Annotated in this window: 49 protein-coding genes, 4 pseudogenes and 1 other annotated feature; of the genes and pseudogenes, 16 read left to right on the plus strand and 37 right to left on the minus strand. The window is 36.1% G+C overall.

The features are described 5' to 3' along the window. Positions 1-37: 37 nt before the first annotated feature. From rpoC to LZ578_RS00760, 26 genes and pseudogenes are all read right to left on the minus strand, one after another. Entirely contained in the window at positions 38-3,685 is a 3,648-nt protein-coding gene (rpoC, locus tag LZ578_RS00635; protein ID WP_235145484.1) for a DNA-directed RNA polymerase subunit beta', read from the minus strand. A 127-nt stretch (positions 3,686-3,812) separates the two neighbouring features. Beyond that, on the minus strand, positions 3,813-7,343 hold the full coding sequence (gene rpoB, locus LZ578_RS00640) for a DNA-directed RNA polymerase subunit beta (RefSeq protein WP_235145485.1): 3,531 nt from the start codon (positions 7,341-7,343) through the stop codon (positions 3,813-3,815). Positions 7,344-7,617: 274 nt separating this feature from the next. Further along, a pseudogene (locus LZ578_RS00645) lies at positions 7,618-8,225 on the minus strand (class I SAM-dependent methyltransferase). A 95-nt stretch (positions 8,226-8,320) separates the two neighbouring features. Further along, positions 8,321-8,689 (minus strand): 50S ribosomal protein L7/L12, encoded by a 369-nt coding sequence (gene rplL, locus LZ578_RS00650; RefSeq protein ID WP_235145486.1) that lies wholly within the window; start codon positions 8,687-8,689, stop codon positions 8,321-8,323. 85 nt (positions 8,690-8,774) lie between these two features. Next, the gene (rplJ, locus tag LZ578_RS00655) at positions 8,775-9,275 is read right to left on the minus strand and encodes a 50S ribosomal protein L10 (RefSeq protein ID WP_235145487.1); all 501 of its coding nucleotides are present in this window, start codon (positions 9,273-9,275) and stop codon (positions 8,775-8,777) included. A gap of 41 nt (positions 9,276-9,316) precedes the next feature. Continuing rightward, positions 9,317-9,443, minus strand: a sequence feature (ribosomal protein L10 leader region). A 42-nt stretch (positions 9,444-9,485) separates the two neighbouring features. Next, positions 9,486-10,175: a 50S ribosomal protein L1 gene (gene rplA / locus LZ578_RS00660; RefSeq protein ID WP_235145488.1), complete on the minus strand. Its 690-nt coding sequence runs from the start codon at positions 10,173-10,175 to the stop codon at positions 9,486-9,488. Positions 10,176-10,301: 126 nt separating this feature from the next. Then, the gene (gene rplK, locus LZ578_RS00665) at positions 10,302-10,727 is read right to left on the minus strand and encodes a 50S ribosomal protein L11 (RefSeq protein WP_235145489.1); all 426 of its coding nucleotides are present in this window, start codon (positions 10,725-10,727) and stop codon (positions 10,302-10,304) included. Positions 10,728-10,918: 191 nt separating this feature from the next. Next, positions 10,919-11,467, minus strand: coding sequence for a transcription termination/antitermination protein NusG (gene nusG, locus LZ578_RS00670; RefSeq protein WP_235146368.1), 549 nt, complete (start codon positions 11,465-11,467; stop codon positions 10,919-10,921). Between the two features lie 150 nt (positions 11,468-11,617). After that, entirely contained in the window at positions 11,618-11,788 is a 171-nt protein-coding gene (secE, locus tag LZ578_RS00675) for a preprotein translocase subunit SecE (RefSeq protein WP_235145490.1), read from the minus strand. A 31-nt stretch (positions 11,789-11,819) separates the two neighbouring features. Continuing rightward, positions 11,820-11,972 (minus strand): 50S ribosomal protein L33, encoded by a 153-nt coding sequence (gene rpmG / locus LZ578_RS00680; RefSeq protein ID WP_235145491.1) that lies wholly within the window; start codon positions 11,970-11,972, stop codon positions 11,820-11,822. Between the two features lie 90 nt (positions 11,973-12,062). After that, positions 12,063-13,001 carry a 1,4-dihydroxy-2-naphthoate polyprenyltransferase gene (gene menA, locus LZ578_RS00685; protein WP_235145492.1) on the minus strand — a complete coding sequence of 313 codons (939 nt, stop codon included), beginning with the start codon at positions 12,999-13,001 and terminating at the stop codon, positions 12,063-12,065. A gap of 11 nt (positions 13,002-13,012) precedes the next feature. After that, positions 13,013-14,077 (minus strand): FAD:protein FMN transferase, encoded by a 1,065-nt coding sequence (locus tag LZ578_RS00690; protein ID WP_235145493.1) that lies wholly within the window; start codon positions 14,075-14,077, stop codon positions 13,013-13,015. A 93-nt stretch (positions 14,078-14,170) separates the two neighbouring features. Next, positions 14,171-14,686, minus strand: coding sequence for an FMN-binding protein (locus tag LZ578_RS00695; RefSeq protein ID WP_235146369.1), 516 nt, complete (start codon positions 14,684-14,686; stop codon positions 14,171-14,173). A gap of 196 nt (positions 14,687-14,882) precedes the next feature. Further along, positions 14,883-15,863, minus strand: a complete 981-nt coding sequence (locus LZ578_RS00700; protein ID WP_235145494.1) for a polyprenyl synthetase family protein — start codon at positions 15,861-15,863, stop codon at positions 14,883-14,885. A 32-nt stretch (positions 15,864-15,895) separates the two neighbouring features. Then, on the minus strand, positions 15,896-16,315 hold the full coding sequence (locus tag LZ578_RS00705) for a NusG domain II-containing protein (protein ID WP_235145495.1): 420 nt from the start codon (positions 16,313-16,315) through the stop codon (positions 15,896-15,898). 170 nt (positions 16,316-16,485) lie between these two features. Beyond that, positions 16,486-18,350: pseudogene (locus tag LZ578_RS00710) on the minus strand (FAD-dependent oxidoreductase). A 251-nt stretch (positions 18,351-18,601) separates the two neighbouring features. After that, on the minus strand, positions 18,602-19,183 hold the full coding sequence (locus LZ578_RS00715) for a Gx transporter family protein (protein WP_235146370.1): 582 nt from the start codon (positions 19,181-19,183) through the stop codon (positions 18,602-18,604). Positions 19,184-19,400: 217 nt separating this feature from the next. Next, positions 19,401-20,003, minus strand: coding sequence for a sigma-70 family RNA polymerase sigma factor (locus LZ578_RS00720; RefSeq protein ID WP_235145496.1), 603 nt, complete (start codon positions 20,001-20,003; stop codon positions 19,401-19,403). A 28-nt stretch (positions 20,004-20,031) separates the two neighbouring features. Further along, entirely contained in the window at positions 20,032-20,562 is a 531-nt protein-coding gene (locus tag LZ578_RS00725; protein WP_235145497.1) for an NYN domain-containing protein, read from the minus strand. Between the two features lie 22 nt (positions 20,563-20,584). Then, positions 20,585-21,430 (minus strand): 23S rRNA (guanosine(2251)-2'-O)-methyltransferase RlmB, encoded by an 846-nt coding sequence (gene rlmB, locus LZ578_RS00730; protein WP_235145498.1) that lies wholly within the window; start codon positions 21,428-21,430, stop codon positions 20,585-20,587. Continuing rightward, entirely contained in the window at positions 21,427-21,834 is a 408-nt protein-coding gene (locus LZ578_RS00735; protein WP_235145499.1) for a Mini-ribonuclease 3, read from the minus strand. Before LZ578_RS00735 ends, rlmB begins: the two co-directional genes overlap by 4 nt. Beyond that, positions 21,831-23,246 carry a cysteine--tRNA ligase gene (gene cysS / locus LZ578_RS00740; RefSeq protein WP_235145500.1) on the minus strand — a complete coding sequence of 472 codons (1,416 nt, stop codon included), beginning with the start codon at positions 23,244-23,246 and terminating at the stop codon, positions 21,831-21,833. The genes LZ578_RS00735 and cysS overlap by 4 nt, the downstream gene beginning before the upstream one ends. 130 nt (positions 23,247-23,376) lie before the next feature. Then, positions 23,377-24,885, minus strand: a complete 1,509-nt coding sequence (gene gltX / locus LZ578_RS00745) for a glutamate--tRNA ligase (protein WP_235145501.1) — start codon at positions 24,883-24,885, stop codon at positions 23,377-23,379. 5 nt (positions 24,886-24,890) lie between these two features. Further along, positions 24,891-25,996 (minus strand): annotated as a pseudogene (locus LZ578_RS00750) (PIN/TRAM domain-containing protein). Positions 25,997-26,022: 26 nt separating this feature from the next. Beyond that, positions 26,023-27,405: a DNA repair protein RadA gene (radA, locus tag LZ578_RS00755; protein WP_235145502.1), complete on the minus strand. Its 1,383-nt coding sequence runs from the start codon at positions 27,403-27,405 to the stop codon at positions 26,023-26,025. A gap of 129 nt (positions 27,406-27,534) precedes the next feature. Then, a complete protein-coding gene (locus LZ578_RS00760) occupies positions 27,535-28,047 on the minus strand; it encodes a dUTP diphosphatase (RefSeq protein WP_235145503.1) in 513 nt (170 codons plus the stop codon). Between the two features lie 248 nt (positions 28,048-28,295). Here LZ578_RS00760 and LZ578_RS00765 point away from each other — a divergent pair, with 248 nt between their 5' ends. Continuing rightward, on the plus strand, positions 28,296-29,405 hold the full coding sequence (locus LZ578_RS00765; protein ID WP_235145504.1) for an ABC transporter ATP-binding protein: 1,110 nt from the start codon (positions 28,296-28,298) through the stop codon (positions 29,403-29,405). Between the two features lie 77 nt (positions 29,406-29,482). On the opposite strand, the gene LZ578_RS00770 is transcribed toward LZ578_RS00765, so the two are convergent. Continuing rightward, positions 29,483-30,973: an alpha-amylase gene (locus tag LZ578_RS00770; RefSeq protein ID WP_235145505.1), complete on the minus strand. Its 1,491-nt coding sequence runs from the start codon at positions 30,971-30,973 to the stop codon at positions 29,483-29,485. Between the two features lie 264 nt (positions 30,974-31,237). Here LZ578_RS00770 and LZ578_RS00775 point away from each other — a divergent pair, with 264 nt between their 5' ends. After that, entirely contained in the window at positions 31,238-31,975 is a 738-nt protein-coding gene (locus LZ578_RS00775; RefSeq protein WP_235145506.1) for a hypothetical protein, read from the plus strand. A 68-nt stretch (positions 31,976-32,043) separates the two neighbouring features. Here LZ578_RS00775 and LZ578_RS00780 read toward each other — a convergent pair whose 3' ends face one another. The 3 genes from LZ578_RS00780 to LZ578_RS00790 all read right to left on the minus strand — a co-directional run bounded on the left by LZ578_RS00780 (position 32,044) and on the right by LZ578_RS00790 (position 34,249). Then, entirely contained in the window at positions 32,044-33,387 is a 1,344-nt protein-coding gene (locus LZ578_RS00780; protein WP_235145507.1) for a M20 family metallopeptidase, read from the minus strand. Positions 33,388-33,520: 133 nt separating this feature from the next. Then, positions 33,521-34,003: a hypothetical protein gene (locus LZ578_RS00785; RefSeq protein ID WP_235145508.1), complete on the minus strand. Its 483-nt coding sequence runs from the start codon at positions 34,001-34,003 to the stop codon at positions 33,521-33,523. A gap of 102 nt (positions 34,004-34,105) precedes the next feature. Then, the gene (locus LZ578_RS00790) at positions 34,106-34,249 is read right to left on the minus strand and encodes a hypothetical protein (protein ID WP_235145509.1); all 144 of its coding nucleotides are present in this window, start codon (positions 34,247-34,249) and stop codon (positions 34,106-34,108) included. 113 nt (positions 34,250-34,362) lie between these two features. Here LZ578_RS00790 and LZ578_RS00795 point away from each other — a divergent pair, with 113 nt between their 5' ends. Both LZ578_RS00795 and LZ578_RS00800 read left to right on the plus strand, forming a co-directional pair. Continuing rightward, the gene (locus tag LZ578_RS00795) at positions 34,363-35,241 is read left to right on the plus strand and encodes a helix-turn-helix domain-containing protein (protein WP_235145510.1); all 879 of its coding nucleotides are present in this window, start codon (positions 34,363-34,365) and stop codon (positions 35,239-35,241) included. A 2-nt stretch (positions 35,242-35,243) separates the two neighbouring features. Then, positions 35,244-36,572, plus strand: a complete 1,329-nt coding sequence (locus LZ578_RS00800; RefSeq protein ID WP_235145511.1) for a hypothetical protein — start codon at positions 35,244-35,246, stop codon at positions 36,570-36,572. 80 nt (positions 36,573-36,652) lie between these two features. On the opposite strand, the gene LZ578_RS00805 is transcribed toward LZ578_RS00800, so the two are convergent. Then, the gene (locus tag LZ578_RS00805; RefSeq protein ID WP_235145512.1) at positions 36,653-37,768 is read right to left on the minus strand and encodes a hypothetical protein; all 1,116 of its coding nucleotides are present in this window, start codon (positions 37,766-37,768) and stop codon (positions 36,653-36,655) included. Between the two features lie 454 nt (positions 37,769-38,222). On the opposite strand from LZ578_RS00805, the gene LZ578_RS00810 reads away from it, so the two are divergent. The 6 genes from LZ578_RS00810 (at position 38,223) to LZ578_RS00835 (ending at position 45,712) form a co-directional block, all read left to right on the plus strand. Next, a complete protein-coding gene (locus LZ578_RS00810) occupies positions 38,223-39,302 on the plus strand; it encodes an IS30 family transposase (RefSeq protein WP_235145513.1) in 1,080 nt (359 codons plus the stop codon). Between the two features lie 256 nt (positions 39,303-39,558). After that, a complete protein-coding gene (gene nagB / locus LZ578_RS00815) occupies positions 39,559-40,272 on the plus strand; it encodes a glucosamine-6-phosphate deaminase (RefSeq protein WP_235145514.1) in 714 nt (237 codons plus the stop codon). 218 nt (positions 40,273-40,490) lie between these two features. Further along, the gene (locus LZ578_RS00820; protein WP_311198583.1) at positions 40,491-41,930 is read left to right on the plus strand and encodes a PTS mannitol transporter subunit IICB; all 1,440 of its coding nucleotides are present in this window, start codon (positions 40,491-40,493) and stop codon (positions 41,928-41,930) included. A 100-nt stretch (positions 41,931-42,030) separates the two neighbouring features. Further along, a complete protein-coding gene (locus LZ578_RS00825; RefSeq protein ID WP_235145515.1) occupies positions 42,031-44,109 on the plus strand; it encodes a BglG family transcription antiterminator in 2,079 nt (692 codons plus the stop codon). A gap of 14 nt (positions 44,110-44,123) precedes the next feature. After that, positions 44,124-44,564 carry a PTS sugar transporter subunit IIA gene (locus LZ578_RS00830; RefSeq protein ID WP_235145516.1) on the plus strand — a complete coding sequence of 147 codons (441 nt, stop codon included), beginning with the start codon at positions 44,124-44,126 and terminating at the stop codon, positions 44,562-44,564. Then, positions 44,564-45,712 carry a mannitol-1-phosphate 5-dehydrogenase gene (locus LZ578_RS00835; RefSeq protein WP_235145517.1) on the plus strand — a complete coding sequence of 383 codons (1,149 nt, stop codon included), beginning with the start codon at positions 44,564-44,566 and terminating at the stop codon, positions 45,710-45,712. Before LZ578_RS00830 ends, LZ578_RS00835 begins: the two co-directional genes overlap by 1 nt. A 59-nt stretch (positions 45,713-45,771) precedes the next feature. Here the strand turns inward: LZ578_RS00835 and LZ578_RS00840 are convergent, their stop codons facing one another. Then, positions 45,772-48,843 (minus strand): glycoside hydrolase family 2 TIM barrel-domain containing protein, encoded by a 3,072-nt coding sequence (locus tag LZ578_RS00840; RefSeq protein WP_235145518.1) that lies wholly within the window; start codon positions 48,841-48,843, stop codon positions 45,772-45,774. Between the two features lie 230 nt (positions 48,844-49,073). On the opposite strand from LZ578_RS00840, the gene LZ578_RS00845 reads away from it, so the two are divergent. From LZ578_RS00845 to LZ578_RS00860, 4 genes and pseudogenes are all read left to right on the plus strand, one after another. Then, a complete protein-coding gene (locus LZ578_RS00845) occupies positions 49,074-49,277 on the plus strand; it encodes a YwbE family protein (protein WP_235145519.1) in 204 nt (67 codons plus the stop codon). 290 nt (positions 49,278-49,567) lie between these two features. After that, the gene (locus LZ578_RS00850) at positions 49,568-49,930 is read left to right on the plus strand and encodes a hypothetical protein (RefSeq protein WP_235145520.1); all 363 of its coding nucleotides are present in this window, start codon (positions 49,568-49,570) and stop codon (positions 49,928-49,930) included. A gap of 131 nt (positions 49,931-50,061) precedes the next feature. Beyond that, positions 50,062-50,507: pseudogene (locus tag LZ578_RS00855) on the plus strand (GNAT family N-acetyltransferase). Then, on the plus strand, positions 50,500-50,673 hold the full coding sequence (locus LZ578_RS00860; RefSeq protein ID WP_235145521.1) for a hypothetical protein: 174 nt from the start codon (positions 50,500-50,502) through the stop codon (positions 50,671-50,673). The pseudogene LZ578_RS00855 and the gene LZ578_RS00860 overlap by 8 nt, the downstream one beginning before the upstream one ends. A 39-nt stretch (positions 50,674-50,712) precedes the next feature. Here LZ578_RS00860 and glnA read toward each other — a convergent pair whose 3' ends face one another. The 3 genes from glnA to LZ578_RS00875 form a co-directional block, all read right to left on the minus strand. Then, positions 50,713-52,047, minus strand: a complete 1,335-nt coding sequence (gene glnA, locus LZ578_RS00865; protein ID WP_235145522.1) for a type I glutamate--ammonia ligase — start codon at positions 52,045-52,047, stop codon at positions 50,713-50,715. An 84-nt stretch (positions 52,048-52,131) separates the two neighbouring features. After that, positions 52,132-52,509 carry a MerR family transcriptional regulator gene (locus tag LZ578_RS00870; RefSeq protein WP_235145523.1) on the minus strand — a complete coding sequence of 126 codons (378 nt, stop codon included), beginning with the start codon at positions 52,507-52,509 and terminating at the stop codon, positions 52,132-52,134. 267 nt (positions 52,510-52,776) lie between these two features. After that, entirely contained in the window at positions 52,777-53,379 is a 603-nt protein-coding gene (locus LZ578_RS00875) for a nitroreductase family protein (protein WP_235145524.1), read from the minus strand. A gap of 174 nt (positions 53,380-53,553) precedes the next feature. Here LZ578_RS00875 and LZ578_RS00880 point away from each other — a divergent pair, with 174 nt between their 5' ends. Both LZ578_RS00880 and LZ578_RS00885 read left to right on the plus strand, forming a co-directional pair. After that, the gene (locus tag LZ578_RS00880) at positions 53,554-54,885 is read left to right on the plus strand and encodes an APC family permease (RefSeq protein ID WP_235145525.1); all 1,332 of its coding nucleotides are present in this window, start codon (positions 53,554-53,556) and stop codon (positions 54,883-54,885) included. 65 nt (positions 54,886-54,950) lie between these two features. Then, on the plus strand, positions 54,951-55,727 hold the full coding sequence (locus tag LZ578_RS00885; protein WP_235145526.1) for an NRDE family protein: 777 nt from the start codon (positions 54,951-54,953) through the stop codon (positions 55,725-55,727). 87 nt (positions 55,728-55,814) lie between these two features. Here the strand turns inward: LZ578_RS00885 and LZ578_RS00890 are convergent, their stop codons facing one another. After that, a complete protein-coding gene (locus LZ578_RS00890) occupies positions 55,815-57,173 on the minus strand; it encodes a PFL family protein (RefSeq protein ID WP_235145527.1) in 1,359 nt (452 codons plus the stop codon). Between the two features lie 14 nt (positions 57,174-57,187). Then, entirely contained in the window at positions 57,188-57,457 is a 270-nt protein-coding gene (locus LZ578_RS00895) for an ACT domain-containing protein (RefSeq protein WP_235145528.1), read from the minus strand. Positions 57,458-57,671 lie beyond the last annotated feature (214 nt).

Genomic DNA, 57,671 nt, shown 5'->3' on the forward strand with positions numbered 1-57,671 from the left:
ATCAAAAAAGAAAATTCATCCATTTTTATTCGTATTTTTATTCTTTTACTGTCAGATGTTCATCTGTTGTAGCACTACCGGTTTCTCCAATGCTATATGCACTTTCTGTACCGGTATGTACTGCTTTAGGTTCCATTTTGCGATAACGAGCCATACCCGTACCTGCTGGAATCGTCTTCCCGATGATAACATTCTCTTTCAGACCTAATAGAGAATCCTTCTTACCACGAAGAGCAGCATCTGTTAGTACACGAGTGGTTTCCTGGAACGAAGCAGCAGACAAGAAGCTATTCGTTTCCAAGGAAGCTTTTGTAATACCTAACAGTACAGGACGTGCCGTTGCAGGAACTTCACCAGCTTTAATACTGGAAGCATTCTGGTTAGTAAAGTCAGCAATATCCAATAAAGTACCTGGAAGGATTTCTGTAGAGCCTGGGTCCATAATACGCACTTTACGAAGCATTTGGCGAACCATTACTTCAATATGCTTGTCTCCAATTTCTACCCCTTGCATACGGTATACTTTTTGTACTTCACGTAATAAGTAGGTTTCAACCGACAACACATCGCGAACACGTAACAGTTCTTTTGGATTGATAGATCCTTCTGTTAGTGGATCTCCACGATGTACAAAGTCACCTTCTTCAACTTTCATACGACCCGTATACGGTACATTATAAGTACGTGTATCTGTTACCCCTTTAACGGTAACTTCTTTGGAACGCTCTGCTGCATTTTCATCAATCGAAATTACTTCACCAGTAACTTCGGTAATGATTGCTTGTCCTTTCGGATTACGAGCTTCAAATATTTCTTGAATACGAGGAAGTCCTTGTGTAATATCATCACCAGCAACTCCACCAGTATGGAAGGTACGCATCGTCAACTGAGTTCCGGGTTCACCGATGGATTGGGCAGCAATTGTTCCTACTGCTTCTCCAACTTCTACTTCGTTTCCAGTTGCCAAGTTCATACCATAACAATGCTTACATACGCCATGTTTGGTGTTACAAGTAAAGACAGAACGAATGGTAAGTTCTTCAATTCCAGCGTCAATAATTCTCTTCGAAATATCTTCTGTAATTAAATCATTAAATTCTGCAATCAGTTCACCAGTTTCTGGATGAACGATTGTTTTCTGTACGTAACGTCCAAGTAGACGCTCTTCTAACGTTTCAATTACTTCGTTTCCTTCACGAATCGAACTAATAATCAAACCACGATCTGATCCACAATCATCCTCACGAACAATTACGTCTTGAGCTACGTCAACTAAACGGCGAGTCAAGTAACCAGAGTCAGCTGTTTTCAGAGCAGTATCGGTCATTCCTTTACGAGCTCCGTGAGTGGAGGAGAACATTTCTAAGACAGTTAATCCTTCACGGAAATTCGAAATAACTGGAAGTTCCATGATTTTCCCACTTGGAGAAGCCATCAAACCACGCATACCTGCTAACTGAGTAAAGTTAGAGATATTACCACGAGCTCCGGAATCACTCATCATATAAATTGGGTTTTCTTGGTCCAATGTAAGCATCAATTCTTTTTGAATTTCATCTTTCGCTTGGTTCCAAGTATTGATTACACTGTTATAACGCTCATCATCTGAAATTAAACCACGACGGAACTGTTTTGTAATTCCTTCGACTTGTGTATGAGCTTTATCAATAATAACCTCTTTAGATTGTAATACCAAAATATCTGCAATCCCTACTGTAATACCTGAACGAGTTGAGATATGGTAACCCAAATCTTTCATAAGGTCCAACATTCTAGAAGTTTCTGTAACATGGAACTTCTTGAACACAGCAGCAATGATGTTACCTAGATTTTTCTTCTTAAATGGTCCTACAATTTCTTGGTTTTCGATAAATGCTCTCACATCTGTTCCTGGCTCCACAAAGAAGCGATCAGGAGTAGCTTCGTCCAAGTTTTCTTGTGTTGGTTCATTCAAGTATGGGAATTCATCCGGCATAATTTCATTAAAGAGAACTTTCCCTACTGTTGTAACTAACAAGGAATTTTTTTGGTTTTCTTTCCAAGGTTTCTTAGGTAATGAGCTTGTATTTAGTGCAATACGAGTGTGTAAGTGTACATAGCCATTTTGATAAGCCATTTCCACTTCCTCAGGCGTAGAGAAACTCATACCTTCTCCCATTTTTCCTTTTTCTTCCATGGTTAAGTAATAGTTACCCAAGACCATATCTTGAGATGGTGTTACAACTGGTTTACCATCTTTCGGATTCAAAATGTTTTGTGCAGCCAACATCAATAAGCGAGCTTCTGCTTGCGCTTCTTCACTTAAAGGAACATGGACAGCCATTTGGTCTCCATCAAAGTCGGCATTATAAGCTTCACATACCAATGGATGTAATCTGATTGCTTTTCCTTCTACTAATACGGGTTCAAAGGCTTGGATACCCAATCTATGAAGCGTAGGTGCTCGGTTTAGCAAAACAGGGTGTTCACGAATGACATCTTCAAGTACATCCCAAACATCTTCATCCATTCGATCAATTTTACGTTTCGCATTTTTGATATTTCCAGCTAAATCACGTTGAACTAATTCCTTCATCAAAAATGGTTTAAATAGTTCTAATGCCATTTCTTTAGGAAGTCCACATTGGTACATCTTCAAGGAAGGTCCTACTACGATAACGGAACGACCGGAATAGTCAACCCGTTTACCCAGTAAGTTCTGACGGAAACGTCCTTGTTTTCCTTTCAGCATATGGGATAAAGATTTCAACGGACGATTACCAGGTCCGGTAACAGGGCGTCCACGACGACCGTTATCAATTAGAGCATCCACTGCTTCTTGCAGCATCCGCTTTTCATTTTGAACAATGATATTCGGTGCATTTAAATCTAATAAACGTTTCAAACGATTATTACGGTTAATAACACGACGATAAAGATCATTCAAATCACTTGTTGCAAAACGTCCACCCTCTAATTGAACCATTGGACGTAAATCTGGTGGGATAATTGGAACAACGTCCATAACCATCCACTCTGGTTTGTTTCCTGAAGTACGGAATGCATCCAAGATATCTAAACGACGGATTGCACGTGTACGTTTTTGTCCGGTTGCAGTTTTCAAAGCTTCTTTTAATTCAGCACATTCTTCTTCTAGCTCCACACGGTTAAGCAACTGTCTGACAGCGTCTGCTCCCATTGCTGCATGGAAACTTTTTCCGTATTGTGCACGTTTTTCACGGTATTCATTTTCTGTCAGTAATTGTTTTGATTCCAGAGTAGTGTCTCCTGGTTCAATCACAACATAGCTAGCAAAATAAATGACTTCTTCCAATGCACGTGGACTCATATCTAATACAAGACCCATACGACTTGGAATCCCTTTGAAATACCACACGTGAGTAACAGGTGCAGCTAATTCAATGTGTCCCATACGTTCACGACGAACTTTAGAACGGGTAACTTCTACACCACAACGATCACAAACAATTCCTTTGTAGCGAATACCATTGTATTTTCCACAAGAACATTTCCAATCTTTTTGAGGTCCAAAAATTCGTTCACAGAATAAACCTTCTTTTTCTGGTTTCAATGTCCGATAGTTAATGGTTTCTGGTTTTTTTACTTCTCCATAGGACCAGCTACGGATTTTATCAGATGAAGCCAGAGAAATTTGCATTTGATCAAAATTATTTACATCTATCAAGGGGCTTACCTCCCTTTTATTGTCGAGCTGCCCAATATGCTCTTCAACTTTTCATCTTCATCACAAAGCGAATGTAGGAGAAGGATTAAGGGTTGCCCACTCATCCTTCTTCTATACCCACAAATTACTATTCTTTATTTTTCATCGATTCGGTTTGTTTATTCAAGCGTTCGAAGTTTACTACCTCATCTTCTTCATCCATATCTCGCAATTCGATCTCTTGATCTTGTGCATCGAGAACCTTCATATCTAGACCCAAAGCTTGCAGCTCTTTCACTAATACACGGAAAGATTCTGGCACACCTGGACGAGGAATTGGTTCACCCTTCACAATTGCTTCGTATGTTTTCACACGACCGACTACATCATCGGATTTGTATGTCAAGATTTCTTGTAATGTATAGGCAGCTCCATAAGCTTCTAGAGCCCACACTTCCATTTCCCCGAAACGTTGTCCACCGAATTGTGCTTTTCCTCCAAGTGGTTGTTGGGTAACAAGAGAGTACGGTCCAGTAGAACGAGCATGCAGCTTGTCATCTACCATGTGGGAGAGTTTCAAGTAATACATAATTCCTACTGAAATACGATTGTCGAAAGGTTCACCAGAACGTCCATCATAAAGGACTGTCTTAGCGTCTTTCGCCATTCCAGCTTCTGCAACCGTTCCCCATACGTCTTCTTCATTCGCTCCATCAAATACTGGTGTTGCGATATAAATTCCGAGTTCACGAGCAGCCATACCTAGATGTAATTCTAGTACTTGTCCAATATTCATACGGGATGGAACCCCTAAAGGATTCAACATGATATCAATTGGAGTACCATCTGGCAGATAAGGCATATCCTCTTCCGGCATAATACGGGATACTACCCCTTTATTTCCGTGACGACCAGCCATCTTATCGCCTTCGTTAATTTTACGTTTTTGAACAATATACACTCGTACTAATAAATTCACTCCTGGAGAAAGTTCATCTCCTGCTTCACGAGTAAACATTTTCACATCATGAACAATTCCTCCGCCACCGTGTGGTACACGTAAGGAAGTATCACGAACTTCACGAGCTTTTTCTCCGAAAATAGCATGTAAGAGACGTTCTTCTGCGGAAAGTTCTGTCACACCTTTAGGAGTAACTTTACCAACCAAAATATCTCCATCTTTTACTTCAGCACCCACACGGATGATTCCTCTGTCATCTAGATCTTTCAAAGCATCTTCTCCGACGTTTGGAATTTCACGAGTAATTTCTTCAGGTCCTAATTTAGTATCACGAGCTTCTGATTCATATTCTTCAATATGAATCGACGTATAAACATCATCTTTTACAAGACGTTCGTTCATAATAACCGCATCTTCATAGTTGTACCCTTCCCAAGTCATAAAGGCAACCAGGATATTTTGACCTAAAGCCAATTCTCCTTTTTCCATAGATGGGCCATCTGCTAGAGTATCTCCTACTTCAGCATGGTCACCAACATTAACGATTGGACGTTGGTTGTAACAAGTACCTGAGTTTGATCGTTGGAATTTAGTAAGAGCATATTTATCTAATGTGCCATCTTCTTGACGAATGCGGATTTGATCAGCATCCACATACTCTACTATACCTTCGTTTGCGCATAGAAGTGCTGCTCCTGAGTCATGAGCGGCTTTGTATTCCATACCTGTACCGATTAGTGGAGCTTGTGGATTAATCAATGGAACGGCTTGACGCTGCATGTTTGCACCCATCAAAGCACGGTTGGAGTCATCATTTTCTAAGAAAGGAATACATGCTGTCGCTACAGCAACTACTTGCTTAGGTGATACATCCATATAATCCACACGATTAATAGAAACTTCTAGGTTGTCATGTATGTAACGAGCCATTACAATATCGTTCGCAAAGCTTCCATCTTCATTTAGAACGGAGTTTGCTTGAGCAACCACAAAATTATCTTCTTCATCAGCAGTCAAGTAATCAATTTTATCGGTTACTTTATGTGTGTTCCAGTCTACGCGTCTATAAGGAGTTTCAATGAAACCATACTCATTTATTTTCGCATAACTAGATAAACTGTTAATTAGACCAATGTTAGGTCCTTCAGGTGTCTCAATTGGACACATTCGGCCATAGTGAGAGTAGTGAACGTCACGAACTTCATATCCGGCACGATCACGAGTTAAACCACCAGGTCCTAATGCAGATAGACGACGTTTATGAGTTAACTCACCCAATGGGTTTGTTTGGTCCATAAACTGTGATAACTGAGAACTACCAAAGAATTCTTTAATAGAAGCGACAACCGGGCGAATGTTAATCAATTGTTGTGGTGTAATTGTAGAAACATCTTGAATAGACATTCTTTCACGTACAACACGTTCCATACGGGATAAACCAATACGGAATTGATTTTGCAATAATTCACCAACAGAGCGGATTCGACGATTTCCTAAATGGTCGATATCATCGGTGTTGCCTAGTCCTTCATATAGATTCAAGAAGTAATTGATTGCTGAAAAGACGTCAGCAGTCGTTAAGTGTTTAATTTCAGAATCTACATTTGAATTCCCAATAATATTAACTTCTTTTTCAGGATTAACTTTAGAATATACTTTAACAACTTGAACATGAACCGGATCAGCTACTACACCGTCTTCAGATGGCTCTAAAATAACTTCGTTCAAACCATTATCTAAGTATGGTGCTAATTTATCCATCACATTGCGGTCCAACTCTGTTCCTTTTTCAGCAAGTACTTCACCCGTTTCAGGATCAACAAGTGTTTCTGCTAAAATTTGATTATAAAGACGGACTTTCATATTCAATTTCTTATTTAATTTGTAACGACCTACTGGTGCTAAGTCATATCTTCTTGGATCGAAGAAACGAGCATATAGTAGGTTACGAGAACTTTCAGCTGTTTTCGGCTCACCTGGACGCAGTCTTTCATAAACATCTTTCAATGCTTCTTCTGCTCTAGAATCGGATGAATTTTTATGTACATCTTTTTCCATTGTCAATTTCAAGCTATCGTTATCACCAAAAATCTCTAAGATTTGATCGTCTGAACCAAAGCCCAATGCACGAATCAAAACAGTCAAAGGAATTTTTCTTGTGCGGTCAATTCTCACATAAGAGATATCTTTCGCATCTGTTTCATACTCCATCCATGCTCCTCGGTTCGGAATCATGGTATTACCAAAACTTTCTTTTCCGTTTTTATCTACCTTATTGTGGTAGTAAACACCTGGAGAACGTACGAGTTGAGATACGATCACTCGTTCTGCTCCGTTGATAATGAAAGTTCCCATATCCGTCATCAAAGGGAAATCCCCAAAGAATACTTCTTGGTCTTTAATCTCGCCGGTTTCTTTATTAAAAAGACGCAGTTTTACATAAATAGGTGCGGAGTAGTTAGCATCGTGCTGACGTGCTTCAGCAACTGTGTATTTGGCCTCTTGCAATTCGTAATCTAAAAATTCTAGTGCCAAGTTTCCTGTGTGATCTTCAATTGGAGAAAGATCCGCAAGCATTTCCTTTAGTCCTGTTTCCAAGAACCATTTATAGGAATCGATTTGAAGCTCGATCAGGTTAGGAAGTTCCAAAACTTCACTGATACGTGAATAGCTTCTGCGGGTCCGTTGTTTCCCATATTTTACATTGTGTCCTAACAACTTCTTCACCCCTCATAATTGTTATACAATAGACATTTCTAAATATTACATTCATGTTACAATTGTTAAGAAAAGGTAACAAATCGTTTTTTTACCTGTTTTTTGGCAAAAAAAAACCAAAAGATCTCTGTAATTTCTTGAAAAATCACTCTGTCTTTTGTATTTGTCTAGGAATATTGATTGGACAATATTTCAATCACATTCCTTATCTATCTATTGTATCTACAGTACTATATATATTACATCTTTAAATTCGATAAGTCAATAGAAATCATCATTCTTTTATGCTTCGGATAATCCAATACCCTTTATCTTTTATAACTACTTCTACATTGCCAAATATTTCTTCCATTTTTTCTCAGCACTTGGAGCGCCTTGCTTCTTCTGGATCACAGTTGTAAGTGTTCCATTTTCACCAAGATGATCATAAGCTTCACTAAGAATTTGATGAACCGTCTGTTTCCCAGCACGGATTGGCGGATTCGTTACAATTGCTGCATAACGTTTTTCCTTGGCTATATTCTCATATATAGAGGAAAGAAATATTCTAACATTTGAAATACGATTAGCTTTTGCATTTCGTTTAGCTAAGTCTAGTGCACGTTGATTCACATCCACCATTTCAACCGTTTGTTCTGGAAAAGCCGCTGCAAGCGAAATTCCGATTGGGCCATACCCACATCCCATATCTAATATATCACCAGTAATTCCTTTAGGCATTTCAAAGGTTTCAATCAAAAGACGCGAGCCAAAGTCCACTGTGTTTTTTGAAAAGACACCTGAATCAGCAGTAAAGCGAAACTCTTTATCACGGAGATGAAAATCCCACGTTTGCTCATCACTTTTTGTAGAGGGTTTTCCTGTAAAATAATGTTCGGTCATCCTACTCTCTTCCCTTCTTCACATTTTAATAAAATGAATAGGAAAGGCTGGAACAAATGTCCCAGCCTTTCCTATTCATTATTTTAAATGTAGAATTATTTCAATTCTACAGATGCGCCTACTTCTTCCAATTTCTCTTTCAAAGCGTCTGCATCTTCTTTAGATAGATCTTCTTTAACTGCTGCAGGTGCACTGTCAACTAATGCTTTAGCTTCTTTCAAGCCAAGACCAGTTGCTTCACGTACTGCTTTGATAACTTTAATCTTAGAATCTCCAGCTGCTACCAATTGAACAGTAAACTCTGTCTGTTCTTCTTCTGCTGCTACTCCAGCTCCGCCAGCTGCTGCTACAGGTGCAGCTGCAGTTACGCCAAATTCTTCTTCGATAGCTTTTACAAGGTCGTTCAATTCTAGTACTGATGCTTCTTTAACGTCAGCGATAATTTGTTCAATATTCAATGCCATTATATGTTCCTCCGTTTTTATATGTTTTTTTGTGGGAGTTCATGCCGCAAAGCAGACCCCCGTCAACTTGTTAGACAAATTGAAATTATGCAGCTTCACCTTTTTGTTCGGATACAGCTTTAATAGCCAACGCAACGTTGCGCACTGGTGCTTGCAATACTGAAAGCAACATAGATAGTAATCCATCTCGGTTTGGTAGAGTTGCAAGTGCTTCAACTTCTTCTTTTGAAGCAACTTTCCCTTCAATTACGCCGCCTTTGATTTCTAGCTTGCTAGCAGTTTTTGCAAATTCAGCAATAATTTTTGCTGGAGCAACCACTTCCTCTGTACTAAATGCTACAGCGGTAGGTCCTTTGAACATATCGTCCATTCCTTCAAGACCTGCAGCAACAGCAGCACGAGAAATTACAGAGTTTTTCAACACTTTAATTTCTATACCAGCATCACGCAATTGTTTTCTTAATTCTGTAACTTCTAAAACAGTAAGTCCTAGATAGTCTACAACGACAACAGCAGCAGATTCTTGCAATTTTGCAGTGGCAATTTCTACTAATTCTTGTTTCTTAGCAATAGCAGCTTCGCTCATCTTATCTTTCACCTCCAAAAATTTTGAATAGAATTTTCTGTTTTAAAAAACAAAAAACTCTATGTCACCTAGACATAGAGGATCCGTTCGTTCATCAACTGGATTCTTCCTCGGCAGGTTATTAAGACTTGCGTCCCCTGCTGTCTTCGGTAAGACATATATTAACCTAGATGATTATAACAGTACTAATCATCTAGGTCAACTTTATTTTTATATTGTACTTGGGTCTACTTTAACACCAGGACCAAATGTAGTTGTTACACTTAGGTTTTTGATGTATTGGCCTTTAGAAGTTGCTGGTTTCACACGCATAATCGTTTCTTGAATTGTGCGGAAATTTTCCATCAACTTTTCATTTTCAAAAGATACTTTTCCGATTGGAACATGAATGTTTCCAGCTTTATCAGCACGGTAGGTAACTTTACCTGCTTTAATTTCTTCAACCGCTTTTGTTACATCCATAGTAACGGTTCCGGTTTTAGGGTTAGGCATCAAGCCTTTAGGTCCTAGAACACGTCCCAAACGTCCTACTTCTCCCATCATATCAGGGGTAGCAACAACAACGTCAAAATCAAACCAGCCGCCTTGGATTTTTTGAGCTAATTCTGCATCGCCCACATAGTCTGCACCTGCAGCCTCTGCTTCTTTAGCTTTTTCGCCTTTAGCAAATACCAAAACAGTTTGTGTTTTACCAGTACCGTTCGGCAGTACAACTGCTCCGCGGATTTGTTGATCATTTTTACGAGTGTCGATTCCTAAACGGTAAGCAACTTCAATAGTTGCATCAAATTTAGCATAATCAATTTCTTTTACCAACGCTACAGCTTCTTCAGCAGTGTATGCTTTAAGAGCTTCTACTTTTTCTACCGCAGCTAGGTATTGTTTAGTTTTTTTAGCCATAATTTTTCCTCCTTGATTGTGGTTTTAACGGATTTACCTCCCACTTGCAGCCCTTCTCTTTTACAAGAGTAATTGATTTCAAATCCCTTTAAAATCATTGTGCTGTGTGAGAAGCTGCCAACTTCATTAGTCTTTAACGGTGATACCCATTGAGCGGGCAGTACCTTCGACCATACGCATAGCAGCTTCTACGTCTGCTGCATTCAAGTCTTGCATTTTTGTTTCAGCAATTTCTTTTACTTGTTCACTAGTTACTGAACCTACAGTTTTTTTGTTAGGTTCTCCGGATGCTTTATCCAAACCAGCAGCTTTTTTCAATAAAACTGGCGCTGGAGGAGTTTTAGTAATGAATGTGAAAGAACGATCTTCATATACACTGATTACTACTGGAATAATCATACCATTTTGGTCTTGTGTACGAGCATTGAATTCTTTACAGAATCCCATGATGTTAACTTGTGCTTGACCTAAAGCTGGACCTACTGGCGGCGCAGGAGATGCTTTACCTGCAGGAATTTGCAATTTTACAACTTTTACAACTTTTTTAGCCACGAGACATACCTCCTTGATTGTTCGTGATGTGGTTTAATGGGGTTAAGATTTCCCCTCCCACTCCCTTACGTGCGTTCAAACGCACTGATATATTCTATCAGACTTCTTTAGATAACGCAAGAATATATTATTTTTTATTTTTCATAAAAATAAGGAACTCCTTATGGAGGCTAGTTTATTTTTAAATTTTATTAGGCTTTATCTACTTGTTCATATTCTAATTCAGCTACTGTTTCGCGTCCAAACATTTCGATTAACACTTTCAACTTGCCTTTTTCACTATCGACTTCCTCTACTACACCAGACAAGCCATCAAAAGCTCCTTCTGTAATCGTAACTGGTTCGCCCTTTTCAAATTCGATTTCACGGACTTTCGTGCTCATTCCCATCCGTTTCAAAATCACATCTATTTCTTCTTGCATCAACGGAGCAGGCTTGCTTCCAGCACCATGCGAACCAACGAATCCTGTAACTCCTGGTGTATTTCGTACAATATACCAAGCTTCATCGGACATATTCATTTCAACTAAGACATATCCTGGAAAAGTTTTTTGTATTTTTACTTTTTCTTTTCCATCTTTCATTTCTACTTCTTCCTCTTCGGGAACAACTACACGAAAAATATGGTCTCCCATGTTCATGCTTTGTGCACGGGACTCGATATTCATTCTTACTTTATTTTCATATCCAGAATATGTGTGCAAAACGTACCACTGTTTTTCAAATTCTACTGTTTCCATTTTTTCACTTCTCTCTTTTTCTTCTATTTCTTTCATTTCTTAATTCTTCATTTTTCAGTATATAAAAAAACCTTTCGATGAGGAAAGGTTTTTCTTTGCGTGTTTATTATACCAAAACAGATGACATTTTACCATATCCCCCGTTACTTATCAGAGAATAAACAGATTTAATAATTCGCTAACACCAAAGTCCACTACTGCAAAAAATACGGAGAATAAAAAGACCGTCACAACTACTGTACTAATGTATTTCGTCAATTCCTTACCAGTAGGCCAGGTAACTTGTTTCATTTCATCGACTACACTTTTCAAAAACTTCATAAAGCACCTCTTTCTTGCTTTCTTTGTCTCATCATTTCGTTTCTTTGTGTAAAGTATGTTTTCCGCAATATTTACAGAATTTTTTTACTTCTAAACGTGTCGTGCGACCTTTTTCACTAGGTGTAATGGTGTAGTTTCTTGATCCACATATTGTGCATGCTAGTGCAGCTCTTTTTTGTACCATTGTCGCTCACCTCTCTCTTTAATTTAAAAATATATACCCCTTTAATAGTAGATGGTCCTGCCTTTGTTGTCAATATAACTTTTACAATCCTTAAAAAATAATTCCTAAAATTAAAAGAATGATCTGTAAGGAGTGGATGATTACTAAGTTTTTGATTGCCAAACTAAACGTAGTTGCTTTCTCTTGTACTGCTGAAAAACGTTTAATATTTCTTTGTACAATTGGGAAAGTAAGCCAAACCGCAATCATCCAAATCGGTGATACTCGCAAAAGAACTGCTAAGGTTATGGAAAAGTAAGCTACATAATAAAGAATCGCATACAACTTTATGGCAGCTGTTTTCCCAATATAATAAGTCAACGTATAGCGATGATTGCTTATATCCGTCTCTAAGTCACATAAATTATTCGAAAGCATAATATTAGCAATCGTACAGACGATCGGTATGGATTGTAAAAAAACAATTAATACCGTTTGGATATTACCCGTCAATGTAAACATCGGCCAAGATAATTGAAAACCGGCTAATTGACCAACAGGAACATTTACAAATACAGCTATAAAGAAAATACCAAATCCCATTGTTAAACCAGAAAGAACTTCTCCTAGGGGCATGCGTGAAATAGGAAAAGGACCAAACGTATAAAAAATACCTATCAAGAAACAAATAATCCCCATTACTAAGAGCAATAAATTGGTTCGATACGTTAACAGAAGACCTAATAAGCTCGCAGTTCCTATCATTGCGATAATTAATAGGGTAACTTTCTTTACAGATAAGTTTGCTTTCCCTAATATGTTTTCTTGTTGCTGATAGGTTATATTTTTAGCCTTTACGTAATCCATTGTATTATTAATTGCTGTTGTTGCCATATCAAATATAATCATAGCTAAGAAAAATAAAACGGTGTTTATTAATTGGAACGATTGGAAATAATAACCTGCATACAAAACCCCTAATATAAAAGGAAAAAAACTGGCTACTTTCGTTCTTATTTCAACCAACTCTAAAAAGACAGCTGTACTCATACACTCCTCCTCTATTCTTCTATCAATGTATATTTTTTACTCGTTAATTCAAAATTATCTTTCAATCCATCTGAAAGGTAGATATCTTTGTCTTTCGAAATGAAAACAGCTTCCACACCATCGCGCTGATTTACATATTCTAATCCAGCTTCTAATCCTAATCCAAAAACAAGTGTGGATAGAGCATCTCCATCGACAGATTTTTCGGAAATAATAGAGATTCCTGCTATTTCATTTTCAAAAGGATACCCCACATCAGGATCCATTAAGTGATGATATAGTTTTCCGTCGACCTCTAAATAGCGTTCATAAATCCCCGAAGTAACAATGGATTGATTCGTTTGTTTCGTGGAACCAATACTTTCTCCTCTATTCCCTAGTGGGTCTTGAACGCCTACATTCCAGAATTCTCCATCCCGACTAGGAGATCCTCCCATTACGAATACATTTCCACCTAAGTCGATAATGGCAGTTGTTACTCCTTCTTCTTCAAAAAGCTCGTGTATTTCATCTGCCATATAGCCTTTTGCAATCGCTCCTAGATCTAACATCATTCCTTCTTTTTTTAGAAAGACACTGTGCTCTTTATCATTCAATTCTACACTTTTGTAATCAACCAATTTAAGTGCTTCATCAATTTCTACTTGTTCTGGTTTTCTAGCATCATCGAAACCAATCCGCCATAAATCAGTGATGGGACCAATGGCATAATCAAATTCTCCTTTGGATTCTGCCGTATAGTCTGCTGCATACTTAACTAGATCATATATATCCTCAGAAAGAACAACTGAATTTTCTCCCGCAGCTTTATTAACCGCGGTGATTTCTGACTCTTGGGTTTCTCCAGACAATCTATCTGCTAAATCTTTGACACGATTAAACCCTTTTTCTAACACCGCTTCTTTCTCTTCATCATAAATACGTAAGGTAACATACGTTCCCATCAAAAATTCGGTGTCTTCATAGGGCTGTTGTAGAAGTGTTTGATTAGAATCATTACTTCCACAAGCAGAAAAAAAGATAAGGATTAGAGTCAGAACTCCTACCAAACTCAGCTTCTTTTTTTGACTCTTCATTCTGTTCACTCCAATCAGAAAAAGGCAGGAACGAAAACAATGTCCCTACCTTCTAATTATTTAGCTATTTATGTTTAAATCGATTCGCTATGATTAGTTGTCGATTTCGATTGTTTCAGTATTTCCTTCTTTAGCTGCATCAATTAATTGTTGTGCATACTCTTTGAAAGAATCAGATGAATGTGTTGCACCTGTTACAACTTCTACTTCAGAAGGATCTTGCTTATCAACCAACTGGTCATTTAATTCTGGGAAGTATTCTTTTGGACCTACTCCAACTTTTTCAGCCATTGCTTCTTGGTAACCTTCATCTTCAGATTTCTTGTTGCCATCTTTGTCTAAGTTTTCGTAGTTAGATTCAGTAATCATACCGTCTGTAACTGTGATTGTGAAGTCAGTTTTCCAACCATTTTCGTCAAGGTTTTTCTCAACTAATTTATAAGTTCCATCTTGCAATTCACCTTCTGCAACTGTTGAAGATTCAACCATAGAAGACGTTACTGCTGTTGAGCTAGTTGTGTCTGCATCATTATCAGCGTTTCCACCACATGCTGCTAGTACAAGAGTAGAAGCCAATGCTAATGTTACGCCAGTGATTTTTTTATTCATTTTCAAAGATATTACCACCTTTTTTATGTTATTTTTTATGAAATTTCGATCCTCCAGACAAAAATTTCACAATTGAATTACAAGGATATCGTACCATTATTACATTCATTATTCAATAAAAATCATATAGTTTATGAAATACTTCATTAACTTTTAATAAATCATATGAAAAAAAGCGGAAAAACTTATTAAACAGTCAATAGTCTCTATTTATTATTTGTTCAGTAATGCGCGAGAGTATCTTTTTGTTTGGATTTTCAGGTAACTTTTCAATTTTTTGTAATGCTTTTTTAGTGTATTTCAAAGCTAAGTCCTGGGCTTTTTTTAAGCCACCAGAAGCCACAACGATTTGCAGAACCGTCGCTGCTTCTTCATCTGTTATCTTTTCTTTTTTTAATAAAAAAGGTTCTAACTCAGACCGGTTTGTTTGTAACGCAAAAAGCAAGGGAGCTGTATAAATTCCATTTCGTAAATCTTGTAAAGCGGGTTTGCCTATTTTTGTTTCATCTGTTGAGTAGTCAAGGGTGTCATCAATAATTTGGAATGCCATCCCAATGTGATCTCCTATTTGAAATGCTTGTTGGGCAAATTTTTCAGAATCTTCTGTTTGGTAGGCACCTGAATAGCAACTCAGAGCAAATAATTGAGCTGTTTTTCCTTTGATCTGGTTTAGGTAGTCTCTCATTCTCATTTTTGTATTGTATCTTCTGGACATTTGATCCAATTCTCCGATGAGGATATTTTCAATTCCCTTTATATCAAGCTGTAAAACGGAAGCCTCTTGTGCATACTTTTGCAACAAACGGAAACAAACTGTAAATAAGTAATCTCCTGTATAAATAGCAACACGATTATTATACGAAGAATTGAGCGTTTCTTGTCCTCGACGTGTATTCGATTCATCAATTACATCATCGTGCACTAGCGTTGCCATATGGAGTACTTCCAAAGCTGCGGCTACTGCTTGGGCTTTTTTTGCATCTCGAGAAGAAGAAAAATTTGAAAAAAGAATACTGTAAGCAGGACGGAGAAATTTTCCACCTGAAAAAAGCAATTTTTTGATTTTTTCTTGTACTTCTGGATTTTTGATTGTAATATTCTCTTCAATTAGTAAAGCAATTGCATCTAATTCCTTTTGTAAGGAAGGATAATCATCCCACAAGGGGTGAACACTCATTTTTTCACTCTCCTTCTTTCATTATAATCTTTTTAAGAGATGATATCGACACCATCAGTTTGATTGTCAACCGGTCCATCTGAAACTACTTCTACTAAAACTCGATGTGGCAAACACAAAATTGTATCTCCTGCATTTCTAATAGAATTCATCTGAACACAAACTTGGTCTCGACAACTTGCTTCTTGGATTTCTATAGACGTACCAGTACGTACAATCAAGTTTTCATGACCATGATCATCGTGATAGAGAAATGATTCCGTTTTCCCATCGTCTTCTAAGTTAAACGTTTTTAACGTCTCGCCGTCTACCTGCACGATTGCTTGTAAATGAGTGTCATCTGCATGTGCCTGTTTATAACTAAAAATTCCTAGTGGTAAGAATGAGCTAATCATCAATAGCATTACAATGATGATGTCGCCCTTACGAATCATCTTCATATATTTCTTCATCTCTTCGGCATCGTTTTCGTCTAACGCTTTTTAAACGATTTGCCTTCTCCCCTTTCTGAGAGAATCTTCATTCACTTATTTTGACTATATTGTACTGAAAAAAAAGAGGTTCAGGCAAGTCTCCTCACCTTTACCTCCTTATCAACTATTAAATCATATTGTTCATTACATTATTTGTCTGGTCCAACCTCGTAAATAGACTTAATATCTCCATACCACCATTTTCCAAGTTTCTTTTGAATCCATGGAATAGCATAGTAGTCTAGCCCAAACGCACGACCTGATCCATTCATTAAGGATAACGCAACTGGGAAGAACCACATGTTTACCCAATAAAACATTCCAGATAAAATAAAGGAAATCGTTAAGGCGATAGTAGCGGCATTCGCTAGCCAAGTGAACAGTCCAACGATAATCGCTAGACCAATTAATAATTCAACAATAGTCATGAATTTTTGGAAGAATAGAGCAACTTCCACGTTTGGAATCATTACTTTCATAATACTTTCAAACCAAGCTGGAGCACTCTTTAGTACCATCATTGGCTCTTCTCCATAAGCGTAGTTCAAACTAAATACTGGTGTACCAACAACTTCTGCTACTTCCGTTGCACCTGTTGTTGGATCTTCTAACCAAGAGAAAGGCAAGACAACGGTACTTCCAAACCACGACGTCGTATCGAAAAGTCCGAACATTTTCTTAATTGCTTCCCAAGCCCACACACTTCCGAAGAAAAGGCGCAAAGGTAAGCTCCACAATATATTTCCCAGACGCGATAAGTGTCCACCAAAAATATTTCGACCATCCTTGATAAAGAAGAATTCGTGTCGAATATATTCAACCATATAATATACAGAACCAATTGATAAGAAGTAGAATAAATTAATCAAGTGTTTGACTGCCATTGCAACAAAGCCGCTTAGATGAATTTTGTCTAGCAAATAAGCTACTCCATAACGCGAACCAATTGAAATCATAAACCCTTGATAGTTACTCTTATGAGGAACCTTTTCTTTTCCTTCAATTTTAGCAATAATATTATTAGCAGCAGTATGGCCTGTTTGTTCTGCATTTTGTACGATTTGAGGAACCGGACGATTATCTTTATCTGGTTCTTCGTAGAAAACAATGTCTCCAGCCAAATAAACATCTTCTGCGCCTTGTGCTTCCATGTACTGGTTGGCCACCAAACGGCCCGCACGGCCTTTTTCAATTCCATAATTTTCTGTATCTGTATTAGCTTTTACACCAGCAGTCCAAATTAAAGTATGAGTAGGAATGACCGTTCCATCATTCAATTCAACGGATTCTTTGTTAACCTGACTTACTCCGTTGCCTTTAATAATGTTTACTCCATTTTTCTTCATATATTTTTCTGCTTTGGAAGCTTCTATCTCTGTTACGACTCCTAAAATTTCTGGAGCAGCTTCAACCAAGTACAAACTAAATTCATTTATATCTAATTTATTGTCCTTTGCTAAACGCTCCTGCCATTCCATCAAATCCCCAGCTAGCTCGACTCCTGTAAATCCAGCTCCGGAAACAACAGCGGTAAGCATCGCTTTGCGTTTTTCCACATCATGTTCATTTGAAGCAGCTTCTACAGTGTCCTTGATATGACGACGGATTGTGTTTGCATCTTCCCATGACCACATGGTGAATCCATTTTCATCAACACCAGGTACATTAAAGGTGTTTGGCTCGCCACCCATTGCTAAGATTAAATGGTCGTAGTTGAACTTTGTTTTTACTGTTTCAATAACTTTTTTGTCATGGTCTAAATGGACAACTTCGTCAGTTACGATGTCTACATTTTTATTGTGATTAAATAAACGCTGTAAATCAAATTGAATAGCATCTGGTTCCACACGTCCTGCAGCAACCTCGTGTAATTCTGTCATATATGTTTGATAAGAGTGTCGATCAATCAATGTGATTTTGACATCTTTATTTTTTTAAGCTTTTTAGATAATTTTTTTGTAGCGGCTACTCCAGCAAACCCAGCACCAATTACAACAATATTTATTTCTGCCATTTTCATACTCCTTTATATACATTCTTTTTGAAAAATCATTTTGAAGATTATAAGTCCAAGCTATATTTTGTATTATTATGAACAAGCAAAGATAAATAAACACTCTAATAGTATAAAACATTTGTGAATATATGTCCATGTAATCTTCGTAGAAAGCATTGATTTTAAACGGTTTCTTATTGTAGCGCTTACATAAAGTGAGTGTTTTTATCAAAAAATAGAGTACCCTTTATAGGTACTCTATCCTTTATTTATTCCCACTCATCCATCAAACTAGCTTCATACCATGCTTGGGTCAGTTTATTCGTTTTTGCTTCTTCCCTTTGAAATTGACGAATCGTCACTACATGATCCATCAAGTAGTTTGCAGCAATTCCTACTGCAATACCTGAAAAGATACCTGTAAAAGCTAAAATTGGAAGATAGAGCATGACACTGAAAGACTGAGCAATTGTACTGGCTACAACAAGCTGTCCTACATTATGTAAAATACCACCCGTTGCACTGATTCCAATTAAACTCACTCTTTTGGGTCCTAACCTGCGTACTGAAATCATCCCAAAGTAACTTAAGAATGCTCCCGCAAAACTATACATAAAAGTAGATAGAGTTCCACCTAAGAAGGTCGAGACAATCAGTCGCATCCACACTACTTTAAAACTATCCTTGTGAGGTAAGGTGAAAATAGCCAAAATGGTTACCATATTCGCTAAGCCCAGTTTAGCACCTGGCGCAAAGGCAAACGGAAAAGGAATCGATCTTTCCAATAAAGTAATCACTACTCCTTGTGCCGCTAATAAAGATATATATAATAATTTCCTATTTTTTCTCATCATATTAACCCTTTGCTATCTGCTGTTTCTTTTAAAACGACCACAGCGATTTGAATTCCTGATTCCTAGTGTATCATATTTGTCGATAGAGCAGAACGAAAAAGAGACAGTGTTTTTAAGTATTCTTTATCCCTTCTTCAAAACAGCAAAAAAGCAAGAATCTTTATGAATGATTCTTGCTTTTGAGTATTTATCCTGAATAACCTAGATAAAATTCTTACTGCAACATTTTCTTCATTTTCAGACGGCACCGATCATATGCATGTCGCACTTGGGCCAAACTGCAATCAACTTTTTCAGCAATCACAGTAAAATCTTCTCCTCTTAAAAAATGATAGAACACTTCTTTTTCTAAAGCAGAAAGAGTGTCAATATATCCTGAAGTAGACTCACGAACTTGAATAATGTTCTCAGGAGTTACAATATCTTTAACTCCTGTAAATGGAAAGGCCTTCGCGTGAGTATAATTTTTTTCTGTAATTAAATCATAAGAAATAGAAGATTTATCACTCACCCGTTTAAGTGCTCCCTCTTTACGAATAAGACTGTATATACGATGCTGTAGCATTAATTTATAGTAACCTGCAAATCCTAATCCTCTCTCCCTATCAAAAGAATGGATTGCACGATGTAAAACAATTCTCGACTCTTGATAGAAGTCTTCCTCTTCCAAGGAACGTATATCATATAAATTATTTAATTTCCTTACTAAAGGAATGAATCTCATGAACAGTGGTTCGAAGTAGAACACTTCTCCTTTTTTTATTTCCATAACCATTTCCTCAATAGTGCAATCGTTTTCATTTTTTATTTCAGTCATAATAAATCCCCCCAGGATATTATATACCTCAATTTTTCTTTGATACTTTCGCCAAATAACCTTGAAGCAATTCCATCTGTTCTTGGCTCCAAGTACCACGTCTTCTTTGTGTTTCATCTTTAAATCGGCGACTTTCTTGCTCTAAAGCACGGCGTGAACGCATAATCTCTTTATCGAGTTCATTTGCGGACATCCGTTGGGCTCCTTTAGCAAATACCAGTTGCTGTTCCGCCAAATCACTCGTTGCAACGGTTACTTCTGTCAGCACATTCTGCAGTTTTTCTACGACACCTTCTATATAAGTATCAGCCGTTTCTCCCTGTGAGGTAAAAACGACCTTTACTTTATATTTGGTATATTCTTTTGTAATACCCGGTACAAATTGAGCGTCAAAAACCACCCAAATTTCTTTTCCTTCAAAGGTTTGATAGTCAGATAAAATTTGCAGAAGTAAATCACGGGCCTCATCAATGAGATCACGGTTCTTCAATTTTGTTAGTTCTGACCAAGCACCTATCATATTATACCCATCCACAATCAAAATCTCTTTTTTCTTCATGATCTCACCTCCACCCTTATTTTTAAACTCTTCTTTTTCGCAAAACTTCGTACATCATCAAACCAGCAGCTACACCAGCATTTAAACTTTGGACCGTTCCAACCATCGGAATGGTTAACAGGCCATCTGCTGATTCTTTTAATAATCGGGAAATCCCTTTTCCTTCATTACCAATAATCAACGCCAACGGTAAGGTTGCATCCCATTCAGCATAATCTTGCCCCTTCATATCCGTTGCATAAATCCAAACGCCTTTTTCTTTCAGATCTGTGATTGTTTGACTCAAGTTTGTAACGCGTACTACTGGAACGTGTTCAATGGCACCGGTAGAAGCTTTCGCTACTGTTCCAGTTAAGCCAACTGCGCGACGTTTGGGAATGATGATCCCATGACAGCCACTTGCATCTGCAGTTCGTAAAATAGATCCAAGATTATGTGGATCTTCTATTCCATCTAAAATTAAGAAAAAAGGATCTTCTCCTTTTTCTTTTGCAACTTCAAATAAGTCATTCAAAGTAGCATATTGATAGGCAGCCGTCGCCACCATGACTCCTTGGTGAACTCCATTATCTGATAATAAATCTAATTTTGCTTTCGGTACATTTTGAATCTGAATCCGACGTTCTTTTGCAGCCTCAAGAATTTCACCAATTTTACCGCCGCCGATTCCTTCTTGAAGAAATAGCTTATTGATATCTCGATCTGACTTCAAAGTTTCTAAAACCGCATGCTTTCCAATTACAAAGTCATCTTTTTGTTCTGGTCTATCGATTTCTTCTCTTTGTTTAGGTTTTCGTTGCTCAGATTCTCTTGGTTTGTAGTCTCGTTTTGATTCATTTTTTCTTGGTTTGTTCTTATTATTTTTCATAATCCTTCTTCCTCCACTGTAGCCATACACCAGTGAACTATTTCTTCCAGGCGTTCTCGTTGTTTGGATAGATGTAGATATCCCATCATCGCTTCAAAGCCAGTTGATATACGGTATGTAGTCACATCTGCGTTTTTTGCAGTTGTGTGACTTTTTGCATTTCTTCCTCTTTTATAGATTAACAACTCTTCTTCAGTTAGAAATTCTTCTTTTCTCAACATCTTTTGCATCAATACCGCTTGAGCTTTAGCTGAAACGTAGTAGGTTGCTTTGCGATGGAGGTCATTGGGCTTCGTAAACCCTTTTTTTAAAAGATGTTCCCGAATAAATACTTCATAGGCTGCATCCCCAATATAAGCAAGGGCTAACCCGTTTAATAGTGACCAATTTTTGTCATCTGTCATACTTTTCTCCACCTAGTTCCTTGCGGCGTGTCATCCAAAATAATACCTTGTTCTTTTAAGAAATCACGGATCTCATCACTTCGCATAAAGTTTTTATCTTTACGTGCTTGATTGCGTTCATCAATCAAAGCTTGGATGTCACTCTCCAGAATATCTTCCGTCTCCATTAAGGTAATTCCAAAAACACCCATAAGATTTTCCAAAATTCCCATTGCTTCTTCCAGAACAGTCCGAGAAACGGTTTCTCTTTCGGTATATAAATTGAGTTCTTTGATAAATTGATAGATGACACTCATGGCATTATCTGCTTGAAAATCATCATCCATTTCTTTTCGAAACTGGATTTCTAGTTCTTCAAAAACCTGTAAGTCTCTTCCATCTATCTCTAAGGAAGAATCTGCATCCGTTTGACGGTATTCAGCATTTTGAAAGGCCGTCTTGATTCGATCTAAATTAATACTTGCTTCATCGACTGCTTGTTTACTAAATTTGATTGGGCGACGATAATGAGCTGTAGCTAAGAAGAAACGAAGGACTTGCGGATCAACTTGTTTCAAAATATCATGAACGAGTACAAAATTCCCTAATGATTTACTCATTTTTTCACTGGACTCACCCATCGTTACGAATCCATTATGCATCCAGTAATGTGCAAATGGCTCTCCTGTCTTAGCCTCACTTTGAGCAATCTCATTTTCATGGTGTGGGAAAGTCAAATCATGACCCCCTCCATGAATATCAATTGTATCTCCCAAATATTTTGTAGCCATCACAGAACATTCAATATGCCAACCGGGACGACCATTGCCCCACGGTGATTCCCAAGAAATCTCTTCTTCTTTAGCTTCTTTCCAAAGAGCAAAGTCCAAAGGGTTTTCCTTTTTGACATTTTCAGATTCTTCTAGCCGTTCACTAGCACCTACCCATAAGTCTTTGATGGACTGATCGCTCAGTTTTCCATAATTTTCGAATTTTTCTGTGCGGTAATAAACATCTCCATCTGACGCATACGCATATCCTTTATGAATCAAAACCTCAATAAAAGAAATGATATCGGGAATGTTTTCCATTACACGCGGATGCAAGGTAGCCTTCTTTACTCCTAATGCATCTGTATCTTCATGGAATGCCTCGATAAATTTATCTGCAACTTCTTGAGGAGAAAGCTTCATTTCTTTAGCTGTCCGGATAATCTTATCATCCACATCCGTAAAGTTAGAAACATAGTTCACTTCATATCTACGGTATTCAAAATACCGTCTAACCGTATCGAAAGCAACGGTACTTCTAGAATTTCCGATGTGAATATAGTTGTATACGGTTGGTCCGCAAACGTACATCTTCACCTTACCTTCTTCAATTGGCTTAAAGACTTCTTTTTCACGAGTTAGAGTGTTATAAATCCGAATCATCCTTCGCTCCTTTCTGCTTCTTAAACAGTTGCGGACTCATTCCTGAGTGAAGAAGACCTCCTTTCACAAATTTTGTAAAAGAAACCTACCTCCACATAGAAAGAGTCCGCAATCCATTTCAAAAGCGTTTTTATTTTTTAATATTTTTTAAAACATTTTGTAAGTGGTTCAAACTTTTTTCTTTTCCAAGTAATTCGATGGTTTTTCCAATCTCTGGACCATGCATTTCACCACTAATGGCAATGCGGATTGGCATAAACAAGTTTTTCCCTTTTATTTTTGTTTCTTTTTGAACTTCTTTAATAGCAGCCATGATAGTAGCTGATTCAAATGGCTCAATAGTAGGGATTTTCTCTTGGAAAGCTTCTAAGACAACCGGTACGGTTTCACCAGAAAGAATCTCTTTTTCTGTTTCATCCAAATCTAATTCTTTGTCTATGAAAAACATTTCTGAAAGTTCAACAATTTCAGCAGCATAGCTCATTTGTTCTTGGTAAAGAGAAACCAGCTTTTCAACCCATTGTTTGGTTTCTTCAGATGGGTCAGCAGAAATTCTACCCGCCTCTACTAGATGATGAGTAGCCATTGGAACAATTTCTTCTAATGATTTTTCTTTCATGTAGTGGTTATTTAACCATTCTAGTTTTTTCTCATCAAAAGCGGCTGGTGATTTACTTAGTCGCTCTGGATCAAACATTTTTATTAGGTCTTCTTTATTGAAAATTTCTTCTTCTCCAACTGGTGACCAACCTAGTAAAGTAATGAAGTTGAACATTGCTTCCGGTAAGTACCCTAAATCTCTATATTGACCGATGAATTGCAAAATACTTTCATCACGTTTGCTTAATTTTTTACCTGTTTCACTGTTAATAATCAACGTCATGTGACCAAACTCAGGTGTCTTCCATTCTAATGCTTCATAAATCATCATCTGTTTTGGAGTATTTGCAATGTGGTCATCTCCACGAAGAACATGAGTAATCTTCATCAAGTGATCATCCACTACTACTGCAAAGTTGTAAGTCGGGTATCCATCACGCTTTTTAATGATAAAGTCTCCCCCTACACTACTTGCTTCAAAAGTAATCGGGCCTTTCACAATATCATTAAAAGAATAGGTACTATCTTTATTAACACGGAAACGAATAGCAGCTTCTCTTCCTTCTGCTTCCATTTCTGATTGTTGAGATGGTGTCAAATGTGCACAACGTCCACCGTAATGAGGCATCTCTCCACGAGAACGCTGTTGTTCTCGTTCTGTTTCTAACTCTTCTTGCGTGCAGTAGCATTTATATGCACGATTGGAAAGAATCAATTGGTCCACCATCGAATTATAAATGTCATTTCGTTCTGATTGACGGTACGGACCATATTCGCCTTCCTTATCAGGACCTTCATCCCAGTCAATTCCAAGCCATTTTAGATTTTCTAATTGACTTTCTTCTCCGTGTTCTAGATTCCGTTTTTGGTCGGTATCTTCGATGCGAATAATAAAATCTCCATCATTGTGACGAGCGAATAGGTAGTTGAAAAGCGCTGTACGTGCGTTCCCTATATGAAGATGTCCCGTTGGACTTGGTGCGTAACGTACTCTAATTTTTTTGCCATTATAAATTACTCCTTTTTGGTTGTGTGTCATGATTTTTATTTTTCTCTATCTTTAATTCCTTTTTGTGAGTGAACAGGTTTTGCAAAAATCATTCGACCTGCTGCAGTCTGTAAAGCACTTGTAACGACTACATCTAGCGTTTTATTCATATAATGTTGTCCGTCTTCTACTACAATCATAGTCCCATCATCCAGATAAGCAACTCCCTGATTGCGTTCTGTACCAACTTTTACTACCGTAACGGTCATATTTTCGCCTGGAATAACAACCGGTTTAACTGCATTAGCTAATTCATTAATGTTCAAAACAGGTACATTCTGAAATTCACTAACCTTATTTAAATTATAATCATTCGTAATGATGACTCCATCAATTAACTTCGCTAGGCGAATCAGTTTACTATCTACTTCCGGAATTTCTTCAAACTCTCCTTCATAGCTTTCAACGGGAATCATTTCTTCTTTTTGAAGACTATTTAAAATATCTAACCCTCTTCTTCCACGAACTCGTTTTAAACTGTCGGAAGAGTCTGCAATATATTGTAATTCTCTCAAAACAAAATTAGGAATGACAATAACACCTTCTAAAAATCCAGTCTTCGCAATATCATAAATTCGGCCATCAATAATTACGCTCGTATCTAAAATTTTATATTTTCGGAAAAAAGTATCTGCTTTTCGATCTAGCAATTGAGCTTCTTCCTGTTTGCGGCTTCTCCCTGAAAAAAGTTTTTTAAATTCTTCTGTACGAGAGGTTCCAATATAAAACCCTAAATAGGCTAATAGTAAAGATAAAATAGCTGGAACTACATTACTAATAATTAAAATATTCATTGCTGCTAACGGAATTCAACCAACCAAGCTAAAACTAAGCCGATGATAATTCCAACAGACCCAAATAGTAAAAATGTTGCAGATTGTTTATTAAAATACATTTCAATCTTTTGCATAAGCTCTAGTATGAAGTTGGTTGTAAGTAAGGAAAGTAAAAAGAAAATAAGTGCACCAATACCAAAATTAACAAATACATTATCAAAAGCAGAGTTATTAAGTTCCACCATCTGCCACAAATAAGGCATGAGATTAATCCCAACACTTCCTCCAACAATCAAAAAAATAGCTAAAATTATTTTTTTCTTCAAAGTTTTCACTCCTTTCTACTTGTTTTTTACGCTTTCTTTGGAAAAACTTTACGGAGTGTCTCTGAAACAGTAGAAACTCCAATTAACTCAATTCCTTCTGGATGTTTCCAACCTGTTAAGTTATTTTTAGGTACATAGATTTTTTTAAATCCTAATTTTTCAGCTTCATTTACGCGTTGTTCTATTCGATTTACACGACGAATCTCACCCGTTAAGCCAATTTCACCAATAAAGCATTCTCTTGGCGACGTTTCAGTATCCCAATAACTGGAAGCAATACTCGTTGCAATCGCTAAGTCAATAGCAGGCTCGTCTAATTTTACTCCACCAGTTGACTTAAAGTATGCATCTTGATTCTGCAATAACAATCCTGCCCGTTTTTCTAAGACGGCCATAATTAATGACACACGATTATAATCTAATCCACTTGCTGTTCTTCGTGCCGTTCCAAAGACGGTTGGAGTAATTAAACATTGGATTTCAGCCAATATGGGCCTTGTCCCCTCCATGGAAGCTACTACAGCCGAACCAGATGCACCGGCCAATCGCTCTTCTAGAAACATTTCAGATGGATTCGTTACTTCTTTCAATCCGCCTTCTACCATATCAAAGACGCCGATCTCATTTGTAGACCCAAACCGATTTTTTACAGCTCTTAAAATTCGAAAAGAGTGATGACGATCTCCTTCAAAGTAAAGGACCGTATCCACCATATGCTCTAACATACGTGGTCCTGCGATAGCCCCTTCTTTTGTCACATGTCCTACTAAAAAAATAGCGATATTATTAGATTTTGCGATTCGCATAAATTCCTGTGTGGTTTCTCTTACTTGAGAAACACTTCCTGCAGCACTATCATTATCTGCTTTTAGCATCGTTTGAATAGAGTCAATCACAACCAGTTCCGGCTTTAATTTCTGGATCGTTTGTGAGATGGAATCTATATCTGTCTCTGGATAAATATAAAAATCATTTCCTTTAACACCCAAACGTTCTGCACGTAACTTAATTTGATTGGAACTTTCTTCACCTGTAACATAGAGGACTAGTAAACCTTTATTATTAATTTGTGCAGATACTTGTAAGAGCAAAGTTGATTTCCCAATTCCAGGATCACCACCAATTAAAATCAAAGATCCTGGTACAATTCCTCCACCTAAAACGTGATTAACCTCTCCCATATCTGTTTCAATTCGAGGAATATTTTCAATATGAATATCTTGAATGGGTACCGCTTCAGCAGTTTGACCCGTGAAATTTGCACGTGGCTGATGCTTTAACGCCAGAGAGGCCTCTTTTTCTTCTTCCATTTGATTCCAACCACCACAGTTGGGACACTTCCCCAACCACTTCGGAGATTCGTATCCACAGGCTTGGCAGACATATTTTACCGTCTTCTTTTTTGCCATTCATTTTTCTCCTTATACATAAACATTTTAAATTTTTTCCTCTTTTAAAAAAAGTAGATGCTTATTGCTATTTTAGCATAAAAACCGCAAACATCCGTATCATGTCTCTTATTTTTTTAATAAATACACTTAAATATTTTCTTTTTTCTTGTCAGAACTTCCAAAACCTCCCGCTCTGTCTTTTGTTCCTCCGTCATCCTCGTCTGCCTTTAAAAATTTCAGAAAAATCCCTTGTCCAATTCGATCTCCTTTTTTGATTGTTTTATCGCGTAGACCGAAATTTAATAATTGAAAAAAGATTTCTCCTTCATTTGCAGGATTATTATAATAATCAGCATCCACAATCCCTACTCCATTTGGCAAAACTAAAAAGTGTTTCAAAGGATTACTAGAACGATTGGTTAGTTGTAAATATTCGTCATCTTTCATATAGGCTTTGATACCGGTAGGTACTAAGATAGGAGTAATCCCTTTGCTAGAACCCTCTCGATCATGCTTAAATAACGTTTTCCAAATGCTTGGTAATGTCATATCTTGTGCTGCTTCAAAGTCATATCCAGCAGAATGACGTGTTGCTCTTTTCGGTATAGTTATTTCTTCTTCTTGATAAATACTAATTCTTTCAAATCCTCTTGTCTTCATATCGACCTTCCATCCCCTTTTTATTCAATAGATAGCATAATTATATCAGAGAATCATTGAAAAAATACGAAGGAACGATGAATCTTTCATTTTAAACGATAATAAATTTCTTTTCTCACCTTTCGGCACTTTGCACAAAAAAGGGCTTTCATTTTCATTCAGTTTGACATAGCCATATAATCCGCTTTCATTTATCATAGGTGTTGTAAACAAAAACAAATATTCTCCTAAAAGGATGGTAATAAAAAATGGTAGATATAGAATTAAATAATATTTATAAAATGTATGATAATGCTGATAGCTATTCCGTAACAGATTTTAACTTACACATTAAAGATCGTGAATTCATCGTGTTTGTTGGACCATCTGGTTGTGGAAAATCCACTACTTTACGAATGATTGCTGGTTTGGAAGATATTTCAGAAGGTGAATTGAAGATCGGCGAAACCGTTATGAACGACGTTGCTCCTAAAGACCGCGACATTGCAATGGTTTTCCAGAACTACGCACTTTATCCACATATGACTGTTTTTGATAACATGGCATTTGGTTTAAAATTACGTAAGTATAAAAAAGAAGAAATCAGAAAACGAGTAGATAATGCCGCTGAGATTCTTGGATTGGTTGAATATTTGGATCGTAAACCAGCTGCACTATCTGGTGGACAACGCCAACGTGTCGCTTTAGGTCGTGCGATTGTTCGTGATGCAAAAGTATTCTTAATGGATGAGCCTTTGTCTAACTTGGATGCAAAATTGCGTGTAGCAATGCGTGCAGAAATTGCTAAACTTCACCGTCGTCTAGAAACTACTACTATTTACGTAACACATGACCAAACAGAAGCAATGACAATGGCAGACCGTATTGTTATCTTACGTGATGGCTTTATTCAACAAATTGGTAGTCCAAAAGAAGTATATGATACACCGGTAAACTTATTTGTAGCTGGATTTATTGGATCACCTGCAATGAACTTTTTCACAGTAACTCTTCAAGATGGTGTTATCACTGATGAAAAAGGTCTTAAATTAACGATTCCAGAAGGAAAACGTAAATCTTTAGAAGCAAAAGGATACAACGGCAAAGAACTTGTTTTTGGAATTCGCCCAGAAGACATCCAGAGTGAGCAAGTAGTAATCGATGCAAATCCAAATTCAACCGTTTTAGCTGAAGTAGTTGTTTCTGAACTGTTAGGTGCTGAAACAATGCTATATACTAGAACGGGTGACACAGAGTTTATCTCTCGTGTTGACTCGCGTGACTACCATAAACCTGGCAGTACAATCGAGTTAGCTTTCAACTTGAATAAATCTCACTACTTCGATATAAAGACAGAAGAAGTCATTACAATTCCTTAGTCTACTTACCCTATTTTCTTACTATATACAGATCCTCCACCCAAAAAAGGCACTCCCAAAATGGAGTGCCTTTTTATTTATTCTTTTTCTTGAAAGGCTTGCTGTTCGGTAATGTCATCCAGCACCCATACAGAGACTGAACCAGCATTTACATTAAACCATCCGCAGCCATTTTCATCAATTTCTACTTTATTTTCTCTATTCCCAGTAAAATCAGCAAAGTTTTGGCCAGCATATTGCTCTCCAACATACATTTCCTTAAATCCTTCTTCACCATTGGACATAATTGCAGCCAATCCATACGGATGTTCTTCATCTCCCAAACGAGTCCAACCTACACAACTACCATGATCAAAGTAATTTTTTTGTTCTCCATATGCATGGTTCCGTCTTAGATAAAGCAAAGGATCAATGATATCTTGCATTCCTTCGATTGGTTTTTCACCAGAAATACCATAATAATCTCCATAAAATAAACAAGGAAACCCTTCTACTCGAAGAAGTATAAATGCATATGCCAGCGGCTTAAACCATTCATCCACGTATGATTCTAATGCTTGACCTGGTTGAGAATCATGGTTATCTACAAACGTCACCGCATGTACAGATTTTTTTGAAATCATAGCATCGTCAAAAAGATTCCTTAAATCATAATCTATTCCTTGTTCCGATGCAAAATAAAAATTAAAGTGAAGACCTACATCAAATAAATCAAATGTATAGTCAGTTTGTTCTAAATAATCTTTCAAGGATTGAATATTATTTTTCCAATATTCCCCTACTACAAAGAAATCAGGATGATTATTCTCTCGTATTTCGTTTACAAGATCTTCCAGAAAGTTTCGATCGATATGTTTAATTGCATCTAGACGAAATCCATCTAGTTTCGCTTCTTTCACATACCACTGACTCCACTTCTTAATTTCTTCTACTACTTCCGGATTAGCATAATCTACATCTGCATACATTAAGTAATCATAATTTCCAAACTCATCATCAACATTTTCGTTGTCACTCCAGCCTTTGTTTAAGCCTTTAATCATAAAAATAGCTTTCTTTTCTGTTTTATTATCAAGGTCCGTTCCCGTAAAATGGTACCAATGCCACTTAAAATCAGAGTACATATCTTTTCGTCCAGGGAAAGTGAATTTTGTCCATCCCTCTATTTCATAGGATTCCGATATTTTTTCTTGTCGATTTTCTGGATTGACTTCATAGGCTTCAAAACGTTCTGTTTCATCCGCTCCACCTTTATGATTTAAAACCACATCCGCATACACGTACATCCCCTGTTCATGAAGAGCATCAATTGCTGCTAGATATTCCTCTTTTGTACCATACTTGGTGCGGATGGTTCCCTTTTGATCAAACTCTCCTAAGTCATATAAATCATAAGGTGCATACCCTACATCATCTTGACTCGCTGCCTTATAAGCAGGCGGAAGCCAAACTGCTGATACTCCCATTTCTTTCAGATGGGAAGCATCTTCTTTAAGTTGATTCCATAATTGTCCATCATTAGGCATATTCCACTCGAAGTATTGCATCATTAATCCATTTTCAGCCATTAGACTGCACGCTCCTTTGATAAAACCAAATGTACATACAAATAATCATGAATTACGGGTTCAGATACCTTATTATACCGTATTTTTCTTTTTTAGTATCTTAGGAACCCTTTTGAGCACCTCTATATAAGCTTTCTACTAAATTGTGTCAAACTATTTTAAAATAACATCTATTCTTTTATATAAAATTTAGAAAGTCCTTTGCAAATGGCTATTTCTTCGGTAGAATGAATATAACGATGTTGCAAAGTGAGGCAAAAACTATTGAAATGTAAACGGCTATTATCCTTTTTATTACCAACTGTTGTTCTTTTATCCGGTTGCCAGCAAGTTTTGGCAACCAACTACTCTTCAAAAAATACCCTGATGATTTCTCATGATGTGGATAGTTACCACCAAACTGTTACTTTAAAAACTGAAGTTCAAACTACAAAAGAAACCGGTATCTCTGAAACCGAAGAGTCCTATTCTATTACCGAAGCTACTCTTTACCCAACTAATTCTATTGCTTATGGTACACATATTATTAAAAATAAAGATAGAACACCCGTTATTTTAAACATGTATGCTTCAAAAGAAATTGCTTTCAGTCAAAAAAATAACAAAGAATGGGTTTCTTCTGCAACGGTAGAGCCCGTCTTTACTTCTATAGAAATATATCCTTATGAGACTTTTATAGAGCTTAGTGAAATATTTGCTGAGAAAGGTACTTGGATTGAGTCTGATAGCGATTTTTTAATTGATTATTCTGGAGTAGATTCTGAAATCAATCATAGGGTTAGTAGTCTATTGGAGGAGTTTCCTGTATCCCATACATATTATGATGTTTCTATTACTTTAAATAGAAGTGATCACCGTCTCGTTTCATTTTCTTACAAAACAGAAGTTAAACAAGGTCAGCAAACAACGATACAAGAAATAAATAGTGTATTTTCCAATTACAACCTAGTTCATAAACAAAATTATCTTAAAAAACTACAAACTTTTATCGAAAGTCATTAACCATTCATTTTAAATAAAAATAGCAAGGAAAAGCTGTCTATCCACTCAGCTTTCCTTGCTATTTTTATTTAATCTTCTTTACAAGTCAATCTATAGAGAGCTTCTGCATAAATATCCATTGCTTGATAAATATGTTCTACTAGCATGCGTTCATTTGGACCATGCAAAGTTGCTTCTGCATTAGGCATTTGCGCTCCAAATGCTACACAATTCTCCATCGTGCGAGCATAGGTTGCTCCTCCAGAAACCATTGGCTCTTTGTTATCTCCTGTTTTTTCTTGATAAACAGCCATTAAGTTTTTTACAAGCGGGGTATCTGTTGGGACATAAAGAGGTGCAATAAAGTCATACTCTTCATATTCTAGTCCACCTGTTTTTACAGCTTTCATGAGATTTTCTACCACTACCTCTTTAGCAATTGTAACTGGATAACGTATATCTAACCCAATTGTCGTTTCTTCTTCACCAATGGAGAGAGTTGCTGCGTTACAAGTTAGAATACCAGATGCATCGTCGCGCATATCACCAAAAATAGACAATCCACGTGCGTCTTCCTGAATAACCTCACTTAAAAAAGCTAGAGCTTTATTTTCGACCAGTGGATTTAACCCTTTTGCTAGTCGAACAATTGCATTAATTCCGTTGGGGGCGTCTTTGGAATGAATGGATTCCCCTTTTACGGTTACTGCATTTCCTTCTTGTTCATGAGAAAAACCAAGTTCATCTAGATTTTTTATCAATTGATCCACTAGCTCACCCGTGTAAACAGCATCTTCCGGTACCACATTCATTGCGTCTCCAGCACTCAGTTTAAATGAGGAAGTCTCTTTGCTGTGCAACTTCACTTGTAGTAATCCTTTTTCTGCATACGTTACTGGGAAAGAAGAGTCCGGAGCAAATCCCATACTAGCTTTTTCTTCTTTTTCATTATATTTTTCTAAACATCTCCACAGATTCTCTTCATCTACACCAAAGATAAAACGAACCCTCTTCGTAAAGGTCTCTCCTGAGTCCATTAACGCCTTCAAAGCATACAACGCCGCAACAGTAGGTCCTTTATCATCTTGAGCACCACGTCCGATAATAGCACCCTCTTGTAGCGTTGCTTTGAACGGTGGTGTATTCCATAAACTTAAATTTCCAGGAGGAACAACATCTAAGTGACAAAGAACAGCAAATAGTTCTTCTCCCTCACCAACCTCTGCATAACCATAGTATCCTTCTGGATCAAGATGGGTACGAAGTCCTAGCGTCTGACAAATTTCCAAGGTTTTTTCTAAAACTGCTTGAATATCTGGCCCGAAAGGAGTATTCCCTTCTGATTGCTCTTGAAGATAGGATGGGTATGATAACAAAGTAGATAACGTTTTAATTGCTTCTTTTTTATGTGTTTCTTGTATAAATGATTTCATGAAAGGTCCTCCTAAATTTTATTCTATTTCTATTTTATCATTAATAAGAAAGAGAATACATAAAAAAGGTCGTTATAAAAAGGAGGAAAGTAAAAGCTTCCTCCTCATGTACCCATATCTCTCATTCGATTACTTATTTCCCAACAGATCCTTTTAAGTTTTCAGCTATTTTTTCTAAGTTCTGCATATCACTAAACATACTAGCTGCTTCCTTATAGACATGCGCGAGTGTCAGAAATCTTTGTTCAGTAAAATCTTCCGGATAAGAATCCGTCTTCCAAGTGAATCGAAGAGATGTATTTAGATTATGAGCTGTTTTTGCCATATTAGTCAGTAGTTCGATATGTTCCTCTGTTATCTTTGCAGATATCTCTTCACTTAAAGTACTCAGATCTGCTCGTGTTGCTTGGTAAAAAAGAATGGTTTCATATACACGACAACGAAAGGTGATGCCCACTCGATTATAGTATCCACATTTAATTAAGGAACGTAACATATTATTTATTTCATCTATTGTATTTTCTAATGATTGTTCATACTGTTTTAATTCTCCACTAATATGATAAAGATTTTGTACCTCTTCATGACTTGGCTCTCTATATTCGGCACTCATCATTATCCCCCCTCTTTGTCTTTTATTTTATGTTTTTGTCAGTTAGAATAGGAGTATAGGCTATTAGACGTATCAATTGAACAAAGGTGAAATAGGTGAACGGAATTAAAGACCACCAATTAACCACACATCACTCATACGATAAGCAGTGGGTCCAAAATTTTGGCCAATAAACACTGGGGAAGCAAGCAACGTTAGTGCACATACAACTACAACTAATTGTTTGGCTTTTCTGATAACTTTTTTCATTTTATTCTTCCTCCTTATTATCTTACCTAATCTAATTCTATTATAATACATAAGTTTCATTTTCTTTAAAAATATTCATATATGAATATTTGAAAGGTGGCCAGTCAAAAAACATGACAAATCAACGTTCTAAAAAGGATTCCGTAGGTGAAGTTTTAAAGAAAGTTCGTTTAAGTAAGAACTACACACAAAAGTTTGTAACAAATGGCATCATCGGACAACCAACCTACTCTAAAATTGAGCGGGGGGAAGTCGATCCTACTTACCTTAAATTTATTAGTATTTTAAAAAGACTTGATATTAGTGAGGAAGAATTCCATTTTTTACTAGATGAGAATGTACGCAGCGAGCGAGAAAAAATTATCGAAGAATTTTTTTTGCTAAATTTTAACGATGCTTCTTCCTTAACGAAGATTAAAGAAAAAATTAGGACGTACTTAGATACTCAAAATGACTACATTTTAAATGATATTTATTACATTTGCGAAGCACTCATATTAATCAGCATTGAAAATAATTATAAAATGGCGATCACCTATGCAAACAAGGTATGGAATCGACTAGAAAAATTTGATCAATGGTATTTAATGGAAATTCGTCTTATTAATGCTATTCTCTTCATTTTCCCTACAGAAAGCGCTGTTCACATTGCCGAAAGAATCGTTGCTCAATTAAAAAACTATGATACAAGGGAAAGTAAAGTCCTATTAAATAATATTCAGTCCAACTTAGGACTCTTGTTAATAAAAAACAAAGAGTACGAGCTTGCACTTGGACATTTAAATGAACTAATTTTAAAATTTAAATTAGAAAGAAACTATTATTACTTAGCCATTATTTATATACGCAAAGGAATTATCATGCGTATCTTAGATAAAAAAAGTAAAGTAGATTTTATAAAAAAAGGGTTAAATTTGGTAAGAGCTTTTGAAGAGCCAGAATTAGAAAAAGCATTACGCAATGAAATTGAATTTTATACAAAAAAGGAGTAAAAATGAATAAACTATTAAAAAGTTTTTTATTAATAGGAACTCTTTTTCTGCTAGTAGGCTGTAGGAATCAAATACAAAAAGACTTTTTAAATCGAACAGTTAAACTGATCAACCAAAATCACGCAGAAGGCTCCCTTACTTTTTCTGATTTGGAAGATATTCATTATCAATTTGTTTTTCAAAAAGACCAAGAGCTTAAAGAGAATCAAGTACTTCATTTAGAAATAATTTTCTTTGAACAAAACCTCCCGCTTTTAGATGCAACGATTATAAATAAAAACATTCTATTAAGTGCTGACTCTTTTCTGGAAGCTACTTCGCCTTGCTCAGATCAAAATGCAGCCGGTATTTCTTGGGACTCATGGAATCAGCTAAAAGAAGACCATCAAGATCGGCTCATTCTTTTAAATGATGAAATAACAGTGGAAGATCGTGATTTGCAAAAATCCGATTTTTCTCGCGAGGAGAAAAAAATACAAAGCAAAAAAGCTCGAACATTTAAAAAACAGTTTTTAAAATTAGATTCCAAAAAATTTACAGAAACAGAAACAGAGCTAACACTAGAAATAAAGTTAGAAGAACTGAAAAATCTTTTTTCTCCACTTCTTGAACAAGATAACCTGCCTCTAGTAGAAAATATTGTATCTACTTTGGATAACTCTCTAAATCTACTGACTCAAGAAAGCACAGAATTAGAACTCATTTTAAATAAACAGAAATCATTTCTAATGTTCAAAATAATCTCATCAAACTCTGCTAGTCTTCTCCAAGAAAACTTTGGGAGCGTAGAGGTTCGAATAGACTTTTCCAATCGAAAAGGAGACGTAAAAACACCCTCTACAGCTATGATTGTAACGAGTGGTAGATTGCAAAATATCCTCACTCCTATTCATAAAGGATATTCCCTCACTGGATATTCTCCTTCCGTTTTTAATGAATTAATTGAAAATACAATTAAAAAGCGAGAAAACTATGAATTCAATGAGTGGTCCGCAACTACTTTATTAGATTCCTACTCAACGCTACTAACAGAAGATCAGTACCAAAAATTAGAAGCTGTACTAGATATTGATACCTTAAAAAATCAGTTTGATGACATATCGAGTATAGATGACTGGAGTTCCTTGAATCATCAAGAAGTCTACGAATTCTCTCAAGAGGGCTATCCCTCTGAACGTTTTACTCCCTTGATTGAGAGTATTAAAAAATATCGAAGTAAACAAACAAAAAAATCTGCTCAGAAAATATTGGAGAAATATCGTCATGTGTTGAACGAAAAGCAATATAATCAATTGGAAGAAGTGTTAGATATAGACACTCTTCCAGAATGAAAAATAATTTCCTTATGATTTTCCCTATACAAAAAAGGTGAGACTTCTCAATTAAGAGAAGTCTTACCTTTTTTGTTTCATTAGTATCGTAAAATCGCTGCAACATCTTTCATTTCAGGCATTTGTGCTCTTTCAACTACATATACTTTTCCATTTTTTTGCATCACACTTAAGGCAACTTGATTCAGTAAATTATTATCTCCACCATAATCCAATATACCATCTTCATTGATAGATCCTTTTACTTCAATATTTTTATCTATAAAGAGGATCTCAATACGTCCTTCCATGCTTGCAACTACTAAGTCTTGTAATTGATCTCCCAATTTGTATTGTGGAGTTGTTTCACGGTAACGTGATAAAACAGCATTGTGACGTTCTTTAATCACTCGTTCGCTTAATTTAGCAACTTCTTTTTCTATTTGTTGATCATTCAACTGTGACGGAGAGGATTCAATCCTTTCCTCGCTCAACATTTTATTTTTTGATATATCACGGAAAGCCGCTTGGTTTTCTGTTAATGCAAAAAGAATTACCGGAAGCTGACTTTCCCTTGTATAGTTTTCAAAAATAAAGGTATCAATAGCACGATAATAATTTTTCAAATCTTTTTCTCGCTCATCACTAAGCTCTGTTGTTCCATGTACATTAGAAGATCCTGCTATTCCCCCCGTATTTTGTTGAGGGTTCGTATATTCATATCCCATTACTTCTTCAATGGTAGTTGGTGCATCTTCTGGTAATTCAACAGGTTCAATTTTATTTAACATACCCTGATACAAACTAAATTTGTCATAATTTAGACACAATAAATAGTAATTTTCAATGTATTGGAACTCTTGGATCATTGGCAAGACATTTGGTCTTTCATCGAATTCAACGCTATCTTGAATACTTGTATTTAATCTATAGTAATACGTTTCAGTTGGAGTAAAAAAGAACGCTACTGTTCCTTTATTTACTGCCCAAAAACTCTTGTCATTGGGTACTTTCTCCATTTGTTCCAATAATGCATGACAATTTGGCCCCTCACACTCTTCCTCTAATAGGTTTTGTGCTTTTTTAAGTTGGTTTTTGAACTTAATTTGCTCCCTCTCTGTATTAGGCGGAGTAAGTTCCACTTTTTGATATAAGGTAACAAAGGGTCCTTCGGCACTTAAAAGCTCTTGATTCGGAAATTTACTTAATTGTTTCATACTGTTTCCTCCTTCAATTGACTTCTTGCAGTACTATAAGTAAGATTTGTCTTTTCTAATATTTTCATTAGGAAAGCTCTCTCTTCCTTTATTGTAGGTAAAAAATCATGTGAAGTAAACTAATTCATCTTTTTTTAACGTTTTGATTAGATTTTTCTAAAAAAATAGGAAACGTATACAATCCCACTTGCTGGACTACCTTTGAAAAAAAAATAACAAACTTTTTAAAAGAGATTAAGATTAAAAATATATTAGTTGAGATGCTTCTTTTATTATGTTCCTGTATCATTAGATGAGGTAGATATATTTTATTAACGAAATAAAGATAAAGTTCTCTAGTTTCTTTTGGTGGGTTTTATAATGAACTTAGCCATTTGGAAATAAAAAAACGCCACGTGAATTTCATGTTATATTGAAGTTACCACTAACACTCAATAGACAAGGATGAATTCACATGACGCAAACCCATGATAACACAATTTCACGCAAGGGAAAACACCTCTCCTACTCAGAACGTTGCCAAATTTCTGTTCTGAAAAAAGAAAACTACTCCAACCGTCAGGTTGCCAAGGTGCTAGGACGGGTTCCGCAAACTATAAACAATGAGATTGCTCGCGGGACCATCACCCAGTTAAAACGCCAAACGCAAAACGAAAAAGTGTATGACACCTACTATTCTGTTTATGACGCTGACGCAGGACAGGCCTTCTATGAAAAGCAACGACTGAACTGTGGTAGACGCCCCAAATGGGCGAACACCGATGCGTTTATTGACTGGGCAGATGACAAAATGTTAAATGAAAAATGGTCGCCGGACGTCGTGGTCGGGTTTGCCAAAAAATATGAGCTGTTCGATTTTGCCATCATCCCTGGCACAACCACTCTCTATCAATGGATTGACCGCGGGGTCATGAAAACAAAGAACATGGACTTGTTCGAAAAATTGTCCCGTAAAATCAAAGCGGTACGCACAGGACATCGTCCCAACAAGCGTGTTCTCGGGACATCAATTGAAGAACGTCCAGAGGCGATTGGCACACGAAAAACTTTTGGTCATTGGGAAATCGACACCGTTGTGGGAAACAGAATCAAGTCAGATGCCGTCTTGCTGACGCTGGCGGAACGGCAGACACGCTTCGAGGCCATCCTAAAGCTAGCCGGAAAGGATGCCGAATCGGTCGGCCAAGCAGTTCAGAGCCTAAGAGAAAGGGCTGGCGACAACTTCGGTCAGCTGTTCAAGACGGTTACCTCGGATAACGGCTCGGAGTTTGCCGAACTGCACGATGCTTTGCAGGATGTGGCAGACGTCTACTTCAGCCACCCTTATGCTTCCTGGGAGCGCGGTACCAGTGAAAACCAACACAAGCTAATCCGCCGTTTCATCCCCAAGGGCAGCCCAATCGGCAATGTGAGCGAGAACCAAATCTTGCGAATCCAGCGTTGGATGAACGATTACCCCCGAAAAATTTTGGGTTATGCCACGCCACACGACACGTTCGTCCAGGCATTCAGACAAGAACGGTTGGCGGTTTGACACGTTGTTAAGGGTTCACTCCGTTAGAAAAAATAAGATCGTTAATAATAGCGAGCAATCGGGTCACCATGGGTGGCTAACTTAAACTTGAAATTTACGTCTAGTTTCTTTTACTAAATAAATGGTTCTTTTTTCTAAATAAATAAAAACTTGAATATTTTAATCTTTTATCTGGAAGAATAAAAAAATTAAAATATTGATATATCAGTTTTTTTGTGATAAAAATAAGCTATAAAAAGAATAAGGGGAGATTGTAATGGAAATCGTATACGTTGAAAATGATATTGAAGGCGGAAAAAAAGCTTTTGAAATAATTAAAAAAGGAATCGAAGATGGAGTAAAAGTTTTGGGTCTTGCTACTGGCAGTACTCCAGAAACAATGTATCAAGAAATAGTGAAAAGTGATTTAGATTTTACTGATATGACCTCTGTTAATTTGGATGAATACGTTGGACTGGGAGCAGGCGACGAACAAAGTTATCATTATTTCATGCACGATAGATTATTTAATCACAAGCCTTTTAAAGAAAACTTTTTACCTTTAGGAAAAGCTGAAAACCTTGAAAAAGAATGTGAACGATACGATGAAGTAATTGCTACTCATCCAATTGATATTCAAATTTTAGGAATTGGTCAAAATGGGCATATTGGGTTTAATGAGCCTGGAACTGACTTTGGGGTAACTACACATGTTGTTGACTTAACAGAATCAACTATTAATGCAAACAAACGCTACTTCAGTAGTGCAGAAGAAGTTCCTTCTCAAGCAATCTCAATGGGTATTGCTTCTATTATGAAGAGTAAGAAAATCGTTTTAATGGCTTTTGGAGAGTCTAAAGCAGATGCCATCCAGAAAATGATTGAAGGACCTGTAACAGAAGATGTAACCGCAAGTGTCTTACAAAATCATGATCATGTTGTTGTAATCATTGATAAAGATGCAGCAAGCAAACTAACTATAAAACATTAATATTAATATTTAAGAGATGGGGTGGCGTATACCACCTCTTTTTTCTATTTTTGCTTTAATTTTTTTAAGAAGCTATACTAAGTATAGAGAGTTCCTTTATTTACTTTTGTCAAAAGTAAAATTGACAAAGTTAACACTTACTTGTCTTGTAATCGTATTCATTTCCATTTATCATCAAAGGTGAGTTAAGACAACACTATTTATGAGGAGGATTTATTATGGAACAAGCGACAAATAAAAAAGGTGGGAAATCTACTGTTCAACGCTTTGGAAGCTATCTAAGCGGAATGGTGATGCCAAATATTGGTGCATTTATTGCTTGGGGATTAATTACAGCTTTATTCATTCCAGATGGCTGGTTACCAAACGAATCTCTAGCTACTATGGTTGGTCCAATGTTAACGTTCCTATTGCCGTTGTTGATTGCCTATCAAGGTGGATCAACTGTTTATGGTCAACGCGGAGCGGTAGTTGGTGCAATCGCAACAATGGGAGTCATCATGGGAGCTCCAGATGTGCCGATGTTAATTGGTGCAATGGCATTAGGTCCTTTAGGCGGATATTCCATTAAGAAATTTGATGAGATTTTTGGAAAACATATCAAAACAGGGTTGGAAATGCTTGTCAATAACTTTTCAAGTGGAATTATTGGATTCATTTTAGCTATTGTAGCTTTTTATGCAATAGGACCTGCAGTATCTAGTCTTACAAACTTGTTAGCAAATGGTGTAGAGTGGATTATGAACGCTGGTTTACTACCATTAACTAATATCTTCATTGAACCTGCTAAAATTCTATTTTTAAATAATGCTATCAATCATGGTATTTTAACTCCAATTGGAATTGAACAAGCCGCTTCTGCTGGTAAATCCGTTCTATTCTTATTAGAAGCAAATCCAGGACCTGGTTTTGGTCTTTTAATTGCTTATACTCTTTTTGGTAAAGGTGCAGCTAAATCTTCAGCTGTGGGAGCTTCCTTCATTCACCTAGTTGGTGGAATTCATGAAATTTACTTCCCATATGTACTAATGAAACCTGCTATGTTCCTTGCAGTAATTGCAGGTGGAGTAGCTGGAACATTTACAAACGTTATTTTGGATGCTGGTTTAGTAGCAGCAGCTTCTCCAGGTTCAATCGTTGCCGTTCTAGCAATGACCGCTAAAGGAAGTTATTTTGGAGTCATCATGGGCGTATTAGTAGGGGCAATTGTTTCTTTCTTAGTCGCTATGTTTATTTTAAAATTAGATAAATCAGAAGATCTTGATGATACATTCTCAGCTTCTGTTGAACAAGCACAAGCTGCTAAAGCACAATCTAAAGGACAAGCTGCTTCTGTATCTACACAACAAGTTGTTGAAACATCTTCTACAGTAGATGAGCATATTTCTAAAGTTATCTTCGCTTGTGATGCTGGAATGGGCTCTAGTGCAATGGGTGCATCTTTAATGCGTAAAAAAGTTCAAGATGCAGGATTAGATATGCCTGTAACCAATTCATCCATCAGCAATTTAAAAGATGAAGATGGTTTGCTAGTAATTACTCAAGAAGAACTAACAGAACGAGCAAAACAAAAAGCACCAAATGCAGTACACGTTTCTGTAGATAATTTCTTAAGCAGTCCTAAATATGCTGAAATTATTGAACAATTAAAGAATTAACAAAATAAAAGCAGTGATTCATTCACTGCTTTTCTATGTTTTTTTCTTTTTCCAAACCAACTAAAAAATAAAATTTAGAAGTTAGAAAAGAGGGGGAACTTTGTTTCTATCTAGTCGGGAAAAAAATATTGTTCAAATTTTACTTGAACAAAAAAATGGAATGACCGTTGACTATTTAAGCAAAAAATTAAATGTTAGCAAACGAACCATTTATCGTGAAATTTCCAGCTTAGAGAGTTCCTTAGCCCCTCTTCAACTTCAATTGGTCCGAGAATCTGACGGCTATCAATTAATGGGTGAAGAATCAGCCCTAAGCGACTTGAAACAGCAGATGAATCAATCACCAAACGAATTAAGTGTCCAGCAAAGACAAAGTCTTTTAGTTATCCAACTGTTAATGGAAGAGCACGAAGTAAAAATGGAGTATCTAGCTAATGAATTGGGAGTTAGCATTAGTACTATCCAATCTGATCTTCAATCTATTGAAGAATTGTTTGAAGCTTACCAAATTGATATCATTCGCAAAAAAGCAAAAGGAATTAAAGCAATAGCGTTAGAAACAAATCGTAGATTGATTATAACCGGCTTGATTACAAGCGAAATTAATTCATACAACTTTTTTTCCTTATTTATGAAGGATCAGGAAGACAATAGAGAAAAATTTGAAAATTCTGCTAACCCTTTCCTCAAGCTGTTGAATTTTGATGATGTCAAACAAGCCTATCTAGCGATTAAAGATATTTCAACCATTTATTTTAAAGAGGTAACTGATATTCAGTACCAACGGTTAGTTATTTTACTTAGTTTATCAATCAAGCGTATGAGGGACGGAGAGTATGTCTCCAGTTTAATGATCGATGAAAATATAAAATCAGAATTACAAGAAAATAACTCGAGAATTAGCCGAGAGATATTGAACCATCTACAAACCATAGATATTATCGAAAGCTTTTCTTTGGCAGAAGTTTTCTTTTTAGCTTTACAGTTCCAAGGACTTAGCGTTCAACTAATTAGCGAATTTTCTGAAAACTATAATTTAAAATTAGATTATAAAATTCGAAAATTGATTCGTCTAGTATCTGAAGAGATGAAATGGAATTTCTATCACGATGAAACACTCATTAAAGATTTAACAGCTCATTTAGCCGCTGCTTTAAATCGTGCGAAAGCACCTATGCCAGAAAGTAACAATTTTTTACTGACTAAAATTTATGACGAGTATCCTGAACTCAGTCTTTCCATCAAGCAAAATCTAAAAGAAATATTTCCAAAAACGGTATTCTTATCTAATGAAGTCATTTACATCGTCATTCACTTCGCTTCCTCCTATGAAAGGAATATACAAAAACCAACTCTATCCGCTTTAGTAATTTGTTCAAGTGGAGTTGGAACTGCAAAAATACTAGAAAGTCGACTTCGGAAAAACATTCCTGAAATAAAAGAAATAAAAATTTCTCGTATTTCTCAATTACCCACTATTAAAGTAGAAGAATATGACCTCATCCTTTCCACTATTTTTTTACAGGGGTTTAACTCTGAATACAAAGTCGTCACTCCTTTACTTATGGAAGATGAAGTAAAAAGTATTAAACATTATATCCGTAAACATACTTCTAAAAAAGGACAGAAGATAAAGCGAAAGATAGATGATATCGTACCAGAACATACAGATAATGATTTCAGAGGTTTTTATGAAAAAATAAGTGAAGCAAATATCATTTTAGATTACTTTGATATTATAAAAGTTACAGATGAAACTGAATTGAGTTCTATTCTAAGTAAAATTAGTCAACAGTTAGAAGGTACCATCTTAAATAATCCAGAGCAAGTAAAATTGCAACTAGAAAGAAGAATGGAGCTAACACCTATTGGTCTTCCCGAAACAAATATGGCTTTATTTCATACCATCGACTCAAGTATACAAAAACCTTACTTTGGTATTTATGAATTAACACATCCAATCATGATTCAAGCCATTGATCAACAGCCTATTCAAATGAATAGAATTTTATTGATGTTGGGACCAGATCCATTAAGTGAACATACACAAGAAATTTTAGGGTCCATTAGTTCGTCCATTGTTGCAAGTTCAAAAAATAGTAAGCTATTTAATAACGGTACAAAAGAAGAAATTCGTAATTACTTAAGTAAAATATTTTTAAGAAAAATAAAAAAATAAAGTGAGGGTTTATAATGGAAATTTTAGAAAAGAAAAGTATCAAACTAAATCAATCATTTACAACTAAAGAAGAGGCAATCAAAGCGGCGGGACAATTGTTAGTCGATAGCAATTATGTCGACCAAAATTACGTAGATTCTATGTTAGAACGAGAAGGAAAAGCTTCTACTTATATGGGGAACTTCATTGCAATCCCTCATGGTACAGATGAATCTAAAAAATTAATCCAATCATCCGGAATTTCTGTTGTTCAAATCCCTGATGGTGTAAACTTTGGTACTGCAGATGCTGAAAAGCTTGTTACTGTAGTTTTTGGTATTGCAGGTGTAGGAAACGAACATTTAGATATCCTATCTCAAATTGCAATTTATTGTTCTGAAATAGAAAACGTTGCAAAACTTGCAAGTGCTCAATCCGAAGATGAGATTATTAATTTGCTAGGAGGAATTGAATAATGCAAGCTATTCATTTTGGTGGAGGAAATATTGGTCGTGGATTTATCGGAGAAGTTCTAAATAAAAATGGTATGGAAGTTACTTTTGTAGACGTAAATGAAGCTATCATTGATGCATTAAATACAAATAAAAGGTACACGATTGAATTAGCTGAAGAAGGGAATCCTGAGGTTGAGGTTGATCGAGTAAAAGGAATTAATAGTAGCGAGCATCCTGACGCTGTCGTAGAAGCATTTGAAAAAGCAGTTCTTGTTACAACAGCAATAGGTCCTAAAATTTTACCGTACATTGCTCCTTTAATTGCTAAAGGAATTAAAAAACGTAACGATCAAAAAATAGAACAACCACTAGATATCATTGCTTGTGAAAACATGATCGGTGGGAGTGATTTTTTAAAACTTGAAGTTCTAAAGCATTTAGATGAAGCAGATAAAGTGTATACAGAAAAATACATTGGTTTCCCTAACGCTGCAGTAGACCGCATCGTACCTTTACAAAGCCATGATGACGTTTTACGAGTAACCGTAGAGCCTTACAAAGAATGGGTTATTGATCAAAGTCAGCTAAAGAATAAAGAACTTCATTTGGAAGGTGTTCACTATGCTGAAGCTCTAGAACCATTTATTGAAAGAAAGCTTTTCACCGTGAATACTGGACATGCAACTACAGCTTACAACGGACGATATGCCGGGCATCATACAGTTGACGAAGCGATGCAAGATGAAGCCGTTGTAGAGCAAGTTAAGGCAGTACTGAATGAAACTGGAGCTTTAATGGTTAAGAAATGGGGATTTGATCCAGTAGAACATCAGCAATACATTGACAAGATTCTATCCCGCTTTGCAAATTCTTACATCGTAGATGAATTGACTCGCGTTGGCAGAACGCCAATTCGTAAACTAGGTTATGATGAGCGATTCATTAGACCAATGCGTGAAGCTTATGAACGTTCTTTAAGTACGGATGCACTCGTTCGCACCGTTGCTAAAGTATTAGCTTACCGTGACGAGAACGATGAAGAAAGTACAGAATTAGAAAAAATGCTTCTTGAAGAAAGTGTTGAAACAGTAGTAAGTCGCGTGACAGGATTAAAAGAACAAAAATTAATCGATCAAATTGTTGAAGCATATAATCAATTAAATAAATAAAACGAAATACAAAAAAACTTCCTTCGAAATATCGAGGGAAGTTTTTTTGTTAGAAATGATTATTCTCTTTGTGAATGAAGCTGAAATGAAAATCTAAAATCCGCTAATTTCAATTCATGTTTAGGTAGAACATCTGGCCCACAACTAGCTGAACCAATTCCATTCTGCGCATAATCAATATAAAGATAGATTTCATCTTTTCGTTTTAAATTGTAGCTGTGCTGTGCTTGATCCAAATTATCCTGTGTATAGTGTCGTACACTGAATTGGAATTTTTTTTCATTCTTTATCTCTAACCCGTTTCCTCTTCTATCAGTAAACTTCGCCCATCCTACTTCAGAACGATTTCCATTTTCTTGAGGATAAACATAATCAAAACCTAATCCATCAACCGTATGATTATAAACCCCCAGTTTACCAGCAGACTGTGTATCAATATACGTTTCATGGGGACCTAAACCATAGTATTGAACATGTTCCAGGTGTTTCGGAAGAATCATCTCCATTCCAATACGTGGAATGGTACGTGGATAATCACCTTCTGGAGTCCCCTTTACTTCTACAAAACAAACACCTGCACAATCGATTGTATACGTTTGAGTTACTATAATTCCCCAACCTAGTATTGGTGGAGCAACTCTTTGTGAAACAACGATACGAACGACGTTTTGATCCTCAATCCATTTCCATTCAAAGGATTGAGTACGTATTTGCATTTGATGAAGACCAGCGTTCTTCCAAATCACTTCAGAACGATGATCATTGTCCGTCATGGCACGCCAAAGGTTCATTTGTGGCCCTTTCTCTATCAAATCATTCTCTGCCTTTGTCCACTTGCTTAACGTTCCTCTCACCTTATCAAACGTAAAATTAAAGTCTATACCACATACTTCTAGCGTGATAGAACGATCTATCACATTCAATTTCTGATAAGAGTTTCGTTTTTCTTTTACCTTTTTCTGAATATCCGTTACTGGGTATTTAATCTGACTCCAAGCTATTTCAAATCCCGCTTCTGTCCAATCAGTCTTTGTAGCGGTTAAGAATTGAAGATTCAACACGTGCATACAAGTACGATTTTTATTATTTTCCGCATTTATAGGGATCGTTAGTTCTTTAGAAGTCCCAGCAGCAATCCTTTCCAGAGGAAGAACGCCCGTTTCAATCGTTTTCCCTTCCGACTCCAGATTCCAAGATAATTGCAGGTGATCTAAGGAGATAAAATCATATCGGTTTGTAATTTTTACGATTCCTTTTTCAATATCCAATACTTCTACATGAACGGGCTCTTGAACCTTTTTCAATTCAAAATACCCTGGTGTAGGAGTACGATCTGGTTGAACAAGCCCATCAATCACAAAATTATAATCATTTGGTGTATCGCCAAAATCACCACCATATGCATAGTACTCTACACCCTCTGAGTTTTTTTGACGTATTCCATGGTCACTCCACTCCCAGACAAATCCACCTTGCAATCGAGGATACTTATAAAATGTATCCCAATAATCTTGTAAAGCTCCTGGTCCATTTCCCATTGCATGACCATATTCACAAACGATATGAGGTTTTTTTAACTCTCTATTTTGACCAAGTTTTTCAAGTTCGTCGATAGGTGTGTACATAGTGGAATTAACGTCAGAATACACAGCATCTTTTTTATATAAAATCGTATTTGTAGATTCTTTCGATCGCGACTCTCCTTCATAATGAATTAAACGAGATAGGTCACGTTTCATCGCCCATTCGGCCATCACTTTATGATTGATTCCATCACCCGACTCATTCCCAAGAGACCAAAATAGAATAGAAGGATGGTTCTTATCCCGTTCAACCATCCTTTCCATGCGGTCTAGGTATGCTTCTTGCCATTCTGGATCATCACTCAACTGATGAACATTCCCTACAAGCTCAAATCCATGTGTTTCCAAGTCTGCTTCATCTATTACATATAATCCATAGAAATCACACAAATCATAGAAGCGAGGATCATTTGGATAATGAGCAGAACGAACCGCATTACAGTTTGCTTGTTTAATCAAGCGAATATCTTGTTCCATCAACTCAACGGTGACGGCTCTACCTAGGTCAGGATGATTATCATGACGATTAACTCCTTTAAATTTAATTGGTTTTCCATTTACTAAAACAAGGCCCTCTTTCAATTCCACTGAACGGAATCCAATATTTTGACTGATTATTTCTTTTTTACCACTAGATAATTCTAGTTCCAAAATAAATTGATACAGATTCGGCTGTTCTGCAGACCATTTAAGGATATCCTTTAGTTGAGTTTGGATTTCAGTTGTTTCATTATCGAGTGGAAATATTTCTTCATAAAGAAGTTTATTTTGATTATCTACTAGTCTTCCTGTTAATGTGCACCCAGTCAACGTTTCTTTTTCACCTTTATGAAGCTCTACATTCACTTTTAATTGCCCATCTTGATAGTTATTCTGCAAATCTGCATGAATAAAAAAGTCTTTTATATGTGTTTTTGGACGAGCTATCAAGTAAACATCACGGAAGATTCCACTTAACCACCACATATCCTGATCTTCCAGATAACTCGAATCAGACCATTTGTAAACCACAACCATCAGTTTATTAGCCCCCGTCTTCATATATGGAGTGATATTAAACTCAGCGGGAACTCGACTCCCTTTGCTAAATCCAACTTCTGATCCATTCAACAAAACATGAAACGAATTATCAACTCCTTCAAAACGAAGGGAGACATTCTCTTCTTCCCAATTTTCTGGAATAACAAATTCACGGTAATATGTACCTGTAGGATTCTCTGTTGGAGTATAAGGTGGATCAACCGGAAATGGATATAAGACATTGGTATAGTGAGGAACTCCATAACCTTGAAGTTGCCAGTGACCAGGAACCTCAATTTCATCCCAATCGTTAACGCTTACATTTTTACCATGTAAATACATCGGTGACTCCTGTGGTGTTTCGGAGTAGTAAAATTTCCATTTGCCATTTAACATTTGAATTCGTTTCGATTTTGATCGTTTTTTTGTCAACATATCTTCCATATTACTGAATGGAATAAAATGTGCTCTACTTTTCTCTCTATTTCGATGCAGCAAGTAATGATTTTGAATATCTTCTGTACTCATCTCGCATTTCTCCTTTTAATTTATTCATTTTTTCTATCTTAAAATTGTCTCCCTAAAAATAGCTTAGCATATTGAATAGAAAGAACCAATAGGACCTCTACTCTTTTTACGAAAAATACATGACCCAACGTAACTTGTTAGTCTCTTTTTGTTAATGGAGAAAGTATTATGGTATGATCTTGATGAAGAACTACGGATTATTTTAAATGAATTTATAAGGATGTGAAGAAATGGATGGTAAAAAAAGAGAAAATATAAAAGTTGGAGCACTAGTAGATATCGTATTAAAAAAAGATCAACGTACGGGCACATTAACAAGAGGTCATGTTAAACGAATTTTAACGAACAGTGCGAAGCACCCACATGGCATTAAAGTTATGCTAAATGAGGCCAACCAGGTTGGACGAGTTCAGGCCGTTTTAGAGGACAACTAGATTATATTGTATAAGAATTTTTTTGAATGAACTCATTCGAAAAACAGATTTTCAATAAAAAAATATGTGAAAAAATATAAATAGATCATGTTTTTTATGAATTTTATCTATTTATATTACAATGATGTTAAATGTATAATTTTTACTTAAAAGACTGTACTTTCTTTTAATAAGCAGTTATACTAAATTAATGAGTTCGATATGAAAGCGTTTGAAAAAACCTCTGTAGATTATAATTTTTTAAATAAAATATGTATGTGTTTCAACAGACTAAACAAGGTGGTGAGAATATGGAGTGGAGTGATCGTTTGTTTCCAGAATTTGCAAGAGCAGTAAGATATAAGATTCCTGTAGAAGGTGATTTATTTTTGCGTCAGTGTGCTTCTGGGACGAATATTTTTCATTTGCCAGCTTCGTATCGCTATCCTACTGGTAATATCCCAGGTTATTTTACTAGTTTAAATTGGAACGAAAATTTTATTGTCTTAGAAAAAGAACGTAAAGAACACAATGAATATTTTATCGTTGATCGTCGTTTAGAAACAGTAAAGGGACCTTTTAGTTTGAAAGAGTATAAAGAAACATGTAAGAAGAATCAAATATTTTTATCATTGATTCCTGTATCAGAGATGGACTGGATCATTAATATTTAAAAAAGAAGTTGAGGGCTAATCTCTCAACTTTATTTTTTTGAAAATTTTCTTTATCTTCTCTTTCTATTTGTTATAATGTTAAGAATGGTACGTCAACATACTATTTTAAAAAAGAGTAAGGAGGATTTTCTATGTGGAGTATAAAAAAATTTAATGAATTATCTGTTTATGAACTACAAGAAATTTATTCTCTACGTGTGAAAGTCTTTATTGTAGAACAAAATTGTCCTTATCAAGATGTAGATGATAAAGATATACAGAGTATCCATTTATTTAAAAAAAGAGTGAAAAAATAGTTGCATACGCACGTCTTATTCCTAATAAAGAAAGCATTCACTTAGGTAGAGTGGTTGTTCACCCTGATTATCGAAACCAAGGATATGCAAAAGAACTTTTACAGAAAGCCTTGCATTATTCTGATGAAAAGTACCAAGGTCTCCCTGTATATGCTCAAGCACAAGCACATTTACAAGGTTTTTATGGCTATTTTGGCTTTCAAGCTATCTCAGATATTTATTTAGAAGATGATATCCCTCATATAGATATGATTCGGTCAGGAGGGACATCCAGTGAATAAATATACATATGCGATCCTCATTTCATTAGCAAGTTTAGTGATTAATATTTGGATTCTCAAACAACAAAGAGCAGGAATTACAATTGAGCCAAATAAAAAAAGAAATCTAGAACGAACCTCCTATGGACTGATTATTATTGCTGCTTTATTTTTAACATTTGGATAGAAAAAGTGGTGCGAATTAAAAATTCACACCACTTTTATTTTAATAGATATTTAAGTACTGTTCTCTTTCCCATTCCGTTACTTGCATGATATACGTTTCAACTTCGATTTCTTTTGCTTCCTTAAAGTTTCTACTAATATGTTTACCTAGAGCCTCCAAAACTAAGGGATCTTTGTCTAGTTCAATCAAGGCCTCACCTAGATTTTTAGGTAAATCATGAATATCATTAGCATATCGCTCTTCTTTATCCATCGTATAAATATTACGATCAATTGGAACAGGAAGAGGTAGATCATTTTCAATACCATCAAGACCAGAAGCCAAAAGAACAGCAAGAGCTAAGTATGGATTTGTTGATGGATCAACACTACGTAATTCAACACGAGTGGATAATCCACGAGAATTTGGTATACGAACTAAAGGAGATCGATTTTGAGTACTCCAGGCAATATAAACAGGAGCTTCATAACCAGGAACTAGGCGTTTATAAGAGTTGATGATTGGATTACAGATTGCCGTATATCCAGGAGCATGTTTTAATAGTCCCGCAATAAATTGATAGGCAGCACGACTCAATTGCTTTTCATCATCTTCATCAAAAAATACATTTTTATCTCCATTAAACAATGACATATTACAGTGCATTCCTGATCCATTTATACCAAAAACAGGTTTTGGCATAAATGTTGCATGTAAACCATGCTTTCTGGCAACTGTTTTGACAATCAATTTAAATGTCTGAATATTATCACACGCCTCTACCGCACTCGAATATTTCCAATCAATTTCATGTTGTCCAGATGCTACTTCATGGTGGCTGGCTTCAATTTCAAATCCAAGCGCCTCTAATTCCAATACAATATCTCGGCGACAATCTTCTCCTAAATCATTGGGAGCTAAATCAAAATAGCCACCTTCATCATTTAAATCTAAACTCGGTTTACCATTTTCATCTAGTTTAAAAAGAAAGAACTCGGGTTCTGGCCCCAAATTGAAGTCAGTAAATCCTAGTGTTTCCATTTTCTTCAATACTCTTTTTAAATTACTGCGTGGGTCCCCTGCAAATGGAGTACCGTCAGTCTGATATATATCGCATATGAAACGAGCAATCTTACCTTCTTTTACTTCCCATGGAAATACCAAAAATGTATCTAAATCAGGGTGAAGATACATATCACTTTCTTCAATGCGTACAAAACCTTCAATGGAAGAGCCATCAAACATCAATTTATTATCCAAAACTTTTTGTAATTGACTGATGGGAACTTCTACATTTTTAATGGTTCCTAGTATATCTGTAAACATTAAGCGTAAATAATGTACATTCTCTTCTTTTACTTTTGTTATAATATCTTCCATGGTATATTTGCCCATTTATTTAAACATCCCTTTCAGTACCTCTTCGTCTCATTTAACGACTGTTTTTTAATAGTTGTTATTCATTTTCTAAATAAAGAGTCATCTACCCCAATTATTTTTATCTCTCGGATTAAACGTACTTGCATTCATTATTTCTTTATAAAGAATTCGTCTTACGTCATCATCTGTGAGAGGTTCATTTTTATTTTCTTCTACTTGTTTCTGTTCTGACATTGCCGTCTCATATATACGTCGTATAGCAGTAATATTGAGTCCTTCTGAAAGATAGTCTTTTATTTCTAATAAGCGATCTACATCATTTAAAGAAAACATACGACGATTTGTATCTGTTCGATGTGGAGAGACAAGTCCTTGTTCTTCGTAATAACGAATTTGTCTAGCAGTAAGATCTGCCAACTGCATCACTGTACCAATCGTAAATACAGACATAGAACGGCGGAATTCCTTCTCTTTCATTTAATCTCCTCCATTTTTTATTACCTTCTATTCTGACTCTACTTTACGAAAAAAATTTCTATCTTTTTGTGATTAGTTGACAAATTGTTACTTAATTGTTTGAATGTCTTTAGAATATAGCACAAAAAAATAAGAGTCAAAATTTTTATGACATGATATGTTATGTTTCTTAACATACGCTATTTTATATAGAAAAACAAGTCTTTCTATAATTAGATACAAAAAAAGCCGAAACAGTTCAGACTGTATCAGCTTTGCTATCATTATTTATTCAAAAATGCGGAAACGTTCTTCATCATCCATATATGCTTTTCCTTCTGCTGGTGTTTCGATTGACCCAAAAGGCATCTGTGCTCTTAATTTCCAGGTAGATGGAAGGTTCCATTCGTTTGCTACATCACTATCAATCAATGGATTATAATGTTGTAGACTTGCGCCAATTTCATTCTCAGCAAGAGCTGTCCAAACATTTACGGAAGCAATTCCTGAACTTTGCTCTGACCAAATTGGGAAATTATCTGCATAAAGAGCAAAATTCTCTTGTAATCCACGTACTACTTCTTCATCTTCATAGAAGAGGATTGTACCGTAACCTGCTCTAAAAGAGTTTATTTTTTCTTGTGTTGCTTGAAATGCCTCTTCTGTAGGAACTACTTTTCTTAAGTTTTCTTCCACAATTTCCCAAACTTTTAGATGTTGATCATTGAATAAAACTACTACTCGAGAAGTTTGAGCATTAAAAGAACTTGGGCTTTCCTTTACTACTTCTTTAACTAACTTTGTAATTTCACTGTTCTCTAAAGAAACGTTCTTTCCTAAATGGTAAATAGATCGACGATTCTTTAATAATTCAATCGTATTTGTTTTCATAAAATTTTCCTCCTAATAATAGTACTAATTCGAACTATTATAGTATATCACTTATCAATAATAAGTGACATAATTATGCTTTGTTTTCTTTGAATAATGATACTTCTCTAATTTTGTAGTACAATTCTAAGGAACGTACCAATCTTTATGATTAAATTAGTTAGGAGTTTTTTTATGAAACAAGAAAACAAACATTATGGTCTAGGAACAGCTATCTCCATGATTGTAGGGATTTGTATAGGATCAGGTATCTTCTTTAAAGCTGATGATATTTTGCGCTTTACAGGTGGAAATATTCGTCTCAGTGTACTAGTATTTTTTATTGGTGCTTTTTGTGTAATATTCGGGAATATCACCCTTTCTCAATTAGCCTCACGAACCGATAATGCTGGTGGAGTTGTAGCTTATTTTGAAGAGTTCATTTCTCCAAAAGCAGCAAATGCATTTGGATGGTTTCAAATGTATGCCTACTACCCTTCTATTGCTGTTGTCGTTAGCTGGGTTGCAGGAATTTATACTACGATGTTATTTAATCTACCTAGCACCCTTGAAATACAAGTATTCATTGGCATGATTTACCTATTCTTTTTCCATATTTTAAATTATTTTTCTTTAAAATTAGGTGGACGTTTTCAAAATATTTCAACAGTTATGAAAATTATTCCTCTTCTTACAATTGCAATTATTGGATTTTTTTCTAATCAGCCTCATCCAGTAACAACAGAACAACTAGTCGTTCCGATACAAGATGTTGGTGTGAGTTGGTTAGCAGCCCTTGTTCCGATTGCTTTTTCATTTGATGGATGGGTAATCTCTACTAGTATTACTCACGAGGTTCGAAATGCTAAAAAAACAATGCCAATTGCTTTAACAATTGGACCTTTGATTGTTTTAGGTATCTATCTTGCTTATTTTTTAGGAATGTCTTCTTTAGTTGGTCCTGAATATATTTTGGCAAATGGTGACAACACCATTTATGAAGTTGGTAATCAACTCTTTGGATCAAGAGGAGGCTTTATTATACTTTTCTTCATTTTAATTGCTGTTTTAGGTGTTGTTAATGGCTTAGTATTAGGAAATATTCGCCTACCACAATCACTTGCTGCAAAAGGAATGATTCCAAATAGTAAAAAAATTAGAAAGATTGATAATCGCACTGAACTTTCTCCCCATGCCGCTATTACTTCTTGCGTAATCTCTCTTGTTTGGATGGTGATTCATTATTTCACTCAAAAAACACAAGTTCTTTCGGGTGGAGATGTAAGTGAAATTGCTATTGTCTTCAGTTATATCACGTATGTCATCCTTTACTGGAAAGTGATACAAATGAAGAAGCAAGGAATCATAACAAGTCCTATTTTAGGTGTCTTATTTCCTATTTTAGGTATGGCTGGTTCTGGAATTATTGTAATTGGTGGAGTAATATCTAATCCAATATTTGTTCCACTTTTCTTAATTTTTTGTCTAAGTATCTCTTTAAGTGGATATTTTTATCAAATTAAATAGTATAAAGTAGAATTGAATTTTGTTTTTTGTATACTACAAAATATAGTAATACAAAGGAGTTGATTATGATGTGTCTCATTACTTTCCATCTTTCTTCTCATCCTACTTACAAACTCATTCTCGCTGCTAACCGAGATGAGTTGTATGAGCGGCCGACAGCACCTGCTAATTTTTGGAAAGAATTTCCTGATTTACTAGCAGGAAAAGATCTACAAGCAAAGGGAACCTGGCTTGGAATCACAAAAACGGGGAAAATTGCTGCCATTACCAACTGTTACGATGCAGAGACTCTTAATAGTACTACACAAAAGAATTCTCGTGGAAAAATTATTATCGATTATTTAACCTCTAAGAAAACGGCTACTCAATATTTAGAGCAGTTAATTACTAAAAAGAATCAATACCTTCCTTTTAATGTTCTTTTAGGTGATATTAATAAATTTTATCATTTTAATTCTCAAAACCAATCGTATACACTTCTTCCAAAAGGAACCCATAGTCTCAGTAACGCAACTATCAATACTCCTTGGCTAAAAGTAACAAACACAAAAGAAAAATTGAATATGATTATTGATACTTCTAATCATTATGCAGATCAACTCTTCCAAATGATGATGAATCAAACTCCAGCTCCTGATCAACAACTTCCTGATATCTCATTACCAATAGCGATTAAAAGAAAAGTATCAGCAAATTTTATTGATACCGAAAACTTTGGAACAAGGTCTACTACTCTTATTCTAGTGGACCATAATAATATGGTCACCTTTATTGAAAGAACCTATGATTCAAAAAATAATAGTCAGGACCATTCCTATCATTTTCAAGTAAGTGAGCGATAAGAATGATTGTAACTAATAAATGACTATGTAAAAAAAATAAAACGTCACCTCCCAAAATTGGGAGGTGACGTTTTATGTAGTATTTCATTAATTTTTGAACGAGTGTAGCGGTGCCGGAATATGCCCACCCCTACTAATTAAATCTTCAGAAGAGAATTCACTTACTCCTAAAAGTGGTGCCCGTCCTAGTAAACCACCAAATTCAACTGTATCACCGACGTCCATTCCTGGAACAGGAATGATACGAACAGCTGTCGTTTTATGATTCATAATTCCAATTGCAGCTTCATCCGCAATGATAGCAGATAAGGTAGCTGCTGTTGTTTTACCAGGAACGGCAACCATGTCCAGACCTACTGAACAAATGGCAGTCATAGCCTCTAATTTATCAATGGTGATAGCTCCTAATTCTACAGCTTCAATCATACCAATATCTTCTGAAACAGGTATGAAAGAACCTGAAAGTCCACCGACATGTCCACAAGCCATCAGTCCACCTTTTTTTACTGCATCATTTAATACAGCTAAAGCAGCAGTTGTACCGTGCGTACCTACACGTTCTACGCCCATTTCCTGTAAGATATAGGCAACTGAATCTCCCAAAGCAGGAGTAGGTGCTAAAGAAAGATCAACAATTCCAAATGGAACTCCCAACCTCTCAGAAGCCATCGTTCCAACTAACTGTCCCATACGAGTAATTTTAAAAGCAGCTACTTTAATGGTCTCAGCAACAACATCAAAAGATTCACCTTTTACCTTTTCTAATGCACGTTTTACAACCCCTGGACCACTTACTCCTACATGAACAACAACATCTGCTTCCCCAACACCATGAAATGCCCCAGCCATAAAAGGATTATCATCTACAGCATTAGCAAATACTACTAATTTTGCAGCACCAAGCCCTCCTGTGTCTGCAGTAAGCTCTGCAGTTTCTTTTACAACTTTTCCCATTTGTGCAACTGCGTCCATATTGATTCCTGCTTTTGTAGAGCCAATATTTACCGAAGAACAAACTACAGATGTTTCTGATAGCGCACGTGGAATGGAGTCAATTAGTATTCGATCGCCTTTTGTATAGCCTTTTTCAACTAATGCGCTAAATCCACCGATAAAGTCTACTCCAACTTTTTTTGCAGCAGCATCTAAAGTTTTTGCAAATGCTACATAATCTGTATCTGAAGATGCTCCTGCAATTAGTGCAATAGGGGTAACAGATATTCTTTTATTAATAATAGGAATTCCTAATTGATCTTCTATTTCTTGAGCAACAGGTACTAAATCTTTAGCATAACTAGTTATTTTATTATAAATTTTTTCTCTTGCCTTTTCTCCATCACTATCAGCACAGTCTAATAAAGAAATCCCCATCGTAACTGTACGAATATCTAATTTTTCCTCTGCAATCATTTGGATCGTTTCTAAAATATTCTCTTTTCTATTCATTTCTTACACCTGCCTCACAATGTATGCATCGCATTAAAGATTTCTTCTGATTGAATGCGAACGACTAATTTTTCTTCTGCTTCGATCTCTTTCATTTGCTCACGAACTTCTGGAATTGAATGAGGTGAAGAGGTGAAATCACACAACAAAATCATAGTAAAATATTCTTCCATCAATGTTTGTGATATATCCAAGATATTTACTTGTACGTCTGCTAACTTTTTACTAACGCTAGCTACGATTCCAGTATGGTCTTTTCCGGTTACTGTAATAATTGCTCTCATATTTTTCCCTCACTTTTCTTTTCCACACGTAGACGTATGGCTTTAAAATATTGTAACATACCCTACTACTCAATTGGCATGCTTTTACTACTCTCATACTCTTAAATTAAATTTTAATAAATAAATATAAAAAAAGAAGCAAAAGGCTCCGTAGAGCTTTTGCTTCTTTTAGGCTCTATAATATTTGGTGTTGGTGGCTTACAATCACCAATGC

It is taken from the genome of Jeotgalibaca sp. MA1X17-3, from assembly GCF_021513155.1.
Taxonomy (GTDB): domain Bacteria; phylum Bacillota; class Bacilli; order Lactobacillales; family Aerococcaceae; genus Jeotgalibaca.

Excerpts from the sequence above, each read along its gene's own strand:
- rplL (WP_235145486.1), bottom strand. The coding sequence starts at position 8,689 with ATGGCATTGAATATTGAACAAATTATCGCTGACGTTAAAGAAGCATCA.
- rplJ (WP_235145487.1), bottom strand. The coding sequence starts at position 9,275 with ATGAGCGAAGCTGCTATTGCTAAGAAACAAGAATTAGTAGAAATTGCC.
- rplA (WP_235145488.1), bottom strand. The coding sequence starts at position 10,175 with ATGGCTAAAAAAACTAAACAATACCTAGCTGCGGTAGAAAAAGTAGAA.
- nusG (WP_235146368.1), bottom strand. The coding sequence starts at position 11,467 with ATGGAAACAGTAGAATTTGAAAAACAGTGGTACGTTTTGCACACATAT.
- secE (WP_235145490.1), bottom strand. The coding sequence starts at position 11,788 with ATGAAGTTTTTGAAAAGTGTAGTCGATGAAATGAAACAAGTTACCTGG.
- rpmG (WP_235145491.1), bottom strand. The coding sequence starts at position 11,972 with ATGGTACAAAAAAGAGCTGCACTAGCATGCACAATATGTGGATCAAGA.
- menA (WP_235145492.1), bottom strand. The coding sequence starts at position 13,001 with ATGAGTACAGCTGTCTTTTTAGAGTTGGTTGAAATAAGAACGAAAGTA.
- LZ578_RS00690 (WP_235145493.1), bottom strand. The coding sequence starts at position 14,077 with ATGAAGAGTCAAAAAAAGAAGCTGAGTTTGGTAGGAGTTCTGACTCTA.
- LZ578_RS00695 (WP_235146369.1), bottom strand. The coding sequence starts at position 14,686 with ATGAATAAAAAAATCACTGGCGTAACATTAGCATTGGCTTCTACTCTT.
- LZ578_RS00700 (WP_235145494.1), bottom strand. The coding sequence starts at position 15,863 with ATGAGTGTTCACCCCTTGTGGGATGATTATCCTTCCTTACAAAAGGAA.
- LZ578_RS00705 (WP_235145495.1), bottom strand. The coding sequence starts at position 16,315 with ATGAAGAAATATATGAAGATGATTCGTAAGGGCGACATCATCATTGTA.
- LZ578_RS00715 (WP_235146370.1), bottom strand. The coding sequence starts at position 19,183 with ATGAGAAAAAATAGGAAATTATTATATATATCTTTATTAGCGGCACAA.
- LZ578_RS00720 (WP_235145496.1), bottom strand. The coding sequence starts at position 20,003 with ATGACTGAAATAAAAAATGAAAACGATTGCACTATTGAGGAAATGGTT.
- LZ578_RS00725 (WP_235145497.1), bottom strand. The coding sequence starts at position 20,562 with ATGAAGAAAAAAGAGATTTTGATTGTGGATGGGTATAATATGATAGGT.
- rlmB (WP_235145498.1), bottom strand. The coding sequence starts at position 21,430 with ATGAAAAATAATAAGAACAAACCAAGAAAAAATGAATCAAAACGAGAC.
- LZ578_RS00735 (WP_235145499.1), bottom strand. The coding sequence starts at position 21,834 with ATGACAGATGACAAAAATTGGTCACTATTAAACGGGTTAGCCCTTGCT.
- cysS (WP_235145500.1), bottom strand. The coding sequence starts at position 23,246 with ATGATTCGGATTTATAACACTCTAACTCGTGAAAAAGAAGTCTTTAAG.
- gltX (WP_235145501.1), bottom strand. The coding sequence starts at position 24,885 with ATGACACACAACCAAAAAGGAGTAATTTATAATGGCAAAAAAATTAGA.
- radA (WP_235145502.1), bottom strand. The coding sequence starts at position 27,405 with ATGGCAAAAAAGAAGACGGTAAAATATGTCTGCCAAGCCTGTGGATAC.
- LZ578_RS00760 (WP_235145503.1), bottom strand. The coding sequence starts at position 28,047 with ATGAAGACAAGAGGATTTGAAAGAATTAGTATTTATCAAGAAGAAGAA.
- LZ578_RS00765 (WP_235145504.1), top strand. The coding sequence starts at position 28,296 with ATGGTAGATATAGAATTAAATAATATTTATAAAATGTATGATAATGCT.
- LZ578_RS00770 (WP_235145505.1), bottom strand. The coding sequence starts at position 30,973 with ATGGCTGAAAATGGATTAATGATGCAATACTTCGAGTGGAATATGCCT.
- LZ578_RS00780 (WP_235145507.1), bottom strand. The coding sequence starts at position 33,387 with ATGAAATCATTTATACAAGAAACACATAAAAAAGAAGCAATTAAAACG.
- LZ578_RS00785 (WP_235145508.1), bottom strand. The coding sequence starts at position 34,003 with ATGATGAGTGCCGAATATAGAGAGCCAAGTCATGAAGAGGTACAAAAT.
- LZ578_RS00790 (WP_235145509.1), bottom strand. The coding sequence starts at position 34,249 with ATGAAAAAAGTTATCAGAAAAGCCAAACAATTAGTTGTAGTTGTATGT.
- LZ578_RS00795 (WP_235145510.1), top strand. The coding sequence starts at position 34,363 with ATGACAAATCAACGTTCTAAAAAGGATTCCGTAGGTGAAGTTTTAAAG.
- LZ578_RS00800 (WP_235145511.1), top strand. The coding sequence starts at position 35,244 with ATGAATAAACTATTAAAAAGTTTTTTATTAATAGGAACTCTTTTTCTG.
- LZ578_RS00805 (WP_235145512.1), bottom strand. The coding sequence starts at position 37,768 with ATGAAACAATTAAGTAAATTTCCGAATCAAGAGCTTTTAAGTGCCGAA.
- LZ578_RS00810 (WP_235145513.1), top strand. The coding sequence starts at position 38,223 with ATGACGCAAACCCATGATAACACAATTTCACGCAAGGGAAAACACCTC.
- nagB (WP_235145514.1), top strand. The coding sequence starts at position 39,559 with ATGGAAATCGTATACGTTGAAAATGATATTGAAGGCGGAAAAAAAGCT.
- LZ578_RS00820 (WP_311198583.1), top strand. The coding sequence starts at position 40,491 with ATGGAACAAGCGACAAATAAAAAAGGTGGGAAATCTACTGTTCAACGC.
- LZ578_RS00830 (WP_235145516.1), top strand. The coding sequence starts at position 44,124 with ATGGAAATTTTAGAAAAGAAAAGTATCAAACTAAATCAATCATTTACA.
- LZ578_RS00835 (WP_235145517.1), top strand. The coding sequence starts at position 44,564 with ATGCAAGCTATTCATTTTGGTGGAGGAAATATTGGTCGTGGATTTATC.
- LZ578_RS00840 (WP_235145518.1), bottom strand. The coding sequence starts at position 48,843 with ATGAGTACAGAAGATATTCAAAATCATTACTTGCTGCATCGAAATAGA.
- LZ578_RS00845 (WP_235145519.1), top strand. The coding sequence starts at position 49,074 with ATGGATGGTAAAAAAAGAGAAAATATAAAAGTTGGAGCACTAGTAGAT.
- LZ578_RS00850 (WP_235145520.1), top strand. The coding sequence starts at position 49,568 with ATGGAGTGGAGTGATCGTTTGTTTCCAGAATTTGCAAGAGCAGTAAGA.
- glnA (WP_235145522.1), bottom strand. The coding sequence starts at position 52,047 with ATGGGCAAATATACCATGGAAGATATTATAACAAAAGTAAAAGAAGAG.
- LZ578_RS00870 (WP_235145523.1), bottom strand. The coding sequence starts at position 52,509 with ATGAAAGAGAAGGAATTCCGCCGTTCTATGTCTGTATTTACGATTGGT.
- LZ578_RS00875 (WP_235145524.1), bottom strand. The coding sequence starts at position 53,379 with ATGAAAACAAATACGATTGAATTATTAAAGAATCGTCGATCTATTTAC.
- LZ578_RS00880 (WP_235145525.1), top strand. The coding sequence starts at position 53,554 with ATGAAACAAGAAAACAAACATTATGGTCTAGGAACAGCTATCTCCATG.
- LZ578_RS00885 (WP_235145526.1), top strand. The coding sequence starts at position 54,951 with ATGATGTGTCTCATTACTTTCCATCTTTCTTCTCATCCTACTTACAAA.
- LZ578_RS00890 (WP_235145527.1), bottom strand. The coding sequence starts at position 57,173 with ATGAATAGAAAAGAGAATATTTTAGAAACGATCCAAATGATTGCAGAG.
- LZ578_RS00895 (WP_235145528.1), bottom strand. The coding sequence starts at position 57,457 with ATGAGAGCAATTATTACAGTAACCGGAAAAGACCATACTGGAATCGTA.